The organism is Planctomyces sp. SH-PL14 (genome assembly GCF_001610835.1).
Classification (GTDB): Bacteria; Planctomycetota; Planctomycetia; order Planctomycetales; family Planctomycetaceae; genus Planctomyces_A.
On record NZ_CP011270.1, the window covers coordinates 1940001 to 1997671 of the forward strand.

Annotated in this window: 40 protein-coding genes and 1 tRNA gene (2 of these 41 cut by a window edge); 13 read left to right on the forward strand and 28 right to left on the reverse strand. The window is 65.8% G+C overall.

The features are described from left to right. From VT03_RS07535 to VT03_RS07545, 3 genes are all read right to left on the reverse strand, one after another. On the reverse strand, positions 1-985 hold the 5' portion of the coding sequence (locus VT03_RS07535) for an arylsulfatase (RefSeq protein WP_075092424.1). It extends 629 nt beyond the left edge of the window; the window shows 985 of its 1614 coding nt (coding positions 1-985); its start codon is at positions 983-985; its stop codon lies off the left edge, out of view. Positions 986-1078: 93 nt separating this feature from the next. Further along, positions 1079-1390 carry a hypothetical protein gene (locus VT03_RS07540; protein ID WP_156514345.1) on the reverse strand — a complete coding sequence of 104 codons (312 nt, stop codon included), beginning with the start codon at positions 1388-1390 and terminating at the stop codon, positions 1079-1081. 125 nt (positions 1391-1515) lie between these two features. Beyond that, positions 1516-2868 carry a serine/threonine protein kinase gene (locus tag VT03_RS07545; protein WP_197489238.1) on the reverse strand — a complete coding sequence of 451 codons (1353 nt, stop codon included), beginning with the start codon at positions 2866-2868 and terminating at the stop codon, positions 1516-1518. A 237-nt stretch (positions 2869-3105) separates the two neighbouring features. Here VT03_RS07545 and VT03_RS07550 point away from each other — a divergent pair, with 237 nt between their 5' ends. From VT03_RS07550 to VT03_RS07565, 4 genes are all read left to right on the forward strand, one after another. Then, a complete protein-coding gene (locus tag VT03_RS07550) occupies positions 3106-4011 on the forward strand; it encodes an SDR family oxidoreductase (protein ID WP_197489239.1) in 906 nt (301 codons plus the stop codon). 317 nt (positions 4012-4328) lie between these two features. Next, entirely contained in the window at positions 4329-7187 is a 2859-nt protein-coding gene (locus VT03_RS07555; RefSeq protein WP_075092427.1) for an ATP-binding protein, read from the forward strand. 277 nt (positions 7188-7464) lie between these two features. Then, entirely contained in the window at positions 7465-8049 is a 585-nt protein-coding gene (locus VT03_RS07560; RefSeq protein WP_075092428.1) for a response regulator, read from the forward strand. 135 nt (positions 8050-8184) lie between these two features. After that, positions 8185-9321, forward strand: a complete 1137-nt coding sequence (locus VT03_RS07565; protein ID WP_075092429.1) for a sensor histidine kinase — start codon at positions 8185-8187, stop codon at positions 9319-9321. 588 nt (positions 9322-9909) lie between these two features. Here VT03_RS07565 and VT03_RS07570 read toward each other — a convergent pair. Continuing rightward, positions 9910-11694 carry an ABC-F family ATP-binding cassette domain-containing protein gene (locus VT03_RS07570; RefSeq protein ID WP_075092430.1) on the reverse strand — a complete coding sequence of 595 codons (1785 nt, stop codon included), beginning with the start codon at positions 11692-11694 and terminating at the stop codon, positions 9910-9912. 565 nt (positions 11695-12259) lie between these two features. On the opposite strand from VT03_RS07570, the gene VT03_RS07575 reads away from it, so the two are divergent. Continuing rightward, positions 12260-15286 carry a hypothetical protein gene (locus VT03_RS07575; RefSeq protein WP_075092431.1) on the forward strand — a complete coding sequence of 1009 codons (3027 nt, stop codon included), beginning with the start codon at positions 12260-12262 and terminating at the stop codon, positions 15284-15286. Between the two features lie 57 nt (positions 15287-15343). Here VT03_RS07575 and VT03_RS07580 read toward each other — a convergent pair whose 3' ends face one another. The 15 genes from VT03_RS07580 to VT03_RS07650 all read right to left on the reverse strand — a co-directional run bounded on the left by VT03_RS07580 (position 15344) and on the right by VT03_RS07650 (position 32580). Further along, positions 15344-15571, reverse strand: coding sequence for a type II toxin-antitoxin system HicA family toxin (locus VT03_RS07580; protein ID WP_075092432.1), 228 nt, complete (start codon positions 15569-15571; stop codon positions 15344-15346). Between the two features lie 110 nt (positions 15572-15681). Beyond that, on the reverse strand, positions 15682-15906 hold the full coding sequence (locus VT03_RS07585; protein WP_075092433.1) for a type II toxin-antitoxin system HicB family antitoxin: 225 nt from the start codon (positions 15904-15906) through the stop codon (positions 15682-15684). 88 nt (positions 15907-15994) lie between these two features. Continuing rightward, positions 15995-17254, reverse strand: coding sequence for a YkgJ family cysteine cluster protein (locus VT03_RS07590; protein ID WP_075092434.1), 1260 nt, complete (start codon positions 17252-17254; stop codon positions 15995-15997). A gap of 194 nt (positions 17255-17448) precedes the next feature. After that, the gene (locus VT03_RS07595) at positions 17449-18963 is read right to left on the reverse strand and encodes an ABC transporter substrate-binding protein/permease (protein ID WP_075092435.1); all 1515 of its coding nucleotides are present in this window, start codon (positions 18961-18963) and stop codon (positions 17449-17451) included. Positions 18964-19102: 139 nt separating this feature from the next. Beyond that, positions 19103-22039 carry a DUF11 domain-containing protein gene (locus tag VT03_RS07600; RefSeq protein WP_075092436.1) on the reverse strand — a complete coding sequence of 979 codons (2937 nt, stop codon included), beginning with the start codon at positions 22037-22039 and terminating at the stop codon, positions 19103-19105. Positions 22040-22613: 574 nt separating this feature from the next. Continuing rightward, positions 22614-22686, reverse strand: a tRNA-Thr gene (locus tag VT03_RS07605). Between the two features lie 244 nt (positions 22687-22930). Next, positions 22931-23284, reverse strand: a complete 354-nt coding sequence (gene rplU / locus VT03_RS07610; RefSeq protein WP_231870620.1) for a 50S ribosomal protein L21 — start codon at positions 23282-23284, stop codon at positions 22931-22933. Positions 23285-23424: 140 nt separating this feature from the next. Continuing rightward, a complete protein-coding gene (locus VT03_RS07615; protein ID WP_075092437.1) occupies positions 23425-24999 on the reverse strand; it encodes a ribonuclease E/G in 1575 nt (524 codons plus the stop codon). A 753-nt stretch (positions 25000-25752) separates the two neighbouring features. Then, positions 25753-27510, reverse strand: a complete 1758-nt coding sequence (ptsP, locus tag VT03_RS07620) for a phosphoenolpyruvate--protein phosphotransferase (RefSeq protein WP_075092438.1) — start codon at positions 27508-27510, stop codon at positions 25753-25755. A 121-nt stretch (positions 27511-27631) separates the two neighbouring features. Continuing rightward, positions 27632-27928: an HPr family phosphocarrier protein gene (locus VT03_RS07625; RefSeq protein WP_156514346.1), complete on the reverse strand. Its 297-nt coding sequence runs from the start codon at positions 27926-27928 to the stop codon at positions 27632-27634. A gap of 243 nt (positions 27929-28171) precedes the next feature. Continuing rightward, entirely contained in the window at positions 28172-28642 is a 471-nt protein-coding gene (locus VT03_RS07630) for a PTS sugar transporter subunit IIA (RefSeq protein ID WP_075092440.1), read from the reverse strand. 112 nt (positions 28643-28754) lie between these two features. Next, complete coding sequence (gene hpf / locus VT03_RS07635; RefSeq protein WP_231870622.1) at positions 28755-29090, reverse strand: ribosome hibernation-promoting factor, HPF/YfiA family; 336 nt, start codon at positions 29088-29090, stop codon at positions 28755-28757. Positions 29091-29268: 178 nt separating this feature from the next. Next, positions 29269-30771, reverse strand: coding sequence for a pyridoxal phosphate-dependent decarboxylase family protein (locus tag VT03_RS07640; RefSeq protein ID WP_075092441.1), 1503 nt, complete (start codon positions 30769-30771; stop codon positions 29269-29271). Positions 30772-30898: 127 nt separating this feature from the next. After that, positions 30899-31825, reverse strand: coding sequence for a DNA integrity scanning protein DisA nucleotide-binding domain protein (locus tag VT03_RS07645; protein WP_075092442.1), 927 nt, complete (start codon positions 31823-31825; stop codon positions 30899-30901). A gap of 266 nt (positions 31826-32091) precedes the next feature. Continuing rightward, positions 32092-32580, reverse strand: coding sequence for a hypothetical protein (locus tag VT03_RS07650; protein WP_075092443.1), 489 nt, complete (start codon positions 32578-32580; stop codon positions 32092-32094). Positions 32581-32810: 230 nt separating this feature from the next. Between VT03_RS07650 and VT03_RS07655 the strand changes: the two genes are divergently transcribed. From VT03_RS07655 to VT03_RS07665, 3 genes are all read left to right on the forward strand, one after another. After that, positions 32811-33848 (forward strand): alpha/beta hydrolase family esterase, encoded by a 1038-nt coding sequence (locus VT03_RS07655; RefSeq protein ID WP_197489240.1) that lies wholly within the window; start codon positions 32811-32813, stop codon positions 33846-33848. A gap of 438 nt (positions 33849-34286) precedes the next feature. Beyond that, positions 34287-35498, forward strand: coding sequence for a PQQ-binding-like beta-propeller repeat protein (locus tag VT03_RS07660; protein ID WP_075092445.1), 1212 nt, complete (start codon positions 34287-34289; stop codon positions 35496-35498). A gap of 559 nt (positions 35499-36057) precedes the next feature. Then, entirely contained in the window at positions 36058-36579 is a 522-nt protein-coding gene (locus VT03_RS07665) for a UvrB/UvrC motif-containing protein (protein WP_075092446.1), read from the forward strand. Between the two features lie 120 nt (positions 36580-36699). Here the strand turns inward: VT03_RS07665 and VT03_RS07670 are convergent, their stop codons facing one another. Continuing rightward, a complete protein-coding gene (locus VT03_RS07670) occupies positions 36700-37602 on the reverse strand; it encodes a fructose bisphosphate aldolase (RefSeq protein ID WP_075092447.1) in 903 nt (300 codons plus the stop codon). Positions 37603-37928: 326 nt separating this feature from the next. Between VT03_RS07670 and VT03_RS07675 the strand changes: the two genes are divergently transcribed. Further along, positions 37929-38144 carry a hypothetical protein gene (locus tag VT03_RS07675; protein ID WP_075092448.1) on the forward strand — a complete coding sequence of 72 codons (216 nt, stop codon included), beginning with the start codon at positions 37929-37931 and terminating at the stop codon, positions 38142-38144. A 55-nt stretch (positions 38145-38199) separates the two neighbouring features. On the opposite strand, the gene VT03_RS07680 is transcribed toward VT03_RS07675, so the two are convergent. Then, positions 38200-39222 carry a DHH family phosphoesterase gene (locus VT03_RS07680; protein WP_075092449.1) on the reverse strand — a complete coding sequence of 341 codons (1023 nt, stop codon included), beginning with the start codon at positions 39220-39222 and terminating at the stop codon, positions 38200-38202. Between the two features lie 184 nt (positions 39223-39406). On the opposite strand from VT03_RS07680, the gene VT03_RS07685 reads away from it, so the two are divergent. Further along, positions 39407-39691 (forward strand): hypothetical protein, encoded by a 285-nt coding sequence (locus VT03_RS07685; protein ID WP_075092450.1) that lies wholly within the window; start codon positions 39407-39409, stop codon positions 39689-39691. 25 nt (positions 39692-39716) lie between these two features. Here VT03_RS07685 and VT03_RS07690 read toward each other — a convergent pair whose 3' ends face one another. Then, positions 39717-40679 (reverse strand): L-threonylcarbamoyladenylate synthase, encoded by a 963-nt coding sequence (locus VT03_RS07690; protein WP_075092451.1) that lies wholly within the window; start codon positions 40677-40679, stop codon positions 39717-39719. Positions 40680-40866: 187 nt separating this feature from the next. Here VT03_RS07690 and VT03_RS07695 point away from each other — a divergent pair, with 187 nt between their 5' ends. Both VT03_RS07695 and panC read left to right on the forward strand, forming a co-directional pair. After that, entirely contained in the window at positions 40867-41793 is a 927-nt protein-coding gene (locus tag VT03_RS07695; RefSeq protein WP_075096987.1) for an inositol monophosphatase family protein, read from the forward strand. A gap of 100 nt (positions 41794-41893) precedes the next feature. Continuing rightward, entirely contained in the window at positions 41894-42757 is an 864-nt protein-coding gene (gene panC / locus VT03_RS07700) for a pantoate--beta-alanine ligase (protein WP_075092452.1), read from the forward strand. 335 nt (positions 42758-43092) lie between these two features. Here panC and corA read toward each other — a convergent pair whose 3' ends face one another. The 6 genes from corA to VT03_RS07730 form a co-directional block, all read right to left on the reverse strand. Next, positions 43093-44217 carry a magnesium/cobalt transporter CorA gene (gene corA / locus VT03_RS07705; RefSeq protein ID WP_075092453.1) on the reverse strand — a complete coding sequence of 375 codons (1125 nt, stop codon included), beginning with the start codon at positions 44215-44217 and terminating at the stop codon, positions 43093-43095. 122 nt (positions 44218-44339) lie between these two features. Beyond that, a complete protein-coding gene (locus VT03_RS07710) occupies positions 44340-45884 on the reverse strand; it encodes a UxaA family hydrolase (RefSeq protein ID WP_075092454.1) in 1545 nt (514 codons plus the stop codon). 561 nt (positions 45885-46445) lie between these two features. Beyond that, positions 46446-48851 carry a hypothetical protein gene (locus VT03_RS34110; protein ID WP_075092455.1) on the reverse strand — a complete coding sequence of 802 codons (2406 nt, stop codon included), beginning with the start codon at positions 48849-48851 and terminating at the stop codon, positions 46446-46448. 89 nt (positions 48852-48940) lie between these two features. Beyond that, positions 48941-50725, reverse strand: coding sequence for a hypothetical protein (locus tag VT03_RS34115; protein WP_075092456.1), 1785 nt, complete (start codon positions 50723-50725; stop codon positions 48941-48943). Between the two features lie 83 nt (positions 50726-50808). Beyond that, positions 50809-52992, reverse strand: coding sequence for a type IV pilus assembly protein PilM (gene pilM, locus VT03_RS07725; RefSeq protein WP_075092457.1), 2184 nt, complete (start codon positions 52990-52992; stop codon positions 50809-50811). A gap of 676 nt (positions 52993-53668) precedes the next feature. Then, entirely contained in the window at positions 53669-56521 is a 2853-nt protein-coding gene (locus VT03_RS07730; RefSeq protein WP_075092458.1) for a WD40 repeat domain-containing protein, read from the reverse strand. Positions 56522-57262: 741 nt separating this feature from the next. On the opposite strand from VT03_RS07730, the gene VT03_RS07735 reads away from it, so the two are divergent. Then, positions 57263-57671, forward strand: the 5' portion of a protein-coding gene (locus tag VT03_RS07735; protein ID WP_231870623.1) for an HAD family hydrolase. Its footprint extends 257 nt past the window's final position; the window shows 409 of its 666 coding nt (coding positions 1-409); its start codon is at positions 57263-57265; its stop codon lies beyond the right edge, outside the window.

The window sequence follows — 57671 nt, forward strand, 5'->3', positions numbered from 1 at the left end:
CCATGACGGTCAGTTGCTCGAGAATCCGGCCGATCTCGCGATCCATGCGGTCGATCATCGCCGCGTGGACCGCCATCTTGTCGGCCTGAAACGCCTGCTGCTCCGGCGTCAGATCCTTCCACGGGAGGGGCCGGTTCACCTCACCGGGCCCCAGCTTCTGGAGGGCCTCGGGAAAGTCGTACGGTGGACCGACATCCGCCTCAGGAGCCGAGAGCGGCGCGGCGACGAGCCCCAATCGCTTCTGCCGCTCGTAGCGAGCCCCGCGGATCGCCTCCCACCCCGCCCTGTATTTTTCCTTGTAGCGGGCGATGTCCTCCGGCAGGGCCTGCAGCGGGAAGTGCGGGGAGGTGAAGGCGACGTAGTAAAAGAACGGCTGCCCGGAGAACCGGGCGGCGTGCTCTTGGAGGCATTCGACCGCGTGGTCGGCAATGCTCACCGTGCAGTACTGATCGCTCCAGCGGTGGTCCGGACCGATCTTCCGGCCGTCGACGAGGATGTTGGCCGGGTGGAAGTACGAGTTGTGGTCCTCGAGCTGGAACGAGTGATCGAAGCCGTTCTCGAGCGGCTTCCCGTCGATGTGCCACTTCCCGGAGTGGTAGCTGCGATACCCGAGCGGCCGCAGCCGCGCCGGAAGCAGCGGAGCCCAGCCGGGACGCGTCCCCTGCCCGCCGCTCTTCACTCCGGGGACCGTATCGCGGCGGACCTGCTGGGCGTAGTAGCCGGTCATGAGCGCCGCCCGCGACGGCCAGCAGCGGGCCGTGTTGTAGAACTGCGTGAACCGCAGCCCGCCCGCCGCCAGCCGGTCCAGGTTTGGCGTTTCGATCTCCCCGCCGTAGCAGCCGAGGTCGGAGTACCCGAGGTCGTCCGCAAACAGGATCAGAACGTTCGGGCGAGGAGTCTCCGCCGCATCGGCCGGGGCACCGCCCCCTGAATCGCAAATGAGCAGGGCGGCGACAACGGAAAGAGTTCGCACGATCCAGAGCATGGTTGGACCTCGATGAACGCTGCGCGGGCCCCTGTGTTTTAGAGACAAGCGATCCTGGATGGGAACCGAGCCCGCCTCCGGATCAGACGCCCGTTATGACGCCGCAAGCGACAGCCAGATCAGCGCGGCCGTCCCGCAGAGCAACAATGCCAAGCCCGCCGACAGAGAGCTCACGTGAATGATCCACCAGACTCGATCCGGCGTCGTGCAGAGAAACGATGCCCATAGCTCCAGTCCGTTTCGCGGAGGCTCACCCCGCATGCGGTTCAGGCGCCAGGTCGCCGCCATGGCGGGAATCGGCTTCTCCCACATTCGCCGCGCGACAGCCGGAAACCACATGTGGAGCACGAACGTGGTGGCCCCCGCGGCGATCGCAAGCAAGATCACCACAACCGGTTCACTCATCCTGGCCCACCCCCTCGCGCCCTCCTCCACCCATTTCAACACGATCACGGCAGCCCAGCCGTCAGCTGACTCACCGGCGCGGTCCGGGACTACATACGGCAGAACCGCCCCTCAAAGAGAGCTGACTAGCCGAGCAACCACCAGCTGATGCCAGCCAGAGCGCCGAGTACACCGAGAACGGCAGCGGTCACGGCCCCCGTGTTCAGCCGATGGCGGCGCTTCTTCCGCCTCGCATGCAGCGTCCCGCTCCGCTTCTGCATCGCCGCCATCATCTGCACGGCGTTCGGAGTCGTGGGGACGTGCGGATCTTCCACCTCGACGGGGCGGCTCGTCGGCGGACGCCGCGGGGGACGCTCGGAGACCGTCGACCCGACAGAGAGCTGCGTCGAACGGGTCGGCGACATGATCGACGACTTGCTCGTCTGGCTTGCTCCGCGCTCCCAGCCCTTCCGCTCAGCAATCTTACGGCGGGCCTTGAGAACGATACTGAAGTCGAATTCGACCGCGCTCGGCTCGGCCCACCGCTTCAGTTCGGCGGCCACGGCGAGCATGTCGGCCGGCCGGTCTTCGGGCCGCTTGGCCATCATCCGCTGCAGCAGGTCATCGAGCTCCTTCGGAACGCTCGGGACCCATTTGCGAACACTCCGCGGCGGAAGCTCGCGGTGGGCTTTCAGGACCTGAGCCCGGTCGGGCGCCTGGAACGGCGGCCGGGCGGCGAGGATGGCGAACAGCGTGCAGCCGAGGCCATAGACGTCGGCCCGCGCGTCCACATTGAAACTGTCGAGCGTCTGTTCGGGAGCGATGTAGTCCGGCGTCCCCAGGCAATCCTGGCCGAAGATCATCGACAGCGAAAACTCGTCCGACACCGCCTTGTCGCCGAGCGCCAGACCGAAGTCGAGGACCTTGACGTGACCGGTGCGGCCGACGAGGAGGTTATCGGGCTTGATATCCCGGTGAACCATTCCCTGCGAGTGAAGCGCGTGCAGGCCCAGAGCCGCCTGCCGGACCAGATCGCACGCCAGACCGACCTCGAGCCGGCCCCGCAGGTTGACCAGTTCGTGGAATGCGATCCCTTCAAACAGCTCCATGACCTGATAGTCGGCATCGCCGAACAGGTCATTGGTGACGCCGCATTCCAGCGTGTTCAGAAGATTCGGGTGGGAGCAGCGGGTGCCGGCGACCCCTTCCAGGCCAAAACGGGCCCGCATCCCGGAGTCATGGCGGAAACGTTCGGCCAGCACCTTGAGGGCGATCGCCTCGCCGGTCTTCGGGTGCCGGGCCTTATAGACGGTCCCCATCCCGCCCCAGCCGACGGTATCGAGCAGCACGAAGTCCCCGACCCACAGGCGGCGGACATTCCCCTCAGCGATCTGCTGGACCTGAAAAGGGGTCAGCAGGCGGGCTTTCACGAAGGCGGCCGGCAGGTCTTCGGCATCGGCCTGACCTGCAATCTGAGCGATGAGTTCGGGCTTGAGCACCCGACTCTTCCGGAGACCCTCGAGGAAAGAGGAGTCCACAACGGACGACATCACTGAGACTTTCCGCGTCGACCGGGGTCGACGGCGACTGACATCCCTGCCGCCTGGCGGACACGCTGGCCCCCTGCCACCGCATCCCGTTCGCTACACTTTCAATCTCAACCAATGCAATCTTAACGCTCAATATAGGTGCATCGAATCTCAACTCCGAATGAAAATAGCGAAACCTCTGAATTTTTGCCGAAACCGCGGATCAGTTCCGCGCCGGTCCCCAGTCCCTCGCAAGTCCTGATCCTCGGCTGCGGTTATCTCGGAATCCGCGTCGCGCGGAACCTGCTGCAGTCCGGGACAACGGTGCACGTCCTGACGCGATCCGCCGACCGGGCTCGAACCCTGGCCGCCGCCGGGTTCCGGCCGCACGTCGGCGATGTCATGGAACCGTCCTCGCTGGAAGAACTTCCGCAAGTCGATTCGGTCCTCCACTGCATCGGCTTCGACCGCACCGGGACGTGGAAAAAACGGGACGTCTATGTCGAAGGACTCGGGAACGCACTCGATGCAATTGGGCGAAAATCCGCCCGCTGGGTCCACGTCTCCAGCACGAGCGTGTACGGCCAGGACGACGGATCCGTGGTCGATGAAGCCTCCGTGACCGCCCCCGCCGCAGAGGGGGGGCAGATCTGCCTGGAGGCGGAGGCGGTCCTGGCGGCCTTCCGGGAGCGGACGGGAATCGCCACCTCCGTGCTTCGTCTGGCGGGGATCTACGGCCCGGGCCGGCTGCTCGCGAAAGCGGAGGTGCTGCGGCGAGGAGAGACTCTCAGCGGCAGCGGCCGGGAATGGCTCAACCTGATCCACGTCGAGGATGCGGCAACGATCGCCGTCACGGTTCTGGGGTGCGATCACCCTCCCGACGGCCTGCTCGTCTGCGACGACGAGCCCGTCGAGCGCCGGCGTTATTACACAGCCCTCGCCCAACTGGCCGCTTCCCCGGCTCCGACCTTCTCCGAAGCCGCATCGAGCACTCGAAACAAACGCTGTTCCAATCGCCGTTTGCGTTCGTTCGGCTTCTCCCTCTCGTACCCGACCATCGAGACCGGGCTGCCGCAAGCCTGGCGGGAGAGCGAACGAGCGGATCCGGCTTGAACGGATCGACGCCCCCTGCCAGCATGGCGGGAGTCGGAAAGAGCGATCTCGGCCTCAGCAGGTCGAAGGCTCGCCGCGTGCGGCAAAACGAAACGGCTCACAAGAATCTGCAAAAAGTGACGGCGGTTGATGCGAGATTGACCGCCCCCTGAACAAGAACCGCCGCTAGTATTTGCCTCCCCCTTCCGAGTGAACGACGATTCCGGCGCAGGCCGTTTTCTTCCCCGTCGCAGGGTTCGTGAATGTCGGTCGGCTCTCCTCCCATTCCTTCGCTCCTGACTCATCCCACGGGCGAGATGCGGGAACGGATTCGAGGCATGGACTGGTCGCGCACCGCGCTCGGTCCGCGCGAGTCCTGGCCGGCGCCCCTGCGGATGGCGGTCGACCTGATCCTCGACATGCCCGTCCCCGCGGCGGTGCTGTGGGGGCCGGACCTGATCCAGATCTACAACGACGGCTACGCGGTCATCGCCGGCGGAAAGCACCCGGGAGCGCTCGGACTCCTGAACGCCGCCTGCTGGCCGGAAGTGCAGGAGGTCGTCCGGCCGCTCTATGAGCGAGTTCTGAAGGGGGAGCCGATCTTCGTCGCGGACCTGCCGCTGACGCTGGCCCGGAAAGCGGTCCCCGAACAGGTCCACCTCTCGGTCGCGTACACTCCTTTGCGGCAGGAAAGCGGAGAGGTCTGCGGAATCCTGGCGGTCCTCTCCGAAACAACCGAACTGGTCCGGACGGAACAGCGTCGACAGCAGGCGGAGCGGGAGCGGCTCCGACTGGCGGAACAGCAGCGGCTGGCGCTGGAGGCGGCCCAGATGGGCTGGTGGCACTACGACGTCGAGCAGGACTGCGTTCACTGGGACGAGCGGCTGCAGGCGATGTTCGGCATCGAGCGGGCCGACATGAAGCTCGAAGACGTCCTGGCCTACCTCTCCCCCGACGACGCCGAAAAGGTCGCCGCCGCCCTCCGGACCGCGCTCGATCCCGCCTCGACCGTGCCGTACCGCGTCGAATATCGCGTCCGCCGCCCCGACGGCACCCGCCGCTGGCTGCAGTCCCGTGGTCAGGCGCTGAAGGTGGGCGAAGGGGCGGAGCAGCGCGTGGTCGGGATCTATGGAACCGCCCTCGATATCACCGAGACCAAGGAGTCGGACACGGCGCTCCGCACCGCCGCGGCCCGGCTGAACCTGGCGCTCGAGGCGGGGCATCTCGGAACGTGGGAGTGGGACGCCCGGAGCGACGCGATGACGCTCTCTCCGCGAGCCCGGCGGCTCTACGGCGTGGCGGACGGGGTCTCGACGACACGCGCCGAAGTCCGGCAGCTGCTCCAGCCCGAGCATCGCGAGCTGGCCCGCCAGAAGCTGGAGGAGATCGTCCGGACGAAGGGGGAATACGAGATCGAGTATGCGCTGGCGGCCCCCCGGAGCGACTCGGCCGCCTCCCCGACGTGGCTCGCCGCGCGGGGCCGGTGCATCTTCAACTCCGCCGGCGACGTCGTCGGCATGATCGGGGTGGTGCAGGACATCACGCCGCAGAAGCAGTATGAAGACAGCCAGGCGCGGCGGATCGAGGAGATCGATTCCGAGCGGGCCCGCCTGAGCGCGGCCTTCCAGAAATCCCCGGCGTTCATGTGCGTCCTGCGGGGGCCGGAGCACGTCTTCGAGTTCGTGAACGACCAGTATTCGCAGCTCGTCGGAGAGCGGGATCTGATCGGATTGCCGGTCCTCAAGGCGCTCCCCGAGATCGAGGGGCAGGGCTACCTCGAGCTGCTCGACCGGGTCCTGGCGAGCGGCCAGCGGTACGTCGGGCGGGACATGTCGGTTTCGATCCAGCGGAAGCCCGGCGAGCCGCTGGAGGAGCGGTTCATCGACTTCGTCTACCAGCCTCTCACGGCGGCGGACGGCCAGGCGACCGGCATCTTCGTCCACGGGGTCGACAGCACCGAGATGAAGCAGGGGCTCCAAGAGCGGGAGCGGCTGCTCGACCGGGAACGCACCGCTCGGGCCGACGCCGAGCGAGCCAACAAGATGAAGGACGAGTTCCTGTCGACCCTCAGCCACGAGTTGCGGACGCCGCTCAATGCGATCCTCGGCTGGGCGCAGGTCCTGCGGGCGAACACGAAGGACCCGGCGGCCCTCGCCGAGGGACTGGAGACGATCGAGCGGAACGCCCTCTCGCAGACGAAGATCATCGAGGACCTCCTCGACATGAGCCGGATCATCTCCGGAAAGGTCCGTCTCGACGTCCAGCGCGTCGATCTGGCAGAGGTCATCCGGACCGGCGTCGAAACCGTCCGCCCCGCGGCCGAAGGAAAAGGGGTCCGGATCACGACGGTCCTCGATCCGCTCGCCGGCCCGGTCGTCGGCGACCCCGACCGGCTGCAGCAGGTCGTCTGGAACCTCCTCAACAACGCGGTCAAGTTCACCCCCCGCGACGGGCGGGTCCAGGTCGCCCTGGAGCGGGTCAACTCGCACATCGAAATGAGCGTCATGGACACCGGGATCGGGATCGCGCCCGAGTTCCTCCCGCACGTCTTCGACCGCTTCCGGCAGGCGGACTCCTCCACGACGCGGCGGCACAGCGGCCTGGGCCTGGGGCTGGCCATCGTCCGGCAGCTCGTCGAGCTCCACGGCGGGAGCGTCCGGGTGAAGAGTCCCGGCATCGACCAGGGGTCGACCTTCACGGTGGCGCTCCCGATGTCGGCGGTCCATCCGGATCCGGCTCCCGAGCGGGAGCGGTTCCATCCGCGGTCGCAGAAGATCTCCGATCCGGAACAGGACGCGCTCGTCTTCCTGCCGGGGGTCCGGGTCCTGGTCGTCGACGACGAGCCGGACGCGCGGACGCTGATCCGGAAGATCCTGGAAGACTGCGATGCCCGGGTCACCACGGCAGGATCGGCAGTCGAGGCGATGGAGCTGATCTTCAAGGAGCAGTTCGACGTCCTGGTCAGCGACATCGGGATGCCGGACGTCGACGGCTATCGGCTGATCCGCCGGATCCGGAAGCTCACTCCCGAGCAGGGAGGGACGATTCCGGCCCTGGCGCTGACCGCGTTTGCCCGTTCCGAGGACCGGATGCGGGCCATCCGCTGCGGCTTCAACATGCACATCTCGAAGCCGGTCGAACGGGCCGAACTGGTGACGATGGTGGCCAGCCTGAGCGGCGCTTCCGGGACGCCTTAGCGGCGCTCCAGATCGCCCGAAAGTGTCCATCTGCGGAGCCTTGAGAGCGCTGGCAGGCTGGGCGGTCTGCCTAGAAAACCCCTGTTGACCCGGTCTGCGAAGCCGTTAGAATCCGCACAACCGAGAACCTTGGCAAACTCGCTACTTTGCAGAGTTCGTCAGGTTTGACCGAGAGGTCACGGATCGGATGACTCCCGAAGGGACGGATTCTCGGGAGGGATGCGTGCTAGGTCCAGCCGCCGTGCGTTGGACCGAAACCAACGGATGGATCAGCACTATGAAGACCGTCTTTACCACGGGTGAAGCTGCCAAGATCTGCAAGGTCAGCCAGCAAACCATCATCCGTTGCTTTGACTCCGGCCAGCTCAAGGGATTCCGCGTCCCCGGCTCGCGCTTCCGCCGGATTCCCCGTGACGTCCTCTACAAGTTCATGAAGGACAACGGGATCCCGACCGACGCCCTCGAAAGCGGCAAGCGCAAAGCCCTTGTCGTCGACGACGATCCGGATCTGGTCGAACTGATCAAGGACGCCCTGGAAGGGGATGGCCGGTTCGAAGTCCGCGTGGCGAACAACGGTTTCGACGCCGGGATGATGGTCCGGGAATACCGTCCGGACGTGATCGTCCTCGACGTGATGCTGCCGGACATCAACGGCAAGGAAGTCTGCCAGCGGGTCCGGAGCGATTCGTCCCTCGACGACGTCAAGATCCTGTGCATCAGCGGGATGGTGGAAGCGAGCAAGATCGAAGAGCTCAAGGCGGCGGGCGCCAACGACTTCCTCCAGAAGCCGTTCGAAGTCGACAAGCTCATCGAGCGTCTCTGCCAGCATCTCGACATGGACATGCCGGTCGCTTCGCGCTAGCGAACAGAGCGCCCGGGCGTTCCAGTCCGCGGCATGAAGTGATCGTTGAAGAAGCGGGAGGCCTTGCGATGCGGGGCCTCCAAGTCAGAATTCGAGCCGCGGCACGTGCCGCGGCTTTTTTCATGGACTCCTGCCGTGTCGAGTGACTGCTCCGAACTCTCGCTCGGCTTTCTCCAATCGATTCTGCCGTGTCACTCGGTCGTCACGTTCTGTGAGCGGGCCCTCGAGTTCTGGCAGAGCCATGTCGCCCCCGAGGCAGCCGCTCCCGACTCGCCGGAGGCTTCGGCGACACCCCTGATCCTCGTCCGCTCTCCCACCCGTCGGGCCTGGTTTTCCGTCGGGCTGACCGACGGCGACGTTCGCGCCACGCTCCTGAAGGACCGCCCCTGGGATGGGGCTTCATCGCCCGGCCGCGACGGACTCCGTCAATGGCAGCGATGCGAATGGCTGACGGAGGTGGAAGGAGATGTGGACCTGGTCGGAGAGATCGGAACCGCGGCCGACTCCTCGGCCTCCAGGCCCGCCGAGCAGACGTGGAGCCAGCTTGTCCTGGCGGTGTGGCCGCAGATCTACTCGGAGGAGTCGACCTTCCTGAAGCGGAAGCTGGAGGCGATGGCGGAGTTCGCCGCGGGGGCCGGGCACGAGATCAACAACCCCGCCGCCACGATCGTGGGCCGCGCCGGACAGCTCCTGCGGGAGGAGACCGACCCGGAACGCCGCCGGCACCTCGCCACGATTGGGGCCCAGGCGTATCGCATCCGGGACATGATCGGCGACGCCATCCTCTTCGCCCGTCCGCCGCGACCCAGTTTCGCCGACGTACGTCTCAGCGAGGTCGTCCTGGCCGCCCTGAATCTCCTCGATGAACGCCTGCGGAAGAAGTCGCTCGCAGTCACCGTGGAGGCGCCGACGGATCCCGAATGGACCGTCCCGGCGGATCGGACGCAGATGGAGATCGTCTTCTGCGAGCTGCTCCGGAACGCGATCGAGGCCAGCTCCCCCGGGCACGCGATCCGAGTCGCACGCCGGCAGTTCGAACGGTCAGGACAGCGACTCGTCGAGTGGCTCGTCGAGGACGGCGGGCGGGGGCTAACGGAGACGGAGCGCGAGCACCTGTTCGATCCCTTCTTCTCCGGCCGCCAGGCAGGCCGCGGCCTGGGCTTCGGGCTCCCGAAGGCCTGGCGGATCGTCGATCAGCACCGCGGATCGCTGACAGTCGAAGCCGAACCGTCCGCGACGCGGTTCTTTCTCACGATGCCGGCGGCTTCCTAGAGCCGTTCGCGTGGTCAGAGGCCGGGAGGGCCACAGCTGAACACAGACATAAAGGCAGGGGACGTGGACCTTGCCGCCGCCGTCGGTTCAAACTCGGATTCGTAATTCTTGACGCACGGGTGTGTTTTGCGCGGGAGGGGCGGATAGGTTCGCACCGCGTCCTTGCCGGCACGACTTGATAGCTCAAACCCAACGTGCCACGGCAGCCGGGGTCAAGGGGACAACCCCTTGCCGCCGGAGGCACTCCTGTGAGGCCCCGCGGTACACGACGGGCGTCCGCTTTGTGGTACCAGCGTTGAGGACTCCCTCCAAATACACGGCTCGCTTTGCAATCCCTGCGGGTTGGTGAGGGGGCATACGGCACCGTGTCCGCGTTTAGACACGCGCTCCTTCAGACATCTCTCGACGGCCAGGCCTCCGGCGGGCAAAGGGCCCAAAGAACAACACAGGCCCCTCTGCACTCCCCACCAGGGTGCCCCTGGACCCGGTGATTGGGGCGGCAATCTCTCTGTCGTTCACCTTGCAGAAGACCTCAAGCACAACTGCGTCGGTTGGCGTGAGTCTCGTAGCCCGCCACAGGAGAACGGCTCACCACTCGCCAAGCTCTTCCTGAAGGGCACACCACTTCTCCTCCGCCTCCGTGAGCTGGGTCGCGAGCGTCGTGACCTCCTGATGCAGCCGCATCGCTTCCTTGGGATCGGTCGCTTCCATCAGCTGGGCGTTGGCCTTCTTCTTCTCCTCGTCGAGGCGGGCAATCGTCTTCTCGACGTTGTTCATTTCCTTGCGGATCTCCCGCTCCCCCCGGTCCGGCTTCTTGACGACCGCCTTCGCTTTCAGCACATCCTGCGGGGCCTTCGACATCCCCTTGGCCGCCTCCCGCTCCCCTTCATCAATTTCCTTGTTCACGGCGTACATGTAGGCGTCGTAGTTGCCGTTGTAGTTCACGACCCGCCCGTCGCGGACTTCGATCACGTGCGTCGCCAGCCGCTTCATGAAGTGCCGGTCGTGGCTCGTGAAGATTACGGTCCCCTTGTAGGCCAGGAGGGCTTCGGCGAGCGAATCGACCGTGTCGACGTCGAGGTGGTTTCCCGGTTCGTCGAGGATCAGGACCGTGTACTTGGAGAGCATCAAGCCGGCGAGACAGAGCCGGGCCCGTTCGCCCCCCGACAGGACCGAGATCTTCTTCTTGATGTCGCCGCCGCGGAACAGCAGCGACGCCGCTCCGTTCAGAATCTCCTGCGTCTTGGTCCCCGCCGGGGCGACCGCTTCCAGGTACTCGTAGACCGTCTGTTTCGGCGGAAGGCTCGTGTAGACGTGCTGGGCGTAGACGCCGATGTCGCAGCCGTAGCCCCAGCGGACTTCGCCCGAGACGGGTTTCAGCGAGTCGACGATCGTCCGCAGGAACGTCGTCTTTCCCTGGCCGTTGTCCCCGACGATCGCGGCCCGGGACTGGTGATCGACCTCGACCCCGATCTCCTTGGCGATCGTCCGCTCCGGATAGCCGATGCTGACGTCGATGCAGCGGAGGGCCGCCCCCTTGCGGGGCTCGACCTGCGGCGGGCGGATGCTGACCGTCGGCTCGTCGGCGGCGACCTCAACCTCTTCCAGTTTCTCGAGTTGCTTCTCGCGGGACTTGGCCCGCGTGGCGGTGCTCGCCCGGGCCTTGTTCTTGGCGATGAACTCTTCGAGGTGCTTCCGCTTGGCCTGGATGCCGGCGTTCACGCGTTCGTCGTGCTCGCGGCGTTCCGCCATGTTCTCGAGGAACGCGTCGATCTTGCCCGGGAACATCGTCAGCTTGCCGCGTGACAATTCGAGCGTGTGCTGGCAGGTCGCGCCGAGGAAGCCCCGGTCGTGCGAGACGATGAGGCACGCCTGGTCGTAGTGCCGCAGGAAGTGTTCCAGCAGGATCTGGGTGCGAAGGTCGAGGAAGTTCGTCGGTTCGTCGAGGAGGAGCAGGTTCGGGTCGTGCAGGAGGAGCGCCGCGAGTTTCACGCGGGTCTGCCATCCGCCGGAAAGTTTGCTGACGGGGCCTTCGAGGTAGGCCCCCTTGATCTCGAATTCGCCGGCGACTTCGCCGCATTTCCAGTCGGGCTGGCCGCTGTCCCGCATCAGGAAGTCGAGAACCGTCTCACCCGGCTGAAAGGCGTCGTGCTGGCGGAGGTAGCCGAGCCGGAGTTTGGGGTGGCGGATGACCTCGCCGCGGTCGAGTTCTTCTTCGCCGAGGAGGACTTTGAGGAGGGTACTTTTGCCCGCTCCGTTGCGGCCGACGAAGCCGACTTTCACGTCATCCGTGATCGAGCATTCGGCCCCATCGAGGAGGACCTGTCCGCCGTAGCTCTTGTGCGCGTTCCGCACCTGCAACAACACCGCCATTGTCGATCCACGCTCCGCACGTTCTGAGGAAAGGGGAATGTTAGCGAAGTTGCGGGTGTTCCTTGAGCGGGATCGCATGAAAATTGGTGCCAGAACACCAAAGGAGCCTCCCTAGAACCGGGTCCAGGGGCACCCTGGTGGGGAGTGCAGAGGGGCCTGTGTTGTTCTTTGGGCCCTTTGCCCGCCGGAGGCCTGGCCGTCGAGAGATGTCTGAAGGAGATCGTGTCCAAACGCGGACACCGTGTCGGATGCCCCCTCACCAACCCGCGGGGATTCCAGGGCGAGCGGTGAGTTCTCAACGCCGGTTCCACAAAGGGGACGTCCGTTGTGTCCCACGGTTCCGCGACGAATATGCCTCCGGCGGCAAGGGGGCCAAAAAAACAACACAGGCCCCCTTGACCCCAGGCTGCCGTGGCACGTTGGGTTTGAGCAAACAGAGCTGCGCCGGCCAGAACGTGGTTAGGCCGCTCCCTCTTGCAACAGCGCGAATCAGAAAAGACAATCTGTCTGAATCCCTGGGCAGGGATCTCAGAGTGAAGCAGCGGGAAACGTCAGGGGCCTGATCATGATTACTGTCGCCTGTCCGCAATGCGGACTCAGCATCCAGGCGCCCGAAACGGTGATCGGGAAGAAAGCCCGCTGCCGCCGCTGCCAGACCGTCTTCATCGCAGCCATCGGCGGCGCCCCACCCGCCACACCACCGGGCTCCGCCACCACCGCTCCAACACCGGATCCCCTGGCCGAACTCGACACCGCCATCGGCGCCCCCGCCGCCGCAACACCCGCCAGCAACAACCTGGACGAACTCTTCGGACACTCCGCCCCCGTCGATCCCTCCCGCTCCCCCCCACGTCGGAAGTCGAGCTCGGGCGGCAACCTGGGGATCCTGGCGGTCGGCGTCCTCCTGGCAGCGGTCGCGGTGGCGGTCTGGCTCTTCCGCCCCAAAGGACCGGAGGGCCAGGCCCAGTCGGTCATGGAGATGCCCCCCCAGACCATCCCGGAAAACAAGCTCTACCGGGTCAAGATCGGCGCCGGCGCGGCATCGGAGGACGCCTACCTGGAAATGCTCGACGGTCCGGAGGGGGCCAAGATCGCCGAGTCGGGCGACTTCTCCTGGTCGCCCACCGAAGCCCAGGGACCCAACGAATACACGATCGCGCTCGTCACAAAGTCCCGCCGGACGAGCGCCATCACCTCGCGAGTCACGCTGCGGCTCATTGTCGAAGAAGTTCCCGAGCCGCCAGTCTTCGACAAGATCGAAGTCGTCAACGCCGTCGTCGGCCAGCCGGTCAGCGTCCGGGTCCACGCCCGCGACACCGACCTGCCGGCCGTCCCGGTCGTCTACTCCCTCAAAGGGGAAGCGACCGCCCGGACGCCGGACTTCAATCCCCGGACCGCCGAGGTCACCTGGACCCCCGAGTTCCAGGATGCCGGCAAGACGATCTCCGTCATCGTCGTCGCGACCGAGGAAGGGGGAAAGAACCTTTCCGCCGAGCAGGCGATCCGCTTTCAGGTCCGTCCGCCAGACACGCCCATCGAGCAGTTCCTGTCCCGCTTCCGCGCGACCAAGGCCAGGATCGAGCCGTTCCCGGGATTCGCAGAGTTTGACCTGAAAGGAGAAACCCACCCCTTCAAGATCAACGGCGAGGAGCTGTACGTCTTCCTCTACGAAGACCCCGCCGCCGCGGAAAAGGAGATCGAGGAGCTTCGCGGAGACAAGTCGCGGCTCACCGCCGCCGCCCGCCGCGTCGGGACGGGCATCGTCTTCTACCAGCAGGGGAGCGGCATCGCCGCCTACATGGGGGCCTCGTCGCCGTTCGCCTCGCTGCTGGAGTCGACCCTCGGGAAACCGGTCGTGGAAGCGGAATACTCCGCCGCTCCCATCACGACCAAAGGGCTCGACGAGTTCGACAAGCAGATCCTCACGATGTTCGACGAGCGGGACCGGCGGTCCAAGTCCCCACGGCTCTTCTCCCCCTTCGAATACACCGAGCTCCGCAAGATCCGCGCGCAGCAGTTTGAGAAGGAGAACGCCGAGGAGATCGCCAAAGCGTTCGGCGACGACACCGACGCAATGCGGAAGTGGCTCGACGAGCGGTCCGACTTCAAGGAGTCGCTCTTCCTGGCGTTCGATCCGCACCACGACGATGTCGTAGCGGGCCTCCGCATCGTCAAGGAGCTGAAGGAAAAGTTCCCGAAGCAGATCGACAAGTACTTGAGCCTCGTCATTGCTACGGCGGTCGTCTGGGACAAGCCGGGGGGCGGCGTCCCGAGCTACGAAGGGCACCAGCGAAGGACCCACAGCATCCTGCCGAGCGGCCTCCTGGGAGCGATCGAGAACTTCCAGTACCTCCTGGAAGCGGAACCGGTCATGCAGGGGCGGATCCAGTTCGTCCCCTGGGAGTTCCTGGTCCACGTCTGCAACCACAAGACGCCCCTCCTCGAACGGCAGTGGGCGGTGGCGAACTACGTCCCCAAGCGGGTCATGTTCGGCAAGTGCTACAGCGACGTCCCGTACGACTTCCAGATGCTGCAAACGGAGAGCAAAGTCTGCAAGCTGGGGGGGAAGGAGTACACGCTCCCCAACATCCTGAACTTCGGCGGCGTCTGCGCCATGCAGGCGGACTTCGCCGCGCGGGTCGGCAAGAGCATCGGCGTCCCGGCGGAGTACGTCGGCGGGGCGGCCGCCTCCGGGGACCTGCACGCCTGGGTCATGTGGATCGAGCTGACCGCCGCGACTCCCACGAACGTCGCGTTCACGCTCCAGTCGCACGGCCGCTACCGCGGGGACCACTACTTCGTCGGGACTCTCCGCAGCCCCCAGACCGGCGAGCAGATCACCGACCGTGACCTGGAACGGCGGCTCAACGCGGTCGGAACGAGCGCGTTCAACAAGCGTCAGGCGGACCTCGCCATGGAGGCGTACCAGATGGTGAAGAACGAGCGGAAGCTCGACCTCGACGCGCAGCTCGACTACCTGACGCATGTGACGCGTCTCTCCCCCTGGAACGAGGCCGCGTGGCGCGAAGCGGCCCGGCTTGCCCGCGGACCGACGCTCGACAAGCGGGGCCGGACGGAGCTTCTGGCGGTTCTCAATCAGCTCTTCTCCACGTTCGCCGCGTTCCCCGACTTCACGCTCGAGATCTTCCCGACGCTGGTCGAGTTCGAGCCGGAAGACAAGACCCGGATCCAGCACTACTACAAGCTGCTCGACATGTACGCGGCGGCGAACCGTCCCGATCTCTCCTTCGCGGCCCTGCACTACCTGTCGGACATCCTCGTCCAGAACGAACGGCAGACGGAAGCGATCCAGGCCCTGGCGACGGCGATCAAGAAGTACGCCAACCAGGGGAACTACGTCCCGAAGATGCTCGATCATCTCGAAAAGCTGTGCGAGACGCCGGAGCACAAGGCGGCGCTCGTCGGCTTCTACGGCGAGTTCCTGCCCCTCGTCCCGACAAAGCGCGGCGACGAATCGAGCAAGTACTGCATGCGGATGTACGAGCGGGGAATCGCCAAGTTCCAGGAAGCAGGCCAGACGCAGCTGGCCCAGGTCTATCAGGCCAAGCTCGCGGAACTCCGGGCCAAGTAGAATCGTTCCGTCGTTCGTGCTCCAAGACCGAGGGAGAGACGCCGGCTCCGACGTTGGCTACAGGAGCTTCAAGAACTCCTCGACCGTCATGCCCGCCTGTCGAATGATGGCGCGAAGCAGGCCGCGTCCGATCTCTCCTTTCGGGACCGTCAGGCCGGTTGGTGGATCGGGGCGATAGAGAAAGGTGTGGCTCCCCTTTCCCCGTGCCGGAATGACCGCAAAGCCAGCTTTCTGCAAAGCGGCGATCACCTCTCGACTCGACAGTGAAGGAAGTTGCGGTGACATCTCGGCCTTCCGGAAGACGACTCTGGGTGCCCAACACCAGACGCTGGAAGAGACCAGGCCCCGTTGGTCAGGCTGGTCGACGCCGAGCAGGCGCCTGCGGAAGAAGAAACTCAGACGGCCAGCAATTCGACGTCGAAGTTCTCAGCGGGGATCGGTAGACCGACGGCATTGGCCCCTTCTGTCCAAGCGGCGATTGCGTCCTGAATGTTCTCGATCGCTTCGGCTTTGGTTGCGCCTTGGGAAAGGCAACCGGGAAGACTCGGAACTTCAGCGATCCACCCGCCGTCTTCGCGATCGGGATACAGGACAACCTGTCGGCCAACACGCTCCGCCATCAGACAATCTCCTGGGAACTCTCATCCAGTCTCCCCGCGGCCACATTGCGGGTCAATCCCCATCGTTTTGTCCCACGGCCGAAGTCGGTCATCGCGAGTACCAGACCGCCAGCTTCCCGATGTCCCCCTTCTGGGCCATGAACCGCACGCGGCTCCGGAAGCTCGACGAGCCGAAGATGTCCGCGTAGCCGTGGTGATGGTCAGCGATCGCCAGCGCCCCCTCGATGTCCACGGCGGTCAGGGCTGTCCGGGACTCGCTCGCCGCCAGCCACCGGGCCAGCCACAGGACGACCGGGTAGACGAGCGCCAGGCTCCAGAAGCCTTCGACGAACGGAACGCCGTAGTAAGCCGGACCGCAGAAGTGCAGCCCCTGAATCTTGACCCGGAAGTACCGCGTCAGGATCTCGTCGGTTTCGGCAGGGAGCGGGCCGAACGAGTTCTCCAGCTGAGAGAACGGCACCGGCCGGAACACCGGCTGGAGCGATGGAACGGTCCCGGTTCCGCGGGTGAACGCGAGCGCCGTCCGCAGCAGCCGCCAGCGGCCGCTCCATCCTGACCGGAGATCGAGCTCCGTATCCTTCCGGGCGTACTGCGCGCAGAGCAATCGGAAGTTCACCCGCCCCAGGGACGACGGCTCTGCGATCCGGTCGAGCGGCGGCATCTGCTCGGCGACCGCCTGCCGCAGGACATCGACCAGCTCATCGACCCGGTCGCCGCGGATCTTGTCAAAGTTCGCCTGGCCGATGTGGGTCACCCACTCGACCGCCTGAACGATCCGGCCCACGAGCGGCACACCGCGGTCCGCGAATGTCGCATCGAGCCCCGCCACGAGCCGCCGGAAATCCGGCCACTCCAGATGCGCGCTCTCCGACACCGCGGGAGGCCGCATCTGGTCCCCCCCTTCGGGAACCACCAGCCGCGCCAGCTCCTTGAGGTCCTTCTCCTGAGCCTTCAGCGTCGCCCCCCGGTTCGAGACGACCGAGGGACAGCTGTACCGCAGGCTGACGACGACTGACTTCCCCGAGGGATGAAACGCATACGGGTAGATCCGGCAGGCCAGAGGCTTGGCCGGCTCACCAAACTTGGCGTGGATCCGGCACAGCCCCTTCTCGTCCAGAAACACGCAGCCGCCGTCCGCCTGATGCGCCAGCCGCGTCCGCCTTCCGCGGAACCAGCCCCCCTCTTTCACGAACAGCGGACCCGGGACGCCCTCGGCCGCGGTCCACTCCTGCTGTTCGATCCGCGCCCGCTCCTCGGGCGTGATGTAAATCGCATGCTGCCGGCAGCAGCCGCCGCAGTTGTGGCAGCTCCAGTTCTGGAGCGTCGGCAGGTGGACGGTGATCGCCATGAGTCGCTGTCAGCGTCCGCCGCCAGCCAGTGGAATCAGGAGAGGAGCGAGAGGAAGAGACTGTTCATTGTAGGCCGGCCGCCCGGCGGTGGAGCGATCCATTTGGGAGATCGCTTGCCGGCCCAGCCCGGGTGGAACGCCCGTGCGGCCGCCAGGGGAACGGTGCGGTCTTTTGGCCCCCGGCCCCCCAACTCTCACGTCTTGGCCGCGTGCAGCCGGTGCTCCAGATACGTCGTCAGCTTGGACAGCGGGTAGCTCATCATCAGGTACAGACTCGCCGTCACAATCCCGAGCTCCACCACCGCCCCCGTGCTGCGGGCATGGATGTAGTACTCCTTGCTCAGCTCCACCACCGTGATGATCGAGCAGACCGCCGTGTCCTTGAAGAGGGCGATGAAGTCGTTCGTCATCGGCGGAATCACGATCCGCGTCGCCTGCGGAACAATGATCCGCCTGAGCGTCAGCCACCGCGACATCCCCAGCGAAGTCGCCGCCTCCCACTGCCCCTTCGGAATCGCCTGCATTCCCGCCCGGTAGATCTCCGCCTCGTAGGCGGAGTAATTGATCGCCAGCCCCATAATCGAAGCGGTGAACGCACTGAACCGGATCCCGACCTCCGGCAGCAGGAAGTAGATGGTGTAAAGCTGCAGGACGAGCGGCGTCCCCCGGACGACTTCCACATAGAACGTCCCCAGCATCCGCAGAGGCGCCGGGCCGTACAGGCGGCAGATGGCGATGATCATCCCCGTCAGGATCGCCAGCGGCATCGCGGTGACGGACATCAGCACCGTCACCCCCGCCGCGCGGACCAGGAACGGCGTGTACTTCTGCACCACCGCCCAGCCCCGCGTCGCCTGGAAGGCGTTCGGAGCGTTCGTCTTGCCCGGATCGATCTCCAGCGCTTCCGTCTCCTGCGTGACGTTCCACAGCCCGTACCGGTCGTAGATCTTCCGCAGGCTGCCGTCGTTCCGCGCCTCGAGGATGATCTCGTTGATCCGGTTGATGAGGGAGAGGTCCTCCTTCCGCCCCATCGCGACGTAGTAGTTCTTCCCCACCGGCCGGCCGACCCGCTTCAGCCCCGGGAACCCTTCCTGGAGGTAGAAGGTGACGATCGGCGAGTCCTGAAGATTGGCATCGATCCCGTCCGCATGGAGCTCGACCGCCCGCATGGCGTCCGTGATGCCGTCGATCCGGACGATCTCGACCTTGTCGCCAAAGTGATCCTGAACGTACGCCTCCGCCGCGGAGCCCCCCAGGACGACCACCCGCCGCTTCTCGCCGTCGAGCTCCTTTTCGAGATCGGGCCAGTCATTGAGCGTCGCGTCGTCCTTCCGGGCCAGAAGCTGGAGCTCGTAGATGTAGTACGGGCGGGAAGTCGCGTACCGCTGCGCCCGCTCGGGAGACCACTCGTACCCGTTGAGGACGATGTCGATGTCCCCCCGGTCGAGCACGTCGGGGAGCTTCTCCCACTGCCCCTGGCGGAACTCCGCTTTCACGCCGAGCTTGGAGGCGATCAGGTCCGCCAGTTCGACCTCGAAGCCGATTAGCGTGTCCGGGTCGTCGGCCTTGGCGTAAATGAACGGTCCGCCCCCCTCCAGGTCGGCCCCCCAGACGAGCTTTCCGCTCTTGACCACGCGCTCGAGCGAGTCGTCCGCGGCGACGAAGGTGGCAACGCACAGAAAGGCCAGACCGAACAGACACCGCAGCATCCGTCACTCCCGAGAAGATGGATGGCGAGTGTTGTCGCGGGAAGCGGGGTGATCTGCAAGGGCGTCCCGGCCGGAGCGGCGTCCGTCGGATTGACGCCGCCTCGGGCGCGGCGGGACCACCGTCGTCGCGGCACCCGCGTCAGATGGCCTTCTCGCCCCCTTCGGCCGGCGGGAAGGGCTGCGGTTGCAGCGGCTGAGCCGGAGCGGGAGTCGGCTCGAAGAACCCGCCGTTGGCCGGGGCGGGCTGCGGATTCGACGGTGGCGGCGAAAAGCCTCCCGGGGTTCCGAAGGCAGGCTGCTGGCCGCCGGTCGGGAAGAACCCGTTGTCCGGCAGGACCGAGGGATAGTGCTGCGGCTCGACAGCCGGCATCGGTCCGATGCCGCCGGGTGGGATCGTGGACTTCACCGGATCGTCGAAGAAGACCGGATCCTGGCGGCGCGACGGAATCGAAGTCCCGCCAGCTCCTCCCGGCTGCGGTCCCCCGGCGGGCGGGAACATTCCCGGAGCGGTGTCGCCCGGGAACAGCGGACTGGACGAATTCCCTCCCGGGCTCGGGGAGAACGGGACGCTGGACGGGTTCCCCGCCGCATTCCCCGGGAACGGATCGACGAACGGCGTCGGCTGCGGTTCATCCGACAGTCCGGGACGCCCCGTGGGCTGCGGGCGGGTCCGGCCGCCGGCTCCCGGGAACGGATCGCCGGCTCCGGGACCACCGGCCGGCTCGGGCGAGAAGAGGTCCGTTGGCCGCTCCGCGGGGCGACCGAAGTTCGGCTGTTCCGGCATCGCGGGGAAAGGACTTCCGGCGTCCGGCGAACGGGATCCGGGGTAGGGAATCGTCTGCGGCTGGCCGAGGTCCGTGGAGAACGGCGAGCTGTTGCCCGGGACCGCCGGGGCGAAGCCGCCGTTGTACGGCTGATCCGGAACGCCGCGGTTGAGGCCGGGAGCGGCGTAGGGGTTCGCCGGCATGCTCGAAGGGGTGTCGACCTTCTTCTCCGGAACGACCTTCCGGTTCGGCCGGGCCAGCTCGTCGTCATCGCGACGGCGGTGGAGGATCTTGTCTTCCGGAATCGACGAGTTCCCCGACGGGCCGGTCGGGATCGACGTGCGGGACGGCTGGTTGTCGACCGCTCCGTTGGGACGCCACTGTCCGTCGGTCGCCGGCATCCCGGTGTTTCCACGATCGCGGCCCGGGAAGGTCGACGAGGGGAGCGGCTCCTGCCCGAAGGGGCTCGTCAGGGGTCCGCCTTGCTCGCGGCCGGGGGCGCCATTCCAGGCGCCGTCTTCGGCTCGGCCGGGGAGGGAGCCGGAGCCGGGATTGAAGTTGCCGCCGGGGTTGAAGCCGGTCCCCGGGTTGACGCCGTTACCGGAGTTGAAGCTGTTGCCGGCGTTGAAGCCGGGGCCGGGGCTGGCGAGCGAACCTTGGCCGGCGCCGGGGTTGGCCGGGAGGGAACCGTTGCCGCCGGGGAACGGCTCACGACCACCGGGGACGGTGCTCTGCACACGGGAGGGCAGACCGTCGTCGAGGTCAGGTCGCGCGCGGGAGGGGACGGTCGAGCGGCCACCGGTGGAAGGGGGGCCGCCGGTGGACGGGAGACCGCCGGCACCGTTTCCGGGGCGGGCGGCGGGGTAACCGGGGCCGGGGCTGGTTCCCTGGTTTCCGGGAAAGGTCCGCGGGTCGATCGACCCCGGCCCCCCCGTGCTGGGACTGCCGCTGGCGGCAATCGCGATTTCAAAGACCTTGACGACCGGCTCCGCGTTCGCGGCGGAGAGCCGCGAGGCGAGCGTCGCCACGCCCGGACGGGCGCCGACGGCGTAGAACTTGATCCGCCGCGAATCCCCCGCCGCGAGCTCGGACATCCGGTGCTCGAGGTATTCGCCATAGCGGTGGTCGAGCTGGTCGGAGATCGTGACGTAGGTGACGACGTCCGTCGCCGGGCCGTCGCCCGTGTTGCGGATGACGTAGTAGGCCCGGACGTCTCCGCCAAGGTCGACCTGATTCGGCTGTTCGAGATCGAGCGTCAGGACCGGCCGCGGGGCGGGCCGCGTCGGTTGCGGCGGCGCGGGCGGGGGCGTCGGAGGCGCGGCCGGCACTTCCGGCGGAATGTACGGTGTCCGGATCGTCGTCGAGCCCGCGACCCGCGCGGTCAGCGAGACGATCGTCTGATGGCGGATCGGATCGCTCGACTCGGGCGTCAGCGTGACGCGGATCCGGCGGCTCTCTCCGGAGCGGAGGTTGGAGACGTTCCACTGCAGAGCGGTGCCGTCGGGCGTGAGCGACGCGGGGGGCTCGGTGTTGACGACGCGGTGGAGCGCGCTCAGGCGTTCTTCGACGACCGCCGACTCGATCAGTTCGGGGCTGGGGTTCGTGACGACGAGCGTGTAGCTCGCTTCCTGATTGAGGCTGACCGGTCCGTTCCCTTCCTCGCGCGACACGACGATCGAGGGAGTGCGGTTCGTCCCGACCGGCTGCGCGGGATCGACGCTCTCCGCCGCGGAAAAGGTCGGCGCGAAGGAGGCGGTCACCACGCCGGGACGGGTGACGTAGGGGTGGAAGAGGTCGGCCGCCATCTGGCCGTGGCGGGCCGAGTTCATCGTGAACCAGCCGTCCCGCAGGAGGTAGGGGTTCTGCGGCGCCGCGGGCTGCGGGCGGGAGACGAGCATCTGCTGTTCGCGGAGGTCCCAGGAGGCGGGGAGCCGCGTGCGGGCGAAGGCGAGCCGGAGGTCGGAGAACGAAGTGCTGACGGGGGGCGGAACGGGGACGGAGATGGAGACCGGGATCACCGGGACGGCCGGGCCGAGGTCGGTCGGGATCGTGATCGCGATCCGTTCTACGACGGTCGGTTCTTCGGTCGAGGCTTTAGCCGGGGTGCCCGGGGTGTTGAAGAGGAAGAGCAGGATCGCGCCGATGACTCCCATGACGCCGCAGACGGCGCTCGCCGTCCAGAGGGAGGCGATGCGGAGGGGGACGAAGAGCGTCCAATTGAGGCGCAGCAGGAGCCGCTGGAACTGGAACCAGGGACCGAAGAGGTAGGGGAAGAGGTGCTTTGCGTGGAGCAGCCGTCCGTGGGCAGGCACGTCCAGTCTCCTTCCATGGATGATCCGCCGTTCGAAGTCCGTCTCGAGCGGGCGGAGGGATGGGCGGCCGTCAAGAGATTCCAGACGGATGCGCCCCCGGTTCCGAGCCTATGGGGCGTGATGTAGCAGAATCTGCCGGAGTGGAAAAGGGGAGTTGGGAGCCTGGAGAGGCGGGGTGCGCCGCCGCGTTCTGGGCCAACCGGGGTCCAGGGGGAACCCCTGGTGGGGAGTGCAGAGGGGCAACGCCCCTTTGCCCGCCGGAGGCCTGGCTGTCGAAAGATGCTTGAAGGAACACGTGTCCAAGCGCGGACAACGTGCCGGATGCACCTTCACCAACCCGCAGGGAGTCCAGAGCGAGCGGGGAGTCCTCAACGCCGGTACCACAAAGCAGACGCCCGTTGTGTACCACGGTTCCTCATGGAAGCGCCTCCGGCAGCAAGGGGGCGAGACCCCCTTGACCCCAGCGGCCGTGGCACAATGGGTTTGAGCAAGCACAGCCGTGCCGGCAAGGACACGACTCCAGACTCCAGAAACGACAAAACCTGCCCCCCGTCAAAGGGGCAGGTTCGTTCAGAGCCACCAGTCGGATTTGAACCGACGACCTATGCTTTACGAAAGCATTGCTCTACCAGCTGAGCTACGGTGGCGGACCCCCATGCCGACCGCCCCAAGGCGGGTCGAAGAGGGAGCGGAGTAAAGCATACACTCGCGCCGACTGTCAACGGAACCCGTTCGCACGGACCGGGAAATCGCCGGCCCCCCGCAGACCGGAGGGCCTGAGTCGGGACACGCCGGACAAACACGGAGTTCGCCCGAAAACGAAGACAGCCTCCGGCAAAGGAGGCTGTCCCGAATCAGCAACAAGACTGGGGCCGGTATCGGCGTCCAGACTTAGGACTTCGGTGCGGCAACTTCGAGACCCGGAATCTGGATCCCCGTCACCTTCACGTGCGTGTACTTCTGCCGGTGACCGGTGTGGCGACGCGAATTGTGACGGCGGCGGAACTTCTGAATCTCGAGCTTCTCGCCCTTGACGATCGGCTCGACGACTTCGCACGAGACCGAAGCCCCGTCGATCACCGGACCGCCCAGAATGCTGGACGCTCCGCCGTTGGCGAGGAGCACCCGGTCAAACTTCAGCTTCGTGCCGGTCTCGACGCCATCGCGAAGATCGAGCTGGAGGACGTCCCCCTCCTGAGCACGAATCTGACGGCCGTCGGTTTCAAAAATGGCAAACACGGACATGGTACGGAATCCCGAATCCCAAGACGTCAAAATCGGTGAACGTCGGCGTTCTGCCGCAAGCTCCTGGAGCCACTGCGGTTAGGCTCACCGGCGGCAAGCCGGCCGGATGAGCCAAACGCGAAGCGGAGCAATGTAGCGAATTACGAGCGGGAATACGAGTCCCCACTCCCCAGAATCGACACCTCCTGGCCGATGTCGTTGAGGCACTTCACGACGAGGTGTTCCGGCGTGACGTTCATCCCGGTCTGGATCGTGACCGTGATCCCGTACCGCTCTTCCAGGTCAATGATGTCCCGCCGCTTGCGGTTGATCAGGAAGTCGGCGACGCGGGTGTGGCACTCCACCTGGATCCGCTTCACTTCCTCGTTGCTGGCCCGCTTCATGATCGTGCGGACCACCTCGATCGCCATGCTCTCGCCGGTCTTGACCATCCCCACGCCGCGGCAGCAGGGGCAGTCCTCATACGCGCTCCGCTTCAGCGACGGCCGGATCCGCTGGCGGGTCATCTCGATCAGGCCGAACGGGCTGATCCGCAGGACCTTCGTCCGGGCCCGGTCCCGCTCGACGCAGTCCCGCAGCTTGTTCTCGACCATCCGGCGGTGACGCTCGTCCCGCATGTCGATGAAGTCGTTGACGATCACGCCGCCTAGGTCGCGGAGACGGATCTGGCGGGCGATCTCCTTCGCCGCGGCCAGGTTCACCTGAAGCGACGTCTTGTCGGCATCGTTGTCGACGCGGTGGCTGCCGCTGTTGACGTCGATCGCCACGAGCGCTTCGGTCTGATCGATGACCAGCGATCCTCCGCCCGGGAGCGGGACGCGGCGGGACTGGATCCGGTCGATCTCTTCCTCGATGCGGTACTTGTGGAACAGCGGTTCCTTGGCCTCGTACAGCTTCACGCGGTCGACGTGTCGCGGCATGATGACTTCGACGAAGTCCCGGGCCCGCTCGTACGCCTTCGGCTCATCGATCCAGATCGTCTCGATGTCGGCCGAGAAGATGTCCCGGATCGTCCGGGTAATGAGGTCGGTCTCTTCGTAAATGTCGACCGGCGACTGCTGCTTCTCGATCCGGCGGACGATCGTCTTCCACAGCCGGAGCAGGTAGTTCATGTCCCGGACAAGATCCTCGGCGCTGCGGTCGACGCCGGCGGTGCGGACGATGAAGCCCAGCCCCTCGGGCGGATCGATCTGGCGAAGGATCTGGCGGAGCCGGCGGCGGGTCTCTTCGTCCTCGATCTTGCGGCTGACCCCCATCCGCTGGAGGCCCGGCATCAGCACGAGATAGCGGCCCGGGATGCTGACGTAGGTCGAGAGCGTCGGGCCCTTGGTGCCGATCCCTTCCTTGATGACCTGGACCAGGACTTCGCTGCCGCGGGTGAAGATGTCCTGGATCGGCGGCTTGTGGCGGGCGCTCCGCTCGTTGAACTTCGGGTTCTTGCGGTTGGCCCGCATCTCCTCTTCAGAGACGAGATGCTTGTAGTACTGGAACTCGACGTCGCTGACGTGGAGGAAGCCGTTGCGGCCGACGCCGAAATCGACGAACACCGCCTGGATGCTCGGCTCGATGTTGACGACTTTGCCCTTGTAGATGTTGCCGACGAGATTCTCGTGACTCGTCCGCTCGACGTAGAGCTCTTCCAGCACCCCATCTTCAATGATGGCGATGCGGCTCTCCTCCGGCTGGAGGACGTTGATCAGCATTTCTTTTTTCATGGGTCACCCTGTGCCTCGGACGAGATCGTCCGGTTGGGGATATTCCACGGAGGGAACATCCGGTCTGCGGCCGGACAGGGTGAGTTTCTTCGCGAAGGGCGCCCGCAAGGGACGGTCGCGAAAGGCATTCGGATTCCGGAAGGTTCAGCGCCATAGGGCGGCGGCTGGTCCCGCAAAACGCACGCGGGGCCGCGCCGGGCTGAAAAGATGCGTTCCGGGGAGCGGCAGCCGTGTAGGGCTCGCCGTTTTCCCGTCCCGCGTCGATCGAGAATGGTTCACGAATGTCCGCGTCAATCCGGTCGGTCGAGGCCAAGCAGTTCGCCACGGAGGGCGATGCCTCGAAAGAAGAACCGGGAGCGCGCGTGTCCCGCCGGCGGAACGAAGTCCGGACCGGGCAGGGTGGGGCGCTCTGCGGAAGAATCTGCACGCTGTCAGACCAGGAATGAAAACAACTGGTTCTGTCCGCCCCGGACGACAAGTCCGGAAGCGGGTCGCAAAAGTATTTCGTTGACCCGCGGACGAGAGGAACCGGCTGGTCCCCTCTCTCCGTGTCCCCCGGGGTCCCCCCGTGACGCCCTCTTCCAGCCGAGCCCGCGTGATCTGTGGTGGTCCAGGCACTCCCCTCGCGTCAACGACGTCCGGGCGAGCTGGCAATCGACTGCAATTCTTCGGCGGCTCCCGCGGCCATCGGAAAGAAACCCCGATTCAGCCCACGGTCGCCAGCAAGGACGGAAGCCCCGCCCTCGAAATCGCCTAGTAGTCGTTGTCCTGGTAGATCTTGCGGAGTTCTCCTCGAAGGAACGCCTCGATGTCCCGCGCGCTCTCCATGTGCCGGGCCCGGGCTGCGATCTCCCGGACTTGCGGCATCGTCACGCGCCCGACGAGGTCCCGGATTTCCAGAATGGCGGGAGGAGTGACGCTGAAGCGCCGCACCCCCACCCCCATCAGGAGCGGGACGAACTTCGGATCGGAACACATCTGCCCGCAGACGGTGACGGGAATCTTGTGCTCATCGCCGGCCTTCTGGACCATTTCGATGAGCCGCAAAATCGCCGGATCGGCGGCGTTGTAGTACCGGGCGACCGCCGGGTCGGAGCGGTCGGCCGCCAGAGTGTACTGGATCAGATCGTTGGTGCCGATAGAGAAGAAGTCGACTTCCCGGGCGAATTCGTCCGCCATGATCGCCGCCGATGGGACTTCAACCATCATGCCGATCGGGATCTTCCTGCGGAACGTGACGTTCTCCTCTTCGAGATCCTCGCAGACGTCCTGCACCAGCATTTTCGCCTGCCGCAGCTCCAGCAGCGACGAAACCAGCGGGAACATCAGCCAGATGTTCCCCTCGACCGCCGCCCGCAGAACCGCCCGAAGCTGCGTCTTGAACAACCGCTTGTTCGCCAGGCTGACGCGGATACTCCGCATCCCCAGCTCGGGATTGGCGAAGTCGCTGAAGTAGTCGTGCATGTTCCCGGGGATCTTGTCCGCCCCCAGGTCGAGGGTCCGGATCACGACCGGGGCGTCCCCGAACGTCCGGGCGACATGCTTGTACGCCTGGAAATGCTCGTCCTCGGTCCGCTCCTTGTGATGCCCCAGGTAGAGGAACTCGGTGCGGTAGAGACCGACCCCTTCGGCCCCCCGCTCCTGGCAGTGCTCCGCCTCCTCCGGGAACTCGATGTTCCCCAGGACGATCACGCGGGCCCCGTCCGCCGTCGTGCAGATGTCGTCGACCACCTGCCGGCTGATGAGCTGGCTGGCGCGGGCCGCCTCTTCGGCCTGGATCGCCCGGTAGCGGCCGATCGTCGCCTCGTCCGGGTCGATGTAGATCAGGCCTTCGTTGCCGTCGATAATGACCGTTTCGCCCCCTCCGCCGATCTCGGAGAGGAACTGCCCGAGGCCGACGACCGCCGGAATCTCGAGCGCCCCGGCCAGGATCGCGGTGTGGCTCGTCGGGCCGCCGACTTCGGTCGCGAAGGCCCGGATGAACTTCTTGTCGAGACTCGCGGTCTCGCTGGGGGTCAGGTTGTGGGCGAGGATGATCGCTTCGGTCTTGAGATTCGACAGCTCCTGATGCGGCTCCCCGACGAGGTGCCGCAGCAGCCGCTTTTCCAGATCCTCAAGGTCCAAAGACCGCTCGGCGATGTAGCTGTTGGAAAGGGCGCGGAGCTGACCTGCGCGTTTCCTCAGCACATTCTGCGTCGCCTGCTCAGGGGCATAGCGTCGCTTGCGGATCTGCTCTTCGATTTCCTGGACCAGCTTCTTGTCCCGGGCCAGCAGCAGATGCGCCCCGAAGATCGCGGCAAACTGCGCCCCGAGCTGCTCCGTCGCCAGGCGTTCCTGCTCGGCAATTTCCTCGCAGACCCGCTGCAAGGCGCCGTGGAGCCGGCTGATCTCGAAGTCGACGACGTCGCCGGTCAGGTAGCGGTGGGGGATCTGGAGTTCGTTCTTACCGATGAGGATCGCCGGGCCGATGGCCACGCCCGGCGAGACGGCGATCCCCTGCTTCACGAACATCCATCCATCCCTCTCCGGGGTTTGCCCCGGATGCCGAGCCGCTGGCGCGCCGACGACGCACGCTCCATGGAAACGTGGAACGGACCGGGCGGATCAAACGTTCCACCTTCGGCACCCGCCCCTACGACTCCAGCTTAAAGCCATTCTCGAAGAATCGCGAGATCTGCTCGGCCATGATTTCCGCCTGTTCTCCGGTCACGGTCAGCGAGAGCGTGGTTCCGGGCGCGGCGGCGAGCTGCAGGAGATCGAACATGGACTTGCAATCGGCCTCGTGCTGGCCGTTGGAAAGGCGGACGTCTCCCTGGAAATCCTTAATGAGGCGCACCATGAGCGAGCACGGAATCATGTGCAGGCCGTTTTCATTCACGACCGTCACAGTTCGGTTCAGGGTCATAGTCTCGCTCATCAGTGCTTCCACGACTCACCTCTCACGTTCGACCGCTCGCAACCAAAAATCAGACTGGCCCGGCATGCCTGCCGGCAAAACCCATGCCTTGAGTTCTACCCACAGGACAAAAATCTAATCTCTCGGGTTCGGCGACTCTTCGTGAGTTGGTGACTTCTCGTACAGAATCCTTTCCGTCTGAGGGGCCTGGGCTGCACCAGCCCAACCGCCTTGCGGTCCGCAAAGCGGTACGTCACGCACCGTCGGACAACATCTTCAGAACTGCTTTTCGTCGGCTTCCTGGAGCAGGTCCATGACCAGCTGCTGGCTCTTGGACTGCCGGAGGAAGTTACAAAAGTCATCGCTCTTGAGATGGCGGGTGATCGTCTCCAATGCTCGCAGATGATCCCCGGGCCGGTCGGGCGGAGAGATCAGCAGGAACACGATATGGACGTCTTCACCATCCAGGCTGGCGAACTCGAGCCCGGCGCTCGAGAGGGCCACCGTGGCGACCATCCCGTTGACGGACGCGTGCTTCGTATGCGGGACGGCGACTCCCCGGCCGATGCCGGTCGAGCCGAGCTCTTCCCGCTTCATGATGGCGGCCGCGATCGCCTCTTCGTGTTCGGCCGGGATGCGTCCCGCCTCACGAAGACTGGCGATGATCTCCCGAATGGCCGCCTCCTTGGTGGTGGCCTTCAGTTCGGGGATGATCGCATCCGCCACGACAAATTCAGTCAGTTTCATTCGTTACTCCCAGGATCCGCCAGCCCGAACCGATCCCCGAATTGCTCCAAAGTTCAACACTCGCCCGGCTTGGCAGGCGAGGAGCGCCGCGACACACCGTATGCCGGCTGGCTTATCCGCCCATGGGGGTATCCCGGCGGTGATCCTGCAGTTTCTCTTTGTACTTCTTGATCTGCTGTTCCATCTTGTGCATCGCCTGGTCGAACGCGATGTTCACTTCGGCCGCGTCGTCCGCGGCGACAAAATTGTGCTTGTGCTCGGCGTCGACCAGGATTTCGACCTTCACGCGGTCTTCCTTGGCCTTTTCATCCCCGAAGTCCACCGTCACGTTGATCGCCGTCACGCGTTCGAAATACGTCAGAAGCTTTTCCGCCTTGCGAACCATGTATTCGTGCGCGGCCGGCTTGACGGCCCCGTGACGGGACGAGACTTCGATTTGCACGTTCACCTCAGTGCTTCCAACGCGGGAGGGCGGGCGCGGCGGGGCGACACGATGGATTGTCAGCGCCAGCGAAACCGCGATTCTAGTTCCGCACCGGGCGCCGTCAATCTAGCCCCCCGCCGTGGCGCGTCGATCCCCCGCCCTCCTGCAACTCCTGCCCGTATCTCCGTTTTCCCCCGTGGGTTCAGACCGGCACTCCCGCCGCACTGAGGGCCTGCCCCGTCGCACGGACCTCATCCATCAGTCCCCGCAGATCCGATCGTGTCGTGAGCGGGTTCATGACGACCGCGCGGAGAGCCCCCACGTGATCGACCGAAGTCTGGACGAAGTAGAACCGCCCCGATTCGATGATTGTCCGCCGGATCCGGCGGTTGAACTCGCCGAGCTGCTCCTCGCTCCCCTGCCAGGCGGCGGGGCGGTAGCGGAAGACGACGATGTTCGACTCCGGCTGGAACAGCAGGTCGAAGTCGGGCGCCTCCCGCAGGTCCTCCGCAAACTCCTCCGCCCGGGCACAGGTCGCGTCGACCAGATCGCCGAAGATCCCCGGCCCCAGCAGGCTCCACAGCCCCCACACCGTGTAGGTCATGGCCCGCTTGGTGCATTCGACGGTCAGCAGCCCGAAGTCGAAATCGGCGCTCCCGGACGCAGTCGGGTCGTAGAGGTAGTGGGCCTCCTGCGCAAACGTCGCATAGCGGCGATCCGGATGGCGATGGAACACGAAGGCGCACAACGCCGGAGCGAACATCATCTTGTGGGCGTCGCAGACAAAGCTGTCTGCCCGCTCGAGCCCCTGGAGCCGATGCCGGTGCCGCTCGCTGAAGATCGCTCCGCCGCCGTGCGCGGCGTCGACGTGCATCCACACGCCGAACTCCCGGCAGACATCCGCAATGTCGCCGAGGCAATCAAACGTCCCGGTCATCGTCGTCCCCGCACACGCCACGACCGCCAGGATCGGCGTCCCCCGCGACCGCAGGTCGGCCAGCGTTGTCCGTAGCTGCGGCACATCGATCCGACGGTCCCCGTCGAGCGCCAGTGGAATCACCCGCGACGTCCCGATCCCCAGGATCCCCGCCGACCGGTCGACGCAGTAGTGCGCATCGCGATGGACGAGCAGGACGGGAGTCGGACCGGCCTCAAACCCGTTCTGCCAGACGCCGGGAAACTGAATGCTCCGCGCGGTCAGGAGAGCGGTCAGGTTCCCCAGCGAGCCGCCGTGCGTCGCAAAGCCGGTAAAACCTCCCGCCGGCAACCCGAACGCTTCCCCAAGGCGATTGACGACCGCCCGCTCGACCCCGGCGGACCACGGCCCCATCTCGTAAATCGCTGCCCCCTGGTTGGTCAGCGACGAGATCGCATCGAACACCGCGGCGAGCGGCGGCGGCGGAGCGACCTGATGGCCAATGTAGTGCCGATGATGCAGGTTGATCCCGCGATCCAGAATCGTCTGCACGAGCGTCTCAAAGCGTCTCGCGACCGCTTCAACATCCTCGCCCGGTTGCGACTCTCCCGCCCCGAGAAACTCTGCGGCCCGCGCGACGTTCTCGGCCGGAGCATTCCAGGGGAGCACCGGCCCCTCCGCCTGCTGGCTGCGAGCGAGATGCTCGGCAAACCGCTCTCCGACATGCCGCAGCACGCGCGACGCGAGTTCCGGCGAGTACGCGAGCCGGATCCGATCCGATGGGGCCATGGGGGACTAGGGTCCAGGGACGAACGACTAGGGACGAGCGACGACAGAAGAGTATTCGCCAACCGACCAAAGATTCGAGCGCCCGCCCCGGCCCTCTTCCTTCCGCCTTCAGTCTTAAGCCTTCCGCCTAATCCAGCGGCGGCTCGGTGGCGACCTCGTGCCACTTCATTGCCTGATCGAGAGGCTCGATCCGCAGGACCACGACGCCGTCCTGGAAGATCCGGACGGTCCCGGTCGATTCCGAAACCGCAATGGCGATCGCCCGGGCCGCCTTGCTGATCCCGGCCGCCGCCCAGTGCCGGGCTCCGAGGCCCTTCGAGAGGGTGATCGACTCCGCGTTCGCGTCCAGAATCCGGCCGGCCGAAACGACCTGCCCGTCGGACGAGATCACGAACGCCCCGTCGATCTGGGCCAGTTCCTTGATGCTCTCGCGGACGCGGGGATTGTGGATCATCCGCTCCTTGGCGCTGTAGCCGCGGAACGGGTCGTGAACCCCTTCGTGCGACATCTCCAGCACCTTGCGATGCTGGCCGACCACGAACAGCGTCCCGACCGCATGTCCTTCGCGCCCCTCGCGGCCGATCTCGACCGCCAGGTCGACCACGCGGCGAAGCGTATCGAGCGGGACGGAGGTCTCGAGCCGCTGCAGGTCCCGGCGGGTCAGCCGGGCCAGCCGTTCGGTGAGGCTGATGATGCTGACGGTATCGAGGGCGTCCTTGTCGAACGATGTGTAGACGGCGACCACCTTGGCCCCGGTCGGCAGCAGGTCGTCGGCGATCGCTTCGAGGAGCGCCTGGCTCACCTGGATCTGCCGGGTCTGCGGCTCATGGCTCAGGAGGACCTCGCTCAGCCCTTCTTTCTTGGCCGCCTCGACGATCTCCTGCTTGTTCGAAGCGATGATCACCGGCCGCTTCTCGAACGTCGCCCGGATCGCGCGAAAGTCGTAGACATGCTCCGCCAGGACCAGGACCGCCGCCGCCTCAATGCTGTCCGCCAGCTTGCTGGCGCCGGCCAGCAGGGCAGAAAGTTGAGGCGTGAGATCCGAACGGACCATCAGGGGGTGACTTTCGAGAGGTGCATCAGTGAGGAGGGAGGGTCCCGCTTGGCCGAGTTGCGAGACGAGATCGCAGTTTATGGAAATGCCCTAGCCCGTCAACGAGCCATTTTTCAGCAATCGGCGCAATTTCCGACCGCGGCGCGATCACCGGCTCACAGTCCGCATCCTCAGTCGCAATCGCTCCACAATGCCCCCAAACCGGGGGCCGGCACGAAGGCTCCGCTCGACGATCCAGCCCGACGGATCGCCACCAGGGCCCCTCGTCACGCCGAGTTCCGCCGCTCCTGCTCCGCCTGGGCCCGGTCTTCCGCCCAGTGGACAACATCCAGATGAACCATGTCGAACGTGGCGGTCGCTTCGTGGCACTGGAGGATCACCATCGAGGGATCGTCCTTCCACATGAACCATTCATCGTCGGACTGCGTCGGCTCCCCGAGCTTGCCGGTGAAGTAGCGGACGACCCGCCGGACCTCCGCGGCTTCGATCGTGGCCTCCATCCGCATCAGCTGGTCGCCGAGAAACTCGACGACCAGGCTCGCTGGAACGACCCCTCCGACCGACCAGCGCCCGCCGGCGGGATCGATGGCGAACCGCCGCACTCCCGCCTGCTCGTGCCAGCGGGCCTGAAGTCCGATGGCGACCGAGTCGGAGATCGCCTGGGCGAACCGCTGGCGGACCGGCTCCAGTCGGGAGATGCCGACCTGGAGACCATCGACCTCGATGGGAATCGGTTTGACCGGGAACAGCGACATCAAAACCTCGTCAACGCGGGCCGGAACCACCGCCGGGCTCGATTCTGAAGGGCGACGGACAATTCGCCAACCGCGAAAGGCCGAATCCGGCGAAGAGGGGAGAACATGGCCCAATCCCGGCAGGATTTGCGCCACGGCGGCCGCCGATGCCCCTTTTTCGGGCTCCTCCGCGTAAAATTCCCCACCTCCTGGCGTATCCTCCGGGAGCGGAGTTCCTCAGGGAGTTACCCGTGCTGAGACCGATCGGATCGCTCGCTGCCGGACTGGGTCTGTTAGCCGGACTTGCCGCCGCTCCCCAATTGCCGGCGGCCGACAAAGCGGCCCCGCAGCTCACCTCCGGCCCCTCGAGCGAGAGTCCGAAGGCTCCCCGCGTTCGAAAGCGGAACGGAACGAACCGCGACGTCTCGCTCACCCACGCGGGCCTCGAACGCGTGGCGATCCTGCATCTTCCCTCCGCGCCGGAACCGGCCAAGCCGCGGCCGCTCGTGATTGTCCTGCACGGACTGATGACGACGGCGGCGATGACGCAGGCAATGACCCGCTTCGATCAGGTCGCGGACGAGCACGATTTCCTCGTCGTCTACCCGGACGGCGTCGGCAAGATGTGGCGGTTCTGGGAAGGGACGGGCCGCAAGCCCCCTAACCGGGACCTGGAGGTCGTGGACGACCCCGGCTACCTGCTGCACCTCGTCGACACGCTTGCCGAAGAGAAGCTGATCGACCGCCGCCGGGTCTACATGACCGGGTTTTCGAACGGCGGGTTCATGGCCAACCGCATGGCGTGGGAGTACGGGGACCGCATCGCCGCGATCGCCTCGGTCGCCGGCTCGATCCCCAACCAGCTTCTCGACGCCAAGCCGGTCCGGCCGGTCCCGACGCTGCTGATCCACGGCACGGAGGACGCGATCGTCGACTTTGGCGGATCGCAGAAGTTCGGCCGCGGGACGCAGTTCGTCGGGGCCCGGGACGTGGCAAAGTGGTGGGCCGGCAAGAACCACTGCGGGAGTCCCGAGGCGACGCTCCTGCCGAACACCTGCGACGACGGCACGCTGGTCCGTCAGGTCCGTTATCCGGCGGGGGCCTCAGGAGGTGAGGTCTGCCTGCTGGAGATCACGGGCGGCGGGCACACCTGGCCGGGGAAGGTGATTCTCCCGAAGGCGATCGTCGGCACGACCTGCCAGGACTTCAGTGCGTCGGAAGCGATCTGGGAGTTCTGCTCAAAGCAGGCGTTGCCTGAGGAGAAGGCGAAAGCCCCCGGGGCCCAATAGCGGCGCCGACCACGTCCTTGCCGGCACGGTGCTGCTCGCTCAAACCCAATGTGCCACGGCAGCCTGGGGTCAAGGGGGCCTGTGTTGTTTTCTTGGCCCCCTTGCCGCCGGAGGCACTCCTGTGATTAACCGTGGGATACAACGGACGTCCCCTTTGTGGGACCGGCGTTGAAGACTCACCACTCGCTGTGGAATTCCCGCGGATTGGTGAGGGGGCATCTGGCACGGTGTCCGCGTTTGGACACGCACTTCTTCAGACACCTCTCGACGAGAGGGCCTCCGGCGGGCAAGAGGGCGTTGCCCCCTTGCATCCCCCACCAGGGTGCCCCTGGACCCGGTGAGACCAAGCCTTCTTTCGCGGCATGGCGGGTCATATCCGAGAGGAGTAGACTCTGGTTTCCGCCGGTCATCCCCCCACAGATCTCGGAGATTGTCTCAATGCGACTCTTCGCATCGGTTGCCACGCTGATGGCTGCGGCGCTCCTCTCCCTCTCGGTCCACGGCGACGAATGGCCGCGCTTTCGCGGTCCCCAGGGGAATGGATTCAGCCCGCTCAAGGGAGTCCCCGCCACCTGGACGGAGTCGGACTTCGAGTGGAAGGTCGAGCTTCCGGGAGTCGGTCACTCCTCCCCGATCGTGTGGGGAAACAAGCTGTTCCTGACGACCGGAACCGAAGACGGCGACCGCAGCATGCGGTGCCTCGACGCCCTCACCGGTAAGGAGCTGTGGAGCGACACCGTCAAGCTGGGAGCCAATCCGCTCCACAAGAAGAACAGCTACGCCTCGGGCACGCCGACCGCTGACGAAGAGCGGGTCTACATCAGCCATGCGGACACCGGACAGTATGTCGTCATCGCGTATACGCACGCCGGCGAGAAGATCTGGTCCGAGGACCTGGGGCCCTTCGTAGGGCAGCATGGCCAGGGAATGTCGCTCCTCATCTTCAAAGACCTGCTGATCGTTCCGAACGACCAGGACGGCCCCAGCTCGATCGTGGCCCTGAACCGGAAGACCGGGAAGCGGGTGTGGGCCAACGACCGCCCCTCCCGCGAAGTCTCCTATTCCACACCGTTCGTCTTCGACAAGGGGCCCAAGCCGCAGCTCATCTGCGCCAGCGGCGTCACCGGGATCACCGGCCTGGACCTCGATTCCGGCAAGACGCTCTGGAGCAGCGCCCCGATGGACAAGCGAACGGTCGGATCGCTAGTCGAGGCGGGTGGGTTCGTCTTTGTGACCTGCGGCTCGGGCGGCCGCGGAAGCCTGATGCTGGGGATCAATCCTCTCGCTCCCGATTCGAACCCGATCGGACTGACGAAGGGGATGCCTTACGTCCCGACGCCGGTCGGTAAGGGGGATCTCCTGTTTCTGTGGACGGACGATGGCTTCGCGGCGTGTCTCGATGTCGCCAGCCGTCAGGAGATCTGGCGGAAGCGAGTCAGCGGGAACTACAGCGCCTCGCCGATCCTGATCGACGACAAGATCTACGCGGTCGGGGAAGATGGGCAGGTGGCGGTTGTGGCGGCGAACCGGGAGTTCGAGCTCTTCGGCAAGAGTCCGATTGGGGACAACTCGTTCTCGACGCCGGCGGTCGCCAATGGCCGTGTGTATTTCCGTGGGTTTCATACGCTCGCCTCGCTGAAGGCGAAGTGACCGCCCCCATTCACGGGACGGTAATCCCGGATTGCGCCCCATCCGGGTCCAGGGGCACCCTGGTGGGGAGTGCAGAGGGGCAACGCCCCTTTGCCCGCCGGAGGCCGTCTCGTCGAGAGATCTCTGAAGGAGAGAGTGTTCAAGCGCGGACAACGTGCCGTATGCCCGCTCACCAACCCGCCCAGATTCCAGGGCGAGCGGTGAGTTCTCGACGCCGGTTCCACAAAGGGGACATCCGTCGTTTACCACGGTTCCTCATGGAAGTGCCTCCGGCGGCAAGGGGCCAGAAAACAACACAGGCCCCCTTGCCCCCAGGCTGCCGTGGCACATTGGGTTTGAGCGAGCAGCACCGTGCCGGCGAGGATGCGGTCCGAGCCAGCGGGACACGACATTTCGCCTCCTCGCCTGTCGACTGCCCGCTCCCGACAGCATTCCACCTGCGAACTTCGCCGACGCGAACCGTTGACGCAAAATCGCTTATTCACTGCACTGACCTCGCTGTTTAGAATTCGAAGCAACCCGGTCCAACAAGACCCCCTTCCAACGCAGCGTGCCCCCCATGAAGAAGTGCCAGGAGTGTCCGAAACCGGCCACCTTGCATATCACCGAGATCCGCGAGGGCGACGTCCAGGCGATCCACCTCTGTGAATCGTGCGCGCAGAAGTACCTCTCCAACGTGGAAGTCGGTGGAACGGCCCCCGTCGCCCCGGCCACCGAAGAGAGCGACGAAGGACCCGGCCAGGCGGAAAAGGAATCGAGCGAGGCAGACGAGAAGACCTGCCCGATGTGCCAGATCACGTTCAAGCAGTTCCGCGGCATCGGTCGCCTCGGCTGCCCGCACTGCTACGAAGCGTTCCACGACGAACTCCTCCCACTGCTGGAAAGCATCCACAACGGCGAGACGCAGCACGTCGGCAAGTCCCCCTCGCAGTCTCCGGCCGAGAACCAGCGGAACCACGAGCTGATCCGCCTCAAGTCCGAACTCCGTGACGCGATCAGCAACGAGCAGTACGAAGTGGCGGCCCGCCTCCGCGACCAGATCCAGGTGCTGGAAAAGGCCGAAGCCGAAAAGACCGTTTGACGCCCCCGTGGACTGCGCGGAGTCGTGCTTCGGGCGATCGCAAGGGCAACGAAGGCCTGAATCGCCGCTGAGAACCTCGTTCCCGGCGGCGATGCTTGAGCCACTCCCAAGCCGCCTGCCTCAATTCGACGGTTGCTGCGCGTCGAAAACACTCTGGATGGACCGGTCCAGAACGGCGTTGAACTCGGCATCGGACTGCTGGGCCGAGAGTCCCTGGAGGAGCGCGCGGGAGAAACTCGCCACGACGCCGTGATTCTTTCGCAACCGGCTGTTGGCTTCGTCCCGTGAGTAACCGCCGGACAGGGCGACGACCCTCAGGACATGGGGGTGTCGGACCAGATCGGTATAGAAGCCGTCCTGCTCCGGCAACGTCAACTTGAGCATCACCCATTGCCCCGGCGGCAATCGGCCGAGCTCCTCCTGCAGCGCCGCCTTCAGCAGGCTTTCGGCCTCGGCCTTGTCCGGGGAATGAATGTCGACCTCCGGCTCGATGATCGGGACGAGGCCCGCGTCACAGATCGTCTGCGCCAGCTCGAACTGCTGACGGACGACCGTCTGGATGCCGGCGGCGCTGGCCCGCTTAATCACGGAACGCATCTTCGTTCCGAAGATCCGCTTCTGCTGCGCCTTGGCCAAGAGTCCGGCCAGTTGCGGGATCGGCTTCATCAGCTGGACACCATCGGCTTCCGGCGCCAGCCCCTTGTCGATCTTGAGGAAGGGGACGATCCGTTTGACGTTCCAGAGATAGTCCGCGGTCGGCTGCCCCTCGACCTCTCGGTCCATGGTGTCCTCGAACAGGATCGCGCCGATCAGCCGATCCCCGTCGAAACTCGGACTGACGATGAGGCGGGTCCGCATCTGGTGGACGATCGCGAACATTTCCGCGTCGTTCGCCCACGCGTCTTTCTCGACTCCATACGCCTGAAGCGCGCTGGGGGTGCTGCCCCCGCTCTGATCCAGCGCGGCGATGAAGCCGCGACCGGACTGCATCTTCTGACGTTGTTCTTCGTTGCGGATGACCATGGTCCCGATCACTCCTTCCACCTGGGTCGGACGGCTGAAAGCATTGCCGAGGCGGCCACGCGGCGAGCCGACGAAGGTGGGCCCTCGTTGAGTTACTGCGAGTTGAGTACCTGCGCGGCGCCGCGTTGAGGATATCCGGCAGGAGGTTTCGCAACAAAGCGGCGTGAAATCGCGACCGCGCTTGGTAAAAGCACAGCGCGGGACCTTTTGATGGCCAAGGTCTCGCGGCGTCCCTGAAGACATCTGGAAACAGCGGCAGAATCGGGGAGAATTCTGGCAAGGGGCGTCAATGACGCCCGGTCACTTGCCTATGGGAGCCATGATCGATGGAGATCCCATTTCACTGCCGAAACTGCGGCCACCGGTTCTCTCCGAACCGCGTTCTCGGCACGCGCTGCCCGAAGTGCCAGTACTACGTGGAGCCGCCACGGTTGAGCTTTGCCCAAACCATCGGCCTGATCCTGGTTGGGCTGGCCGTCTATGGATTTACGACGGGCCTGTTCTCGCCAAAGCCGTTCGTGCAGGGAATCCACACCGAGTGAGCCGCCGTCACGTCAGCCAGTCCCCACACTGCGGCGTTCGCCTGCAGGCACTCCATCACTCCGCGGCAGCCGGCTCTGATGCGACGGTGGCCTGCGGCGGCAACGCGGCCTTCATCGCCCCCAGAACCGTCTCCAGTGCCTTCGCGAACGGCCCCGGCAACATCGCCCCCGACGCCTGCCGGTGCCCCCCCCCGCCAAACTGCTCCGCCACCTTCGCCACGTCCATCCCGGTCCGGCTCCGGAAGCTGCACTTGAACTGCGTCGACTGCTGCTCGACCAGGATGAACGCACACTGCGTCCCGTTGATCGTCAGACAGTCGTTGACCAGGTCCTCCGTGTCCGACGGATGACTCCCCGTCTCCTCAAAGTCCTTCCGCATCACGTAGGTGTAGGCCAGCCGCCCCTCGGCCTCGACCGTCACCCGGCTCAAGATCCGCCCGTGCAGCTTCAGCCGCGCCAGCGACGATTTCTCATAGAGCTCCCGATAGATCACGCTGGGCTGAGCCCCCAGATCCACGAGTCGCGCCGCCGTCTTTAGCGTCCGCGACTCGGTATTCGGAAACCGGAACCAGCCCGTATCGGTCGCGATCGCCGAGAACAGGGCACTGGCCTGCGCGGCCGTGGGCGTCACGCCGAGCGCCTCGGCCAATTCGGTAATCAGAACCCCGGTGGCCGAGGCAGTCGTATCCTTGAACTCGACCGCCCCCAGGTCGTCCGAGCTGACGTGGTGATCGATAACCACCTTCTTGGCGGTCGTCTTCTCCAGGACCTTCCGCAGATCGTGAAGCTGAGCCCAGGCGCTCGTGTCCGCCACGATGTGCACGTCCGTGTCGCACGCCTGCTCGACCGAGACCCCCTCCCCCAGCTTCTGGATCCGCTTCTCGGGATCCAGAAAGGCGAGGTGATCCGGACTGGCCGACGGATTGATGATCCGAACAGTCTTTCCCAAGGCCTCTAGGATCCCCGCGAGCCCCATTTCGGAGCCGAGGGCGTCCGCGTCCGGCCGGACATGGCTGGTCAGCACGAATCGTTGATTCGCCTTCACGATGTCAACGAGCGGCATCCAGTCAATCGGCATCGGTCATTCCTTGGGGCCGCAGGCACAGGGCCCGCAGCGGCAAACGGTTTACAAAGCGGCATCGCAGTGTTTCGAACGGCATTCTATACCGCAAGTAAGCAGGGGCGGGGATCGGGAAGTGCAATCGTCGCGGCCGCCCCCCGCTATAATCCGGAAGCTCCTCTCGCCGACTTCAGGTTCCTTGATGTCCGACACTTCGCCCCCGGCTCCCGAGCCGCAGGACCGCCGCGTCTACATTCCCGAGCCGGAGGGCTGGAAGGCACGGATCAAAATCGGCTGGGACAACGACTACTGCTACGCCAAGTCCCCCGGCCAGGACTACTTTCATCTGCTGCTCAACGGCGAAGTCTATATCCAGAAAGAGCACGAGAAGTTCTGCCTGACCTGCGCCCTGCGGCTGGGCCTCGTCACCTCCGACCGGCTCTACTGGCAGAACGGCGTCCGCCCCCCCAGGAAAGATCCCCTGTAGGGAGTTTTCCCCCGCAGCCCCGTGCTCACTTCGCCGCCCGGCGAAGCCGGTCGTTGATCGCCCGCCCCAGCCCCCGCTCGGGACAGAGACGCGCCGCAATCCGCCGCACGTCGGCCATCGCGTCCAGCCGCCGCATCGCTGCGAACAGGTTCGAGGCCCCCTCTGCCAGATCTCCGGCGGCGCTGAGCACCTCGACCGCCGCGAACCGCCCCGGCTCCCGCACCGGCTCCAGCGACAGGACCCCGACTTCGCCCGGATCCGCCAGCCCCTCGAACGAGTCGACGATCGTCACCAGCGCCCGAGGAGCGTAGTGCGACGGGAGCATACCGGGCGCGAGCTGAGCCCCTTCGTGCGAGGCCCGGTCCGGCATCGCAACGAGCCCGGCGACCGCCTCAATCGACTCCAGGGGAACGCCGCCGGGCCGGAGCATCGTCAGTCGGCCGTCGTCGCCGACGTGGAGAATCGTCGACTCCACCCCGACGCGGCACGGCCCCCCGTCGAGGATCAGGTCAATCCGATCCGCAAGTTGTTCCGCGACATGCTGGGGCGTCGTCGGGCTGACCCGGCCGAAGAGATTCGCGCTCGGCGCCGCGAGCGGCAGCCCGGAGGTCCGCAGGAGATCCTGGGCGACCGGATGGTCCGGGATGCGGATCGCCACGCTCGGCAGTCCGGCGGTGACGAGATCCGGCACGCACTCCCGCTTCGGAAGCACCAGCGTCAGCGGCCCGGGCCAGAACCGCTCCATCAACGCTTCGGCCCCCTCCGGAATCCGGGTGACGAGCCCCTCGACCTGTTCGCGGCGGGCCACATGGACGATCAGCGGATCAAAATGGGGCCGGTTCTTCGCCTCGAAGATCCGGGCGACCGCCTGCGGATCGAGCGCATGCGCCGCGAGGCCGTAAACGGTCTCGGTCGGAATCGCGACCAGCCCCCCGAGGCGAATGACTTCGGCGGCGCGGACAACATCGGTGGTGATCGAAGCGGACACGAGGAAAGGGAGTGGACTCGGGTGTCTGGGATTTCGGATCCAGGGAAGCGGACGGCGGGGCCGGTTCCGGTCTCCTGAATCCCAGATCCTAACTCCTCGCCCCGGATTCCTCTCCCTCCCGGAACCGGAACGGGTTGCATACAGTCATTGACTCCTTACCGAGTTGTCGTCGTCCCGGAAGATTCCGATGTCCGCTGACCCGTCGCAGTCCCTCGTCGCCGCCCTCCATCGTCATGCGCCCCCGCTGCTGCGGTGGGCCGGGGCGATCGGCCGCACCATGCGGAAGTTCAATATCAAGCTCGACGGCAAGACCTCCGGCAGCGCCCTCACCGACGCTCTAACGCTGGCGGACATCACGATCCAGGAACTCCTCGTCGCCGGCCTGCGGGACGCCGATCCGCTCTTCCACCAGTGCCGGATCGAGGCCGAAGAGGCCAATGGCGACCTGAAAGCGTTTGCGGAGGAAGGCCCTTATACGATCGCCCTCGACCCGATCGACGGCACGAAGCAGTTCGCCGACCATTCCGGGAACGGCTACGCCGTCATGCTCCACCTGCGGACCCGCGAACAGGTGCTGTACTCGCTCGTCTTCGCCCCCGAAATGGGGGAGCACGGAACCTGGGTGGAAGTCTACGACGCCGTCGTCCGCTGCGGCCCGGACAATCCCCGCCGAACCGCCCTTGAGGTCCTCGAATCTCTCCCGAACCGCCACGACCAGCCGCGGACGACGTCGAAGAGCTATTACCTCATCGGCTTCCAGAAGCAGGACCTCTCCCGTTCCCGCGAAGTGACCGGGACGGGTCTTCAGGGATTCGCCCCGGACGAGATGCCGGGAAGCATCTATCCGCTCATGGCGACGGGCGATTTCGCCGGTTCGCTGATCCATACGCCGAACATCTACGACTACCCGGTCTCCCTGCACCTGGCCCGCGTCCTCGGCGGCGAATCGGTGTGGGTCGACACCGGCGAGCCGGTCCACTTCGGCGAGATGTGGCTCGACGACCGGGCCGACATGCTCCGCCTCCCGGGAATCGTCGCCACCTCCACCAATCGCGAGCACCTCAAGACGCTCTGCGCCCTCGCCCGCGACTGGCCGAAGAACCGCTATGAATAACCCCTCGGCCGTCAGCCTGCATCAGTTCGCCGATGGCTGACTGACGAACGCTGAGCGAGTCCGGCACATCGCCCCCAGTCCCCCACTGAGACCTCCCGCAATGCACCCGGATGGATTCACGGTCACGAACGACCTCGGCGAATTGCGGCGGCTGGTCGCGGCGGCGCGGGAGCAGGGACGGAAGATCGGCTGCGTTCCGACGATGGGGGCGCTCCATCCGGGGCACATGAGCCTTGTCGAGGAGTCGAAGAAGCGGGCCGGGTTCCATGTCCTCACGATCTTCGTGAATCCGACGCAGTTTGCGCCGACCGAGGACCTTGCCAAGTACCCGCGGCCGATCGAGAAGGACCTCCAGATGTGCCGGCAGGCGGGGGTCAACGTCGTCTACATGCCCGAGATCACGGCCCTGTACCCGGAGGGCTACGATACCTGGGTCACGGTCGACGTGATGTCGAAGGTCCTCGAAGGGGAGTTCCGTCCGACGCACTTCCGCGGGGTGACGACGATCGTTCTCAAGCTGTTCAACATCGTGCAGCCGGATGTCGCCTGCTTCGGTGCGAAGGACTATCAGCAGCAGACGATCATCCGCAAGATGGTCCGTGACCTGAACGTCCCGGTCGATGTTGTCGTCTGCCCGACAATCCGCGAGCCCGACGGCCTGGCGATGAGCAGCCGCAATGTCTACCTCGGCGAAACGGACCGGCAGACGGCACTCTGCCTGTCGCAGGCGCTTGAGCTGGCCCGGCGGCGGATCACGGTCGACGGAGACTCCGACATCGCTGCGGTCCAGGCGGCGATGCGGCAGCGTCTCGACGCCCAGCCCGGCGTGCAGGTCGACTATGCCGTTATCGCCGATGCGGACACGCTGGAGATTCTCACTGCCCCGCGGCGAAAGATGGTCGCCCTGATCGCGGCGCGGGTCGGAGCGACGCGGCTCATCGACAACCTCGTGATCTCAGGGTAGCACTCTTGAACCGGGTCCAGGGGCACCCTGGTGGGGAGTGCAGAGGGGCAACGCCCCTTTGCCCGCCGGAGGCCCGTCTCGCAGGGGTCTTTCTGAAGGAGCACCTGTCCAAGCGCGGACACCGTGTCGGATGCCCCCTCACCAACCCGCGGGGATTCCCGGGCGAGCGGGGAGTCCTCGACGCTGGTTCCACAAAAGGGACGCCCGTTGCTTACAACGGTTCCTCACAGGAGTGCCTCCGGCGGCAAGGGGTGACCCCCTTGACCCCGGCTGCCGTGGCACGTTGGGTTTGAGCCAGGGGAGCCGTGCCGGCAAGGACGCGGTTCAAGACGCCACTACCGGAGCCATCCCTTCCGAAAGAAGTAAATCAGCAGCGACAGCGCCGTCCCCCCCATCAGCGTCAGCGCAAACGGATAGCCGAACACCCAGTTCAGCTCCGGCATGTTGAACCGCGACACCCCCGTGTTGAAATTCATCCCGTACACACTGGCAATGAAACTCAACGGAATGAAGATCGTCGACATGATCGTCAACACCCGCATGATCTCATTGGTCCGGTTGCCGACCGAAGTCAGGTACAGGTCCCGCAGGTCCGCGCACATTTCCCGGTACGTCTCCAGCACGTCGATGATCTGGATCACGTGGTCATAGCAGTCGCGGAGATAAACCCGGGTCTCATCCGAGATCAAAGTGTGACTGTCCCGCTGGAGATGCTGCAGCGCCTCCCGGTGCGGCCAGGCGGCGCGACGCAGCTGGAGCAGGTTCGTCCGCGTGTCGTGGATGTGCGTCATGAGACTCGGAGACTTCCGCTCGCCGATCTCGGCATCGAGTTCGTCCAGCCGGTCGCCGAACGCCTCCACGACCGGGAAGTAGCCGTCGATCACGGCGTCGACAAGGGCATAGAGCAGGTAGTCCGGCCCCGACCGGCGGATCCGTCCGTGGTTCCTGCGGAGCCGCTCGCGAACCGGCTCCAGGCTGTCTCCCCCCGGCCGCTCCTGGAAGGTGACGATGAAGTCCTTCCCCAGGAACAGGCTGAGCTGCTCGGTCTCCAGCACGCCGTCGCAGAGCGCCACCATCCGAACCACCACGAACAGGAGGTCGTCGTAGTCCTCGACCTTCGACCGCTGATGAACGTGGACCACATCCTCCATCGCCAGCGGGTGGAGGTGGAACATGTCGGCGATCTGCTGCAGCAGCGCCGGGTCGCCGAAGCCGTCGACGTTGAGCCACACGATCGGGAACTCCCTCCGCAGTTCGCGGAGTTCCCCCAGCCCGTCGATCTCCTTTTCGACGATCCGGTCCGCCGAGTAGGCGATCACCTGCAGCACAGGCTTGGGAGAATCGGGCGGCGGGACGATCGTCCCGGGTGAGGCGCCGGGGGTCGTCTGCCGATGGAAGCGGGGAGCTTCCTTGTGCCGGTGAGCGCCGTCTGCGTGATGCGGAGAGGAAGAGTGCGACATGCCAGTGCGCGCAGCCCAGCGGCCGTGCTCCCGGGACGGAGAGGATCGAAGACGACGCGATTCTGCTGAGCCGGCGGGTCGACGGCAATCCGAACCGGATGCAGCCCCGGGCCGACGGCCATTCAGAACACCGGTCCCCACGTCCAGGGATGGAACTCGTCGTCGCCGATTCCCTGCTCCTCGCTCTTCGTTTCCTTCCCCGACGCGACAGCGACGACCTCCTCGAACATCTCCCGGCCGACCTCTTCGAGCGAGGCTCCGTCGAGGATCCGCCCGGCGTCGAAATCCATGTCGTCCCGCATCCGGTCGTAGAGCGGCGTATTCGTCGAGACCTTGATCGTCGGGACCGGCTTGCAGCCGAAGCAGCTCCCCCGCCCGGTCGTAAAGACGACGACGTTGCACCCTCCGGCCACAAGACCCGTCACGGACGCGGGGTCGTAACCCGGGGTGTCCATGAAGACGAAGCCCTTCTCGCGGATCGGCTCGCCGTACTCATAGACCGCCCGCAGCGCCGCCGTCCCCCCCTTGGCGATCGCGCCGAGGGACTTTTCGTAGATCGTCGTCAGGCCCCCCTTCTTGTTCCCGACCGAGGGGTTGTTGTCGATGCTCGCGCCGAACTTCCGGGCGTAGTCCTCCCACCAGCGGACCCGCTCCATGAGCTTCTCGGCGACCTGCCGGTTCACCGCGCGGCTCGTCAGGAGATGCTCGCCCCCGTAGATCTCCGGCGTTTCGGACAAGACCGTCGTCCCCCCGTGCCGCACGAGGAGGTCGCTGGCGTATCCCAGGGCGGGGTTCGCCGTGACGCCGCTGTTCCCGTCGCTCCCGCCGCACTCGAGCCCCAGGATCAGCTCCGAGACCGGGATCGGCTCGCGGCGGAAGCGGTTGACGTCCGGCAGCATCTCCCGCAGCGCCGCCACCCCCCGCTCGACGGTCTTCCGCACGCCCCCCACGTCCTGGATGTTCATGACGGGCGGGGCCTTGGCCGGTGGAGCGTCGCCGGCCCCCAGCTGCACGAGCCCGCCGTTCTCCATCAGGAACGACGCCTGCGCCGTCTCGCATCCGAGTCCCACGACGAGGTAGGCCGCGATGTTGGGATGCCGGGCGAAGCCCGCCAGGGTCCGCGTCAGCTGGCGGTGATCCTCGCCGCCATAGGCCATGGCGCAGCCCCCCTTGTGGGTCAGGGGGACGATTCCGTCGATGTTGGGATAGTCGGCCAGGATCGACTCGTCGAAGTGCTCGGCGATGAACCGCGAGGAGGCGGCCGAGCAGTTGACCGTGGAAACGATCCCGACGTAGTTCCGCGTCGCGGCCCGGCCGTCATCGCGGCGGTAGCCCTGGAAGGTCCGCCCCGCGATCGAAGGCTCGTCGGCCGGAATGGCGCTCGCGTAGGCATGCGTCAGTTCGAGGCTTCCCAGGCCGACGTTGTGAACGTGGACCCACTCTCCGACCTCGATCGGCTGCGTGGCGAACCCGATCGTCTGCCCGAACTTCCGCACCGCCTCCCCCGCGGCAATCGGTCGGCAGGCGACCTTGTGCCCCATCTCGATCGATCGCCGGGCCTGCCCCTCCTGCAAACGAAGGGGCGTGCCGGCCGGGACCGCCCGGCGGGCGACGAGGACGTTGTCGCTGGGGTGCAGATGGAGAAAGTCGGAAATTCCACGGTCCATATCGATCGCTCGCGAGCGGGTCAGTGATCCCGCCTCATTCAATACGAAACCCCCTCATTCCCGCCAGCCCAGGCGACGAACGCATGCAATCCAGCGGGGTCCAGGGGGGCACCCCTGGTAGGGAGTGCAGAGGGGCCTGTGTGTTTTATTGGCCCTTTGCCCGCCGGAGGCCTGGCCGTCGAGAGATGTCTGAAGGAGCACATGTCCAAGCGCGGACAACGTGTCGTCTGCCCCTCATCTAACCCGCGGGGATTGCATCACAAGCGGTGTACTTTGAGGGAGTCCTCAACGCTTGTCTCACAAAGGGGACGCCCGTTGTGTCCCACGGCTCCTCATAGAAGCGCCTCCGGCGGCAAGGGGTGACCCCCTTGACCCCGGCTGCCGTGGCACGTTGGGTTTGAGCTATCAGAGTCGTGCCGGCAAGGACACGCCTTGGACAGTGGAATCAGACCGACCACCGGTCGGCGAATCCCCCCGGGGCCTGTGGGAGCCCCCAAAAACGAAACGCGGCTCCGGATCACTCGATCCGGAGCCGCTGGAAACTCACGATCCACTGGCCAATCAGTTCGGCATCGGCCCGCGGCCCCGACGGCCGCTCCCACTCCCGCTTCCGCCGCCAGGATAACCGCCGGGATATCCCCCGCCCGGGTAGCCGCCATAGCCGCTGCTGCTGCCGCCGCCGCCTCCCTTACGCATGACGCTCTTCTGGCGGGGACCGTACATATCGCCGTAGCCGCCCGCCATTTCCGGCGAGACACCACCCAGGGCTCCGAGCCCGCTGGCATCGACCACCGCCATCGCCATGTCCTTGATCGGCTTGAAGTACTCGGCCTGATCCTTCATGTAGTCGCGAGCGGTCTTCTCCTCGCCTGCAGCCCGGACCGCGTCAATCAGCCGCAACCGGCCATCCCCTTCCGCCACCAGCGCCTGACTCGGAAGTCCCAGGTCGCCGCTCGACGTCGTGAACTTCAGGTCGCTGTGGTACTTGGTGTCGAGCTTCGTGTCTCCCGCCGCATCGACGAGGAAGTCCCGCGAGGCGAAGGTGTATTCTTCCGTGTCGAACGTGCTCTTGGCCGGGTTGATGACTTCCGTCTTCTGCTTGCCGCCGATCGTCTGGCCGACGTAGGCATCGACCGCCCCCTGGATGACCGTCCCGATCTTGGAGTCCCACTGGAAGACGTTCATGCGGGCCTGCGGCATGAGCTTCTTGCTGTCGACCGCGGAGACGAAGTAATCGACGTCCGGCTTGACGTACGCCGGCGGCGTGATTTCGCTCCACTTGCTCTCGCGGGTCTCTCCCTGCACCACCGTGGCGTCGCCGTTCGCTTCCGAGGCCTGGCGGCCGAAGTTCGGGTTGATGAGCTCGATCTTGGCCCGATACCGGTAGGTCTTCCCCGGCTCGACGGCAAAGTCGACGTAGCGGAACAGGAGCAGTTCGCCGTCCACGGTCGCCCGCGTCCGGATCCACTCGGTGATCGTCTTGTCCTGATCCTTCTGATCCTTGCCCTGGAGCTTCTTCATCATCTCCTCGGGGGTAACCGGCCCGCCGCGGCCCGCCATACCCGGCCGCTGAGCATTCGTCACCATCAGGCCCGAGCCACCACCCATCTGTCCGCCATATCCCGGAGGAGCGTAGCCGCCGGAACCGCCGTAGCCCCCCGCCATCTCGGGCGCGACGCCGCCGTATCCGCCACCTCCATATCCGCCGCCCCCGTAGCCGCCGCCACCCCCGCCGGGGTAACCGCCCATGTACGACGAATCGAAAGCGGAGCCTCCGCCAAAGACTGCAGCCTGAACCTCACGGTTGTCGAACTGCATCCCCGAGAAGCCTTTCCGCTCGATCTTCGGCTGTGTGGCGGCCTGCTGATTCTCGAGGTACTTCTCCAGGAGCTTGCGGTTGTACTCAAGCTGTTCGGCCACTTCCTTGGTCGACAGCTCGAACTTCTCGAGCGACGGATGCGTGACATCCTTGAACCACTGGCCGAAGACCCGCCGCGGCAGGGGCATCGTCATGACGCCGTTCGTCACGGTCCCGGCGATGATCTCGGGGTCGAATCCATCGGACTTGCCCAGGACCTCTTCGGCGGAGGCCCGGTCAACAGGAGCCCAGTCGGTCCACTTGTCCTCGGCGGCGGAGACCAGCTCCTGCCGCTCCAGCGAGAAATCGATGATGTCGAAGGCCCGGGCCGCGTCGGTGAACGGACGCTGGATCGCTTCCGCAAACCGCCGGATCTGGTCCTTGACCGGGAACACCGCCCGGACGGCGACGTAGTGATAGCCCTCGGCTTCGACGGCCGGCCGGGCCGCGGCGGCCCCCATCTCTCCGGGAGCGCCCATGGCCGGCGGGGAGTAAAGATCGGGAGCGGTGTAGTTCGACAGTGCCCCGGCCATTTCCGGGGAGACCCCTCCGGCCGCGCCGAACTCGCCTCCCATCGGCCGCCGGCGGAACTCGTCGCGGATGTTGTCTTCAGGCTTCTTTTCTTCGGGCTTCTTTTCCGTCGTTTCGGTCGTCTGCTGAGCGGCGGCCAGCAGGGCGGCGGGAATCTTCTGGATCAGCACGCGGCCAGAGGTCGCGAGCGGCTTTTCCAGCCGGGCCAGGACCGGCTCCTTGAGCGGTTCCTTCCGCTGATAGAGCGGATGAGTGAACTTGGTCGACATCTCCATGTAAAACGGATACCCGTCCGTCCGGAACTCCCGGCGGAGATTGTCGTAGACGATCTGCGCGGGGACCTGCTGGGCGGTGAGCTTGAACTTCTCCTGCTCCTCCACCGGCCACGTCCGGGCCTCGAGCTCGTTCTTGTTCTGCTTGACCTTGTTGGTGATCCGGTCCGGGGTCCCCTCAAAGTGCGACCACCGGGTCATTCCCAGCGTGGCGAGGCCGAGAAGAGCCGCCAGGCCAAACACGCCCTTTTCGGCATGGTTGACCACGAGGGCCTTGATTCCCTTGTTGGATTTCTTGCCAGCCATGGTTCACCTTCGTCGGAAATCCGCTGCGAGGTTCGTTCGCGAGCGGGGGAGTCGGACAAGAATCAGCGGAAGGAAGGAAACGTCGTCCGCTACTGGGGATTGGACGGCGGAGCCGCCGGCGGAGTTCCCGGATTCGCCGGAGCAGCGGGCGGTGCGGCCGCATCCGCCGCCGGAGCGGCAGGGGGAGTCGCCGCCGGGGGAGCCGCCGGTTCCCCAGCCGGCGGAGCGGCGGGGGCGGGCGGAGTCGCCGGGGCGGGTGTTGCCGGCGCGGGGGCCGGTGTCGCCGCGGGAGCCGCTGCTGCAGCCGCGGGATCGGTGGCCGGGGCGGCGGCTGGGCTGGCCGCAGGAGTCGCGGCCGGCATCGGAGCGGCCGGGTCGGTGGCCGCAGGCATCGGGGTCTCGGCCGGCGCGGCCCCTTCGGGGGCTGCCGCGACGTCGCCCATCGGGGTCGACTCCGGCGCGGCTCCCTCGGCCGGAGCCGCTCCTTCCTTCGGCGGGTTGTAGATCGTGATCGCCCCCAGCACATCGAGCTGGATCAGGTCCGGATTCTGGAGGGCTCCGTAGCGGTCCTCGACCTTCGGATAGTTCGGCAGGATCGCCGCCGCTCCCGCTTCCGGGGTCATGAGGCTGTTTCCACCGAAGCCACCCATTCCTCCCATGCCGCCTCCGAACGAGGACGACTCTCCACCGGGCATCTCCATCCCGGGGCCGTACGCCCCGCCGAACGGCGAGCCGCTGTAGGCCGCGCTCCCCTCGGGGTTGACTCCCATCGGGTAGGAGTCCGGCCCCATCGGCATGCCGGGGGTGAACGCCTTTTCATGGGGATTGGGAGACATGTTGAACCGGACGATCCGGACCGGCCAGGGGCGGTTCGCCAGGAGCGTCAGAAACTCGGGGATCTTCATCTGGCTGATGATGACCCGCATGTAGAAACCGCGTTCCTTGAACTCCCCTTCGGCGTTGCCGATGTAGCGGATCTTCTTGACCGCCGTGGCACCACCGCCGTAGGCCGCCCCGTCAGCGGGCATCGACATGCCGTCGGGCGATCCTGCCATCGCTCCATCGCTTTCCGGACCAAACTCTTCGGCCGGATTGACCATCGCTCCGCCGGCCTTCGGGCCGGCGGCAGCTCCACCACCACTCATCATCATCATCGAGGGATCAGCGTAACCTCCCCCGTCGGCTCCGCCCGAGCCGGGCATCCCTGCGGCAGACTTCGGAACGGCGGTCCCCGTCCCGCCGAGGAGGCGGAAGAGCTCGATCGCCCGGACGGTCGCGTTGGCAGGACCGTCGGCATACTTGTTGGCGTCGCGCACAGCGCCCGCCAGCATCTGCATGAGCCACAGGTCTTCCTGCGCGTCCCACACCTCTTCGTTGCTGGTGGGACGGGTCGGGTGGAACACGGCGACCGTGAGGGCCTTCGGCTCGACGAACACCTTCGGCGTCCAGGAGATCCCTTTCATCGTCTCCGGAACCATCGGCTCCAGGGACTCGAAGAGCTTCTGGAACTGATTCGGATACTCCCGCTTGTAGGCGAACTTCGCCTGCAGGTTGAATTCACCGCGATAAGTCTTGGGGGCATCGCGGGAGACGATCGCCGGCCAGGTCATGAGCTTGGCCTGCTCGCCCCAGAGGCCTCCGACGGCCGAGTCGACGAGCTTCTTGTGCTTCTCGTTGACCGCCTTCAGCCCTTCGGCGAACCGCGTATTCGGATTGCTGGCCGTCGGGATGGCGCCCTCCGAGGCCTTGATCTGATCTTCGCGGGCCTTGGTCGCGGCGCTCAGCGAGGAGTTCGCCGAGAAGTAGCCGTACAGGATCATCGGCAGGGCGAGGCCCAGCAGAATCCAGAAGCGGTGTTTCTTGATGGCGTCCATGGAAAAACTCGCGAGACGAGTGGTGTTCGAATTGATCGGTTCAAAACCCCGGTCACCCGGGTCGACGGACTACTGCGAGCGGACTACTGAGGAGCGGCCGGGGCCATGGGGGCCGCTTCCGGCATCGGCGCGGCTCCGTCCATCGGGGCAGCACCTTCTCCATTCGCCGCGGCGGCAGCGGCAGCCGCCTTGGCGGCAGCAGCCTCCATCATCTTCGCCGCCTCTTCCGGATGGATCAGCTTGAAGTCCTCCGGAATCACGTCCGGCGAGACTCCCTCGGGAGCTTCCTTGCGCTCCTCCGGCTTGACCGGTTTGTAGACGAACTGGACCAGGAAGGTCGTCTGCTTGAGCCGCCGCGCCCCTTCGGGAAGCGGGACGTTTCCGCCCGGCAGCGGAGTCACGGCCATCGGCATCGGGAAGTTCGCGTTCGGGATGACCGCCTTGTTCGGTTTCGTGTCGATCTGTCCCGCCGGCGTGTACATGATCGTTTCGGGCCTGTAGTCCATGATCGTGGCGTGGGAGATCCCCATCCGCCCCACGTCCCGGACCGGCCCTTCCCCGCGCTGGATCTGCCACTTCTGGAGGTTCTTGACGAAGTAGTTGTGCAGGAAGAGAACTTCCTGCTCCTCCGGCTTGCCATCCGCGTGATGCCAGTGCGTCCCGGAGATCGAGACCAGGTAGCCTTCGCCTTCCGGTCCCGCTTCCTTCTGCTTCTCCGGCAGGTACTCCTTCTGGTGGGCCAGCGTGCTGAACCAGCCCCCGGCCAGGTCGGCGTACTTCTCCGAAGTGAACGCCTTGATCGAGACCTGATACCGCTGCTCGATCGGCTTCTCGGCGGAGTCGACGTCCTCGCGGGGGACGCAGTCGTTGACGGCGTCGAACAGCTCCATCCAGGAGATGTCGCGGCGGTTCGCCACGGCGTCCGTAACCCGCTTGCGGTCCGCTTCGAACTGGCCCTGCTCCGCCGTGTAGGCCGAGTTGTATCCGCCGACCTGATCGACGAACCCCTTGGCCGTTTTCTCGGCCTCGACGAAGTCCGGATTGTCGACGTATGAGAAGGCCATCCCGTTGCCGATCGTCGCTCCGGCGAAGCCGAGCATGAGTGCCGCGGCGGTCGCGACCGCCCAGGGCTTCTTGCTGCGGATGAGCCGCTCGCGGGAGATCTCCGGCGGGAGGAGCGTGGTCTGGATCGCCGTCTGCCCGAGCTGCTGGAGGGCGACGCCGTAGGGGACGGTGAAGCTCAGGACGTTGTCCGCGAAGAGCGGCGAGTTGATGACCGAGTCGCCGGCGAGGGCCTTGAACGCCTCAGGACGCTCGACGTCGTACTGGAGGTTCTGCTGCAGGAACTTCTGGAGCCCCGCCAGCTTGAAGCCGTTGCCGACACCGATGACCTTGGTGATCTTGGCGGAGCGGTTCACGCTCGAGAAGAACCCGATCGACCGCTGGATTTCCGAGACGAAGTCGTTGAACACCGGCCGCAGGGCCTGGAAGACCGCTCGCGGATCCGGAGACTTCGTGGCGTTGCACTTGAGGTGCTCGGCCTTGGCGAAGCTGAGCTTCATCTCCTTGGTCAGGGCCCGCGTGAAGTGGTTGCCCCCGATCGGGATGTTGCGGACCCAGATCTTCTTGCCGTTCGAGACCATGAGGGTGGTGTTGTCGCACCCCATGTCGAGAACGATGACGTGGTCGGCGTCCTCCGACGGCGTGCCGGGGCGCATCCCGAGCTCGTCGTAGGAGAGGACGTTGAAGAGCCCCAGCGGCGCGATCTGGATGAGTTCGACTTCCAGCTTGGCGCGCGTGAAGGGGCGGAGCTGGTTCATGACCTGATCGCGCTTCATGGCGAACAGGCCGACTTCCGCTTCGAGGAGGTAGCCGCTCTCTTCGATTCCCGAGCCGAGAGGCTGGTAGTCCCAGATCACTTCTTCGAGCGGGAAGGGGATCTGCTGGCGGGCTTCGTACTTGACGATTTCGCCGAGCTTGCTGACTTCAACGGGGGGGAGCTGGATGAAGCGGACCAGCGAGGAGTGGCCAGGGACCGAGAAGCCGATCATGTCCCCCTGCAGGTTGTTCCGGGAGAGGAACGTCTGCATGGCGTCGCGGATGATCTCTTCCGGAACGGCGTCCGGCTGGGAGAGGATCTTGGGGTACTGGACGTAGTCGAAGGCGGCGGCCACGACCTGGCCGGTGCTCTCCGCGTAACGCAGCTTGATCGCCTTGAGGGCCGATTGCCCGATATCGATACCCCACGCGGCACGGCTGGGAGCCATGTTCGCAGTCCTCTCAGGATCGGAAATGTGATGTGCGACTTGGAGGAAGGGGTGTTCCCTTCCGGGATCCGTGAATGACGGAATCCGAGACTGTTCGGGCCGCCGGTCCCGGGGAAGTGGGACGGAAGGACGGCCTGACGAGTGCACCCGTTATGTTACGACACAATGGGTGCCCCAACCATCGTCCTCCCCGCGCCGCCCCTGGAAATTCTGCTGAAAAGCTACTGCCCGTGATCGTGCAGCGTCAATTCTGGCTTCGGTTTCCGTCGTGGAAGGGTCGGAGAATCCGGACACTCTGGAAAGGTGTGACGGCTGGAGTTGTCGGAAAGTTCCCGTTTTCGTGCCGAATCATTCTGCGTGCCGGGGGAGACACAAGAGGCCGATGCGTGATGGGCAGAGGCCCGAAAGAGCGTCGTTCCCAGAATCACCGCTTCTCAGTCCGCCGATCGACAGAGCCCGACAGGGAGGTTTTCGCCCACCGTCAGTCGACGCGCCAGTTCATCTCCTCTCCGTGATCTCTGCGCCTCTGTGTTTCCTTCCTCCGGAAGAGTTTTGAAACACAGAGAAACGAAGGACACAGAGAAGTGTCGCGGAGGCACCGGCCGCGGAAACCACCGCCGCGGCTCGGCTGGAGCCTCGCCCTCCCGGAGGCCGGCGAGAACGGTGTTCGGGCCGCTTACTTCGCCGCCTGCTGGGCGACCGGGGGAGCCGGCGGATCGAATTTCCCCAGCTCCTGGGCGTTCTTCCCGTTCCAGACCCGGATGATGCCGTCCTCGCCCGCGGCGATCACGACCTCCTCGTCCGGAGTCGCCGCCACGGTGTAGACGTACTCCGTCATCCCGCCAAAGGCCCGCACCTGCCCGCCGTTCTGGACGTTGTGGAACCGGACCGTCTTGTCTCCGCCGCCGCTCACGATCACATCGGACACCCCGACGAACCCGACCGACGTCACCTGCTTGGCGTAGTTGCTGATCGTCCGGGCCTGCTCGCCGGTTTCGACGTTCCAGATCTTGATCGCATTGTCCGCCCCGCTGCTCGCCAGCAGGCTCCCGTCCGCCTTGAACGCGACCCCCAGGACGTGGCTCGTGTGCCCCTCGTACGACCGCACAAGCTGCCCCGAGGCGACGTTGAACACCTTCACGAACTTGTCCGCGCCGCCGCTCACCAGGAACTGGCCGTCGCGGGAAAACTCGACGTCATAGACGGTGTCGCTGTGGGCGTCGGTGATCGGCTTTGCCAGCGACCGCCCAGCCACGTTCCACAGCAGGAGCTCCCCGGACCGCGACGGATCGCCGCCCCCGGTCGCCAGCCACTGGCCGTCCGGGCTGAACGCCAGCGCCAGCACCCGGTCCACAAAAGGGGACATCGAGACGTCGAGCGTGTTGTCCGGCTTCGCCCCCAGGACGGCGGCGAGGTTCCAGGTCGGCTGGACACTCCAGACGATCCCCTTCTGGTCCGCACTCCCGGAGAGCAGCGTACCGGCGGGCGAGAACGTCAGCGCCGTCACCGCTCCGCCGTGCCCCGTCAGCGTTTCCATGGGCTTGCCCGACGCGCTCCAGAGCTGAATCAGCCCGTCGTCGCCGCCGACCGCAATTGTCTTGCCGTCCTTGGAGAAGGCGACGGAGCGGACCGGCTTGATCCCCTGCGCGGCGGTCTGCTTCGCGGCGTTGGCGGCATCCTCCGTCTGCTTGGAGACCGCCTGAGCCCCTTCGAGCCGCTGCTTCGTCTCGATGACCCGCTTCTTGGCGTTCTCGAGCGACTGCTGGGCGAGCTGGATCGCCCGATCGGCGGAGGCGACCTGCTGCATCGCCGTGTCGCGGGCATCGGTCAGCTTCTTGAGGGCCGCTTCCGCGTCCTCCTTGGCCTTCTTGAGCGCCGCGTCATCCGGCTTGGCGGCGAGGGCCTCTTCGGCCGCTTTGACCTTCGGCTGCTCCTCGTCGACCTTTTTCTGGGCCTCGGCGGCCGCCTTGTCGACGTTGGTCTTGTTCTCCATCGCCTTCTTGAGCGACTCCTCGCGGGCGGTCACTTCCTTCTCGGACTCCTTGACCGCGGTGTCCGCAAGCGTCGCCTTCGACTTGGCGACCGTCAGCTCCTCATTGGCCCGGAACGCCGCCCGGTCGAGACCGGGGTTTCCCTTGACCTCGGCGACCTGCTGGCCGTTGCGGTTGATGATCCGCAGGTTTCCGTTCTCCCCGCCAATCGCCAGGATCTGACCATCGGCCGAGACGCCGATCCCGGTCACCGGCGTGCCGAGGTTCTGGCTGAACGGCTGGCTCCCGTTGTCGAGGTTCCAGATCCGGTACGTGCCGTTCTTGTAGCCGGCGAAGATCTCGTTCGACGCCGGAAAGTGAACGAGCCCCGTCACCGCGCCGTCACCCGCCTTGAGCTCCTTCGCCGGCATTCCCGGCTCGGTCGCGCCGGCGGCGGGAATCGCCCAGGTCCGGATGCCGTCCGCCTGCCCGGCGATGAGCTGCATCCCGTCCTTCGAGAACAGGACCGCCGTGGCGGGGGCCGCGAGCTTGAGGTTCAGGGCCAGCTGACCGTTCTCGGCATTCCAGGTCCGGAGCGTGCCGTCTTCCGAGACGGTCGCGACCGTCTTGCCGTCGGGCGAAAAGGCCGCCCCGTGGACGACGTTCTCGTGCCCTGTCAGCGTTGCGCCCGGCTGGCCGTTCGTCAGGTTGAAGAGCCGGACCGTGTTGTTGCCGAGGACGAGGGCCCCCCAGGTTCCGTCCGGACTGACCACCGTCTGGCTGACGTTCGCTCCGGCCGGAAGCTGGTGCGTCTGGACGTTGGCGATCCGCTGCCAGAGCTTGGTTTCCCGGTAGCCCCCCGAGGCGAGCAGGTTGCCGTCCGGGCTGAAGGCGAGCGAGTGAACGAAGTCCCGATGCGCCGTCCCGACGCCGTACATCGGCTTGCCGTCCTGCTGGATCGTCAGGAGGGCGGGGTCGGTGAGCTGGGCGACTTCGCTCTTGGTCGTGAGGTCGTAGACGACGATCCGGTTGGCCCGGCCAGCGGCGACAAACCGCGCGTCGGGCGAGAGGGCGATGCTGAAGACCGACCGGACCGACGGGGGAATCGCCTGCCAGTTCACAACCGACGACGGCGGCGGGGCGTTACCGACCTGGGCCCCTTCTTCGATCCACTTCCGCAGGATCCCGAGCTGCTGCGGCGTGAGCGGCTTGGCCTCGGCCTTGTTGGGCATCGGCGGCATGACCGGGTCGTTGGCCCGGGCCGCGAGTTCGTAGAGCAGGCTTTCATCCGGTTTGCCGGCGACGACCGACGGACCGCTCGCTCCCCCCTTGAGGATCGAGGCGGGGCTTTCCAGGACGAGGTCGCTTTCGCTCGTCTGGACGTTGTGGCAGGCGAGGCAGTTCGCCTCCAGGAACGGGAAGACGTCCTTGTAGAACTCGACGGGCCGTCCGAGCTGCGGATCGACCGGCTGGATCGCCTTGGAAGCGTCCTGGGCCGCCAGGGCCTGCGGAAGGAGGGACGCGCACAGCGCCAACACGGCGAAACGTCGCTGCAGCATGGACGGGGGCTTTCGAACGGAGGGGGCAGGACAGGAAGAGACGCATGGTCTCGGCAGGACCTGTCGCGGGTGAATCGCCTTTCCCGGGCAGGCATAAGCATCTTCGAATGCGACCTCTCCCTTGTCCAGCCCCAGCGTCCCGCTGGACTGGGCGGCCGTCGCACGATGGGTTTGAGGTGGCAGCGTCCGTTCGGGCGGGGGCGGTGTTCGAGCTTTCGGTTGGAGTGGGGGGGAGGGCCGGCAGACGGATGCCCCATTGCGAGAATGATCCGGGGTCCAGGGGGGCACCCCTGGTGGGGAGTGCAGAGGGGCAACGCCCCTTTGCCCGCCGGAGGCCCGTCTCGTAGGGGACAGTCTGAAGGAGCACCGGTCCAAACGCGGACAACGTGCCGGATGCCCCCTCACCAACCCGCGGGGATCCGAGGCGAGCGAGGAGTTCCCAACGCCGCTCTCACAAAGCGGACATCCGTTGCTTACCAAGGTTCCGCTACGAAAGTGCCTCCGGCGGCAAGGGGGCGAGGCCCCCTTGACCCCAGTAGCCGTCGCACATTGGGTTGGAGCGAGCAGAGTCTTGCCGGCAAGGACGCGGTTTGAGCCACCGCGACAAGCCATCCCCTCCCACATCGACCACAACCGGCGAAACTCCCATCGGCCAAAGACAGCTTTCGTGATACACTTCAATACCCCTGTGGACTCGCTCCCTCCGCAGATTTTCCCGCCTTTTTTGCAGGTGTTTTCGCGATGTCCGCTGTGGCTCAGTCCGGTCCCGCATCCCGTCCCGTCAGCCCGACCGGCCACCGCCCGATCAAGACGTTCCTGTTCGATATGGGCAACGTCCTCGTCAAGTTCTGCCACGAGCGGATGTGCCGCCAGATCGGCGAGCTCTGCGGCCACGAAGGCCCGGAAGTGAAGCGTCGCCTCCTCGATTCCGGCGTCCAGTGGGACTTCGAACGCGGGAAAGTGACCGAAGCGGTCTTCATGGGCCAGATGGAAGAAATCCTCGGCGTAAAAATGGACCGCGAGCAGCTCTACGCCGCCGGCTCCGACATCTTCCACGTCAACGAAGAGATGATGCCGGTCCTCGAGTCGCTCAAGCGGCAGGGCTTCCGGCTGGTCCTGTTCTCCAACGTCGGCGAATCGCACTTCCGCT

What these genes read in the sequence shown, in the direction of transcription:
- VT03_RS07695 (WP_075096987.1), top strand. Translation starts at nt 40,867, where the DNA reads ATGTCCGCTGACCCGTCGCAGTCCCTCGTCGCCGCCCTCCATCGTCAT.
- VT03_RS07570 (WP_075092430.1), bottom strand. Translation starts at nt 11,694, where the DNA reads ATGGCGGTGTTGTTGCAGGTGCGGAACGCGCACAAGAGCTACGGCGGA.
- VT03_RS07670 (WP_075092447.1), bottom strand. Translation starts at nt 37,602, where the DNA reads ATGGTCATCCGCAACGAAGAACAACGTCAGAAGATGCAGTCCGGTCGC.
- VT03_RS07675 (WP_075092448.1), top strand. Translation starts at nt 37,929, where the DNA reads ATGGAGATCCCATTTCACTGCCGAAACTGCGGCCACCGGTTCTCTCCG.
- VT03_RS07590 (WP_075092434.1), bottom strand. Translation starts at nt 17,254, where the DNA reads ATGGCGATCACCGTCCACCTGCCGACGCTCCAGAACTGGAGCTGCCAC.
- VT03_RS07640 (WP_075092441.1), bottom strand. Translation starts at nt 30,771, where the DNA reads ATGGCCCCATCGGATCGGATCCGGCTCGCGTACTCGCCGGAACTCGCG.
- panC (WP_075092452.1), top strand. Translation starts at nt 41,894, where the DNA reads ATGCACCCGGATGGATTCACGGTCACGAACGACCTCGGCGAATTGCGG.
- VT03_RS07585 (WP_075092433.1), bottom strand. Translation starts at nt 15,906, where the DNA reads ATGGCGGAGCGTGTTGGCCGACAGGTTGTCCTGTATCCCGATCGCGAA.
- VT03_RS34115 (WP_075092456.1), bottom strand. Translation starts at nt 50,725, where the DNA reads ATGGACGCCATCAAGAAACACCGCTTCTGGATTCTGCTGGGCCTCGCC.
- VT03_RS07615 (WP_075092437.1), bottom strand. Translation starts at nt 24,999, where the DNA reads ATGAAAAAAGAAATGCTGATCAACGTCCTCCAGCCGGAGGAGAGCCGC.
- ptsP (WP_075092438.1), bottom strand. Translation starts at nt 27,510, where the DNA reads ATGTTCGTGAAGCAGGGGATCGCCGTCTCGCCGGGCGTGGCCATCGGC.
- VT03_RS07730 (WP_075092458.1), bottom strand. Translation starts at nt 56,521, where the DNA reads ATGCTGCAGCGACGTTTCGCCGTGTTGGCGCTGTGCGCGTCCCTCCTT.
- rplU (WP_231870620.1), bottom strand. Translation starts at nt 23,284, where the DNA reads ATGTCCGTGTTTGCCATTTTTGAAACCGACGGCCGTCAGATTCGTGCT.
- VT03_RS07575 (WP_075092431.1), top strand. Translation starts at nt 12,260, where the DNA reads ATGATTACTGTCGCCTGTCCGCAATGCGGACTCAGCATCCAGGCGCCC.
- VT03_RS34110 (WP_075092455.1), bottom strand. Translation starts at nt 48,851, where the DNA reads ATGGCTGGCAAGAAATCCAACAAGGGAATCAAGGCCCTCGTGGTCAAC.
- VT03_RS07630 (WP_075092440.1), bottom strand. Translation starts at nt 28,642, where the DNA reads ATGAAACTGACTGAATTTGTCGTGGCGGATGCGATCATCCCCGAACTG.
- VT03_RS07685 (WP_075092450.1), top strand. Translation starts at nt 39,407, where the DNA reads ATGTCCGACACTTCGCCCCCGGCTCCCGAGCCGCAGGACCGCCGCGTC.
- corA (WP_075092453.1), bottom strand. Translation starts at nt 44,217, where the DNA reads ATGTCGCACTCTTCCTCTCCGCATCACGCAGACGGCGCTCACCGGCAC.
- VT03_RS07650 (WP_075092443.1), bottom strand. Translation starts at nt 32,580, where the DNA reads ATGTCGCTGTTCCCGGTCAAACCGATTCCCATCGAGGTCGATGGTCTC.
- VT03_RS07680 (WP_075092449.1), bottom strand. Translation starts at nt 39,222, where the DNA reads ATGCCGATTGACTGGATGCCGCTCGTTGACATCGTGAAGGCGAATCAA.
- VT03_RS07580 (WP_075092432.1), bottom strand. Translation starts at nt 15,571, where the DNA reads ATGTCACCGCAACTTCCTTCACTGTCGAGTCGAGAGGTGATCGCCGCT.
- VT03_RS07710 (WP_075092454.1), bottom strand. Translation starts at nt 45,884, where the DNA reads ATGGACCGTGGAATTTCCGACTTTCTCCATCTGCACCCCAGCGACAAC.
- VT03_RS07560 (WP_075092428.1), top strand. Translation starts at nt 7,465, where the DNA reads ATGAAGACCGTCTTTACCACGGGTGAAGCTGCCAAGATCTGCAAGGTC.
- VT03_RS07555 (WP_075092427.1), top strand. Translation starts at nt 4,329, where the DNA reads ATGGACTGGTCGCGCACCGCGCTCGGTCCGCGCGAGTCCTGGCCGGCG.
- pilM (WP_075092457.1), bottom strand. Translation starts at nt 52,992, where the DNA reads ATGGCTCCCAGCCGTGCCGCGTGGGGTATCGATATCGGGCAATCGGCC.
- VT03_RS07665 (WP_075092446.1), top strand. Translation starts at nt 36,058, where the DNA reads ATGAAGAAGTGCCAGGAGTGTCCGAAACCGGCCACCTTGCATATCACC.
- VT03_RS07660 (WP_075092445.1), top strand. Translation starts at nt 34,287, where the DNA reads ATGCGACTCTTCGCATCGGTTGCCACGCTGATGGCTGCGGCGCTCCTC.
- VT03_RS07595 (WP_075092435.1), bottom strand. Translation starts at nt 18,963, where the DNA reads ATGCTGCGGTGTCTGTTCGGTCTGGCCTTTCTGTGCGTTGCCACCTTC.
- VT03_RS07645 (WP_075092442.1), bottom strand. Translation starts at nt 31,825, where the DNA reads ATGGTCCGTTCGGATCTCACGCCTCAACTTTCTGCCCTGCTGGCCGGC.
- VT03_RS07540 (WP_156514345.1), bottom strand. Translation starts at nt 1,390, where the DNA reads ATGAGTGAACCGGTTGTGGTGATCTTGCTTGCGATCGCCGCGGGGGCC.